This window comes from Pseudomonas phoenicis (assembly GCF_047302395.1).
Taxonomy (GTDB): Bacteria; Pseudomonadota; Gammaproteobacteria; order Pseudomonadales; family Pseudomonadaceae; genus Aquipseudomonas.
In genome coordinates, this window is record NZ_CP154852.1 from 3435098 (window position 1) to 3490824 (window position 55727).

The 55727-nt window shown below is 57.2% G+C and carries 58 protein-coding genes and 1 pseudogene (2 of these 59 running past the window's edge); 40 read left to right on the forward strand and 19 right to left on the reverse strand.

Translation table 11 applies throughout. The features are described 5' to 3' along the window. The 5 genes in view from lpxK to murB are tightly spaced (at most 40 nt apart) and all read left to right on the forward strand, a layout consistent with a single transcriptional unit that may run on beyond the window. Positions 1-101, forward strand: the 3' portion of a protein-coding gene (gene lpxK / locus AA0Z93_RS15400) for a tetraacyldisaccharide 4'-kinase (RefSeq protein WP_413048057.1). The gene continues 892 nt to the left of window position 1, outside the view; only the last 101 of its 993 coding nucleotides appear in the window; its start codon lies beyond the left edge, outside the window; the stop codon is at positions 99-101. 40 nt (positions 102-141) lie between these two features. Next, positions 142-327, forward strand: a complete 186-nt coding sequence (locus tag AA0Z93_RS15405; RefSeq protein WP_312934037.1) for a Trm112 family protein — start codon at positions 142-144, stop codon at positions 325-327. Beyond that, positions 324-1088, forward strand: coding sequence for a 3-deoxy-manno-octulosonate cytidylyltransferase (kdsB, locus tag AA0Z93_RS15410; RefSeq protein WP_413048056.1), 765 nt, complete (start codon positions 324-326; stop codon positions 1086-1088). The genes AA0Z93_RS15405 and kdsB overlap by 4 nt, the downstream gene beginning before the upstream one ends. Then, positions 1088-1552: a low molecular weight protein-tyrosine-phosphatase gene (locus tag AA0Z93_RS15415; protein WP_413048055.1), complete on the forward strand. Its 465-nt coding sequence runs from the start codon at positions 1088-1090 to the stop codon at positions 1550-1552. The genes kdsB and AA0Z93_RS15415 overlap by 1 nt, the downstream gene beginning before the upstream one ends. Further along, complete coding sequence (gene murB, locus AA0Z93_RS15420) at positions 1549-2568, forward strand: UDP-N-acetylmuramate dehydrogenase (protein WP_413048054.1); 1020 nt, start codon at positions 1549-1551, stop codon at positions 2566-2568. Before AA0Z93_RS15415 ends, murB begins: the two co-directional genes overlap by 4 nt. An 81-nt stretch (positions 2569-2649) precedes the next feature. Here the strand turns inward: murB and rne are convergent, their stop codons facing one another. After that, entirely contained in the window at positions 2650-6111 is a 3462-nt protein-coding gene (gene rne / locus AA0Z93_RS15425; RefSeq protein WP_413048053.1) for a ribonuclease E, read from the reverse strand. A gap of 881 nt (positions 6112-6992) precedes the next feature. On the opposite strand from rne, the gene rluC reads away from it, so the two are divergent. Continuing rightward, complete coding sequence (rluC, locus tag AA0Z93_RS15430) at positions 6993-7949, forward strand: 23S rRNA pseudouridine(955/2504/2580) synthase RluC (RefSeq protein ID WP_413048052.1); 957 nt, start codon at positions 6993-6995, stop codon at positions 7947-7949. Beyond that, positions 7939-8601: an HAD family hydrolase gene (locus tag AA0Z93_RS15435; RefSeq protein WP_413048051.1), complete on the forward strand. Its 663-nt coding sequence runs from the start codon at positions 7939-7941 to the stop codon at positions 8599-8601. Before rluC ends, AA0Z93_RS15435 begins: the two co-directional genes overlap by 11 nt. Before the next feature lie 141 nt (positions 8602-8742). Here AA0Z93_RS15435 and AA0Z93_RS15440 read toward each other — a convergent pair whose 3' ends face one another. Beyond that, positions 8743-9321 carry a Maf family protein gene (locus AA0Z93_RS15440; protein ID WP_413048050.1) on the reverse strand — a complete coding sequence of 193 codons (579 nt, stop codon included), beginning with the start codon at positions 9319-9321 and terminating at the stop codon, positions 8743-8745. Positions 9322-9556: 235 nt separating this feature from the next. Here AA0Z93_RS15440 and AA0Z93_RS15445 point away from each other — a divergent pair, with 235 nt between their 5' ends. From AA0Z93_RS15445 to tmk, 10 genes and pseudogenes are all read left to right on the forward strand, one after another. Then, positions 9557-10081 carry a YceD family protein gene (locus tag AA0Z93_RS15445; protein ID WP_413048049.1) on the forward strand — a complete coding sequence of 175 codons (525 nt, stop codon included), beginning with the start codon at positions 9557-9559 and terminating at the stop codon, positions 10079-10081. 13 nt (positions 10082-10094) lie between these two features. Then, on the forward strand, positions 10095-10277 hold the full coding sequence (gene rpmF / locus AA0Z93_RS15450) for a 50S ribosomal protein L32 (RefSeq protein ID WP_085675542.1): 183 nt from the start codon (positions 10095-10097) through the stop codon (positions 10275-10277). 3 nt (positions 10278-10280) lie between these two features. Then, entirely contained in the window at positions 10281-11291 is a 1011-nt protein-coding gene (plsX, locus tag AA0Z93_RS15455) for a phosphate acyltransferase PlsX (protein ID WP_413048048.1), read from the forward strand. A gap of 314 nt (positions 11292-11605) precedes the next feature. Continuing rightward, positions 11606-12544 (forward strand): ACP S-malonyltransferase, encoded by a 939-nt coding sequence (gene fabD / locus AA0Z93_RS15460; RefSeq protein WP_413048047.1) that lies wholly within the window; start codon positions 11606-11608, stop codon positions 12542-12544. Between the two features lie 16 nt (positions 12545-12560). Continuing rightward, positions 12561-13301 (forward strand): 3-oxoacyl-ACP reductase FabG, encoded by a 741-nt coding sequence (gene fabG / locus AA0Z93_RS15465; protein ID WP_413048046.1) that lies wholly within the window; start codon positions 12561-12563, stop codon positions 13299-13301. Positions 13302-13503: 202 nt separating this feature from the next. Continuing rightward, positions 13504-13740, forward strand: coding sequence for an acyl carrier protein (gene acpP / locus AA0Z93_RS15470; RefSeq protein ID WP_413048045.1), 237 nt, complete (start codon positions 13504-13506; stop codon positions 13738-13740). 104 nt (positions 13741-13844) lie between these two features. After that, on the forward strand, positions 13845-15089 hold the full coding sequence (gene fabF / locus AA0Z93_RS15475; RefSeq protein WP_413048044.1) for a beta-ketoacyl-ACP synthase II: 1245 nt from the start codon (positions 13845-13847) through the stop codon (positions 15087-15089). Next, positions 15089-15904 (forward strand): aminodeoxychorismate lyase, encoded by an 816-nt coding sequence (pabC, locus tag AA0Z93_RS15480; protein WP_413048043.1) that lies wholly within the window; start codon positions 15089-15091, stop codon positions 15902-15904. The genes fabF and pabC overlap by 1 nt, the downstream gene beginning before the upstream one ends. A gap of 3 nt (positions 15905-15907) precedes the next feature. Continuing rightward, on the forward strand, positions 15908-17092 hold the full coding sequence (gene mltG / locus AA0Z93_RS15485) for an endolytic transglycosylase MltG (protein ID WP_413048042.1): 1185 nt from the start codon (positions 15908-15910) through the stop codon (positions 17090-17092). A 9-nt stretch (positions 17093-17101) separates the two neighbouring features. Continuing rightward, positions 17102-17395, forward strand: a pseudogene (tmk, locus tag AA0Z93_RS15490) (dTMP kinase); the annotation flags it as partial. A 110-nt stretch (positions 17396-17505) separates the two neighbouring features. Here tmk and AA0Z93_RS15495 read toward each other — a convergent pair. Beyond that, positions 17506-17775 (reverse strand): hypothetical protein, encoded by a 270-nt coding sequence (locus AA0Z93_RS15495; protein ID WP_413048041.1) that lies wholly within the window; start codon positions 17773-17775, stop codon positions 17506-17508. 261 nt (positions 17776-18036) lie between these two features. Here AA0Z93_RS15495 and AA0Z93_RS15500 point away from each other — a divergent pair, with 261 nt between their 5' ends. The 7 genes from AA0Z93_RS15500 (at position 18037) to AA0Z93_RS15530 (ending at position 23332) form a co-directional block, all read left to right on the forward strand. Further along, the gene (locus AA0Z93_RS15500) at positions 18037-19254 is read left to right on the forward strand and encodes a toll/interleukin-1 receptor domain-containing protein (RefSeq protein WP_413048040.1); all 1218 of its coding nucleotides are present in this window, start codon (positions 18037-18039) and stop codon (positions 19252-19254) included. 82 nt (positions 19255-19336) lie between these two features. Continuing rightward, positions 19337-19954: a hypothetical protein gene (locus AA0Z93_RS15505; RefSeq protein WP_413048039.1), complete on the forward strand. Its 618-nt coding sequence runs from the start codon at positions 19337-19339 to the stop codon at positions 19952-19954. Between the two features lies 1 nt (position 19955). After that, positions 19956-20726, forward strand: coding sequence for a hypothetical protein (locus AA0Z93_RS15510; RefSeq protein ID WP_413048038.1), 771 nt, complete (start codon positions 19956-19958; stop codon positions 20724-20726). Further along, positions 20726-21118 carry a hypothetical protein gene (locus tag AA0Z93_RS15515; RefSeq protein WP_413048037.1) on the forward strand — a complete coding sequence of 131 codons (393 nt, stop codon included), beginning with the start codon at positions 20726-20728 and terminating at the stop codon, positions 21116-21118. Before AA0Z93_RS15510 ends, AA0Z93_RS15515 begins: the two co-directional genes overlap by 1 nt. 101 nt (positions 21119-21219) lie before the next feature. Next, on the forward strand, positions 21220-21732 hold the full coding sequence (locus AA0Z93_RS15520) for a toll/interleukin-1 receptor domain-containing protein (protein WP_413048036.1): 513 nt from the start codon (positions 21220-21222) through the stop codon (positions 21730-21732). 39 nt (positions 21733-21771) lie between these two features. Continuing rightward, a complete protein-coding gene (locus AA0Z93_RS15525) occupies positions 21772-22575 on the forward strand; it encodes a hypothetical protein (RefSeq protein ID WP_413048035.1) in 804 nt (267 codons plus the stop codon). Positions 22576-22762: 187 nt separating this feature from the next. Further along, positions 22763-23332 (forward strand): hypothetical protein, encoded by a 570-nt coding sequence (locus AA0Z93_RS15530; protein ID WP_413048034.1) that lies wholly within the window; start codon positions 22763-22765, stop codon positions 23330-23332. A gap of 101 nt (positions 23333-23433) precedes the next feature. On the opposite strand, the gene AA0Z93_RS15535 is transcribed toward AA0Z93_RS15530, so the two are convergent. Continuing rightward, entirely contained in the window at positions 23434-23949 is a 516-nt protein-coding gene (locus AA0Z93_RS15535; protein ID WP_413048033.1) for a helix-turn-helix domain-containing protein, read from the reverse strand. Between the two features lie 378 nt (positions 23950-24327). Between AA0Z93_RS15535 and AA0Z93_RS15540 the strand changes: the two genes are divergently transcribed. From AA0Z93_RS15540 to AA0Z93_RS15595, 12 genes are all read left to right on the forward strand, one after another. Further along, positions 24328-24552 (forward strand): hypothetical protein, encoded by a 225-nt coding sequence (locus tag AA0Z93_RS15540; RefSeq protein WP_413048032.1) that lies wholly within the window; start codon positions 24328-24330, stop codon positions 24550-24552. 116 nt (positions 24553-24668) lie between these two features. Continuing rightward, complete coding sequence (locus AA0Z93_RS15545) at positions 24669-25166, forward strand: hypothetical protein (protein WP_413048031.1); 498 nt, start codon at positions 24669-24671, stop codon at positions 25164-25166. A 157-nt stretch (positions 25167-25323) separates the two neighbouring features. Then, entirely contained in the window at positions 25324-25713 is a 390-nt protein-coding gene (locus AA0Z93_RS15550) for a hypothetical protein (protein ID WP_413048030.1), read from the forward strand. Positions 25714-25778: 65 nt separating this feature from the next. Continuing rightward, on the forward strand, positions 25779-26237 hold the full coding sequence (locus AA0Z93_RS15555; RefSeq protein ID WP_413048028.1) for a hypothetical protein: 459 nt from the start codon (positions 25779-25781) through the stop codon (positions 26235-26237). Positions 26238-27196: 959 nt separating this feature from the next. Further along, the gene (locus tag AA0Z93_RS15560) at positions 27197-27856 is read left to right on the forward strand and encodes a hypothetical protein (RefSeq protein ID WP_413048027.1); all 660 of its coding nucleotides are present in this window, start codon (positions 27197-27199) and stop codon (positions 27854-27856) included. Between the two features lie 280 nt (positions 27857-28136). Further along, positions 28137-29276 (forward strand): CBASS cGAMP synthase, encoded by a 1140-nt coding sequence (locus AA0Z93_RS15565; protein WP_413048026.1) that lies wholly within the window; start codon positions 28137-28139, stop codon positions 29274-29276. 3 nt (positions 29277-29279) lie between these two features. Beyond that, positions 29280-30896 carry a ThiF family adenylyltransferase gene (locus AA0Z93_RS15570; protein WP_413048025.1) on the forward strand — a complete coding sequence of 539 codons (1617 nt, stop codon included), beginning with the start codon at positions 29280-29282 and terminating at the stop codon, positions 30894-30896. A 32-nt stretch (positions 30897-30928) separates the two neighbouring features. Further along, positions 30929-31378 carry a Mov34/MPN/PAD-1 family protein gene (locus tag AA0Z93_RS15575; RefSeq protein WP_413048024.1) on the forward strand — a complete coding sequence of 150 codons (450 nt, stop codon included), beginning with the start codon at positions 30929-30931 and terminating at the stop codon, positions 31376-31378. A 250-nt stretch (positions 31379-31628) separates the two neighbouring features. Next, on the forward strand, positions 31629-31808 hold the full coding sequence (locus AA0Z93_RS15580; RefSeq protein ID WP_413048023.1) for an antitoxin Xre/MbcA/ParS toxin-binding domain-containing protein: 180 nt from the start codon (positions 31629-31631) through the stop codon (positions 31806-31808). Between the two features lie 108 nt (positions 31809-31916). Next, on the forward strand, positions 31917-32243 hold the full coding sequence (locus AA0Z93_RS15585) for a hypothetical protein (protein WP_413048022.1): 327 nt from the start codon (positions 31917-31919) through the stop codon (positions 32241-32243). A 435-nt stretch (positions 32244-32678) separates the two neighbouring features. Continuing rightward, positions 32679-33461 (forward strand): ATPase, encoded by a 783-nt coding sequence (locus tag AA0Z93_RS15590; RefSeq protein WP_413048021.1) that lies wholly within the window; start codon positions 32679-32681, stop codon positions 33459-33461. Positions 33462-33948: 487 nt separating this feature from the next. Further along, a complete protein-coding gene (locus tag AA0Z93_RS15595) occupies positions 33949-36132 on the forward strand; it encodes an AAA family ATPase (protein ID WP_413048020.1) in 2184 nt (727 codons plus the stop codon). Positions 36133-36564: 432 nt separating this feature from the next. Here AA0Z93_RS15595 and AA0Z93_RS15600 read toward each other — a convergent pair whose 3' ends face one another. From AA0Z93_RS15600 to AA0Z93_RS15610, 3 genes are all read right to left on the reverse strand, one after another. Continuing rightward, positions 36565-37491, reverse strand: coding sequence for a bacteriophage abortive infection AbiH family protein (locus AA0Z93_RS15600; RefSeq protein WP_413048019.1), 927 nt, complete (start codon positions 37489-37491; stop codon positions 36565-36567). 180 nt (positions 37492-37671) lie between these two features. Then, entirely contained in the window at positions 37672-38169 is a 498-nt protein-coding gene (locus tag AA0Z93_RS15605; protein ID WP_413048018.1) for a hypothetical protein, read from the reverse strand. Positions 38170-38287: 118 nt separating this feature from the next. After that, positions 38288-38590, reverse strand: a complete 303-nt coding sequence (locus AA0Z93_RS15610; protein WP_413048017.1) for a hypothetical protein — start codon at positions 38588-38590, stop codon at positions 38288-38290. Between the two features lie 103 nt (positions 38591-38693). Between AA0Z93_RS15610 and AA0Z93_RS15615 the strand changes: the two genes are divergently transcribed. Next, the gene (locus AA0Z93_RS15615) at positions 38694-38897 is read left to right on the forward strand and encodes a transposase (RefSeq protein WP_413048016.1); all 204 of its coding nucleotides are present in this window, start codon (positions 38694-38696) and stop codon (positions 38895-38897) included. A 213-nt stretch (positions 38898-39110) separates the two neighbouring features. Here AA0Z93_RS15615 and AA0Z93_RS15620 read toward each other — a convergent pair whose 3' ends face one another. The 4 genes from AA0Z93_RS15620 to AA0Z93_RS15635 all read right to left on the reverse strand — a co-directional run bounded on the left by AA0Z93_RS15620 (position 39111) and on the right by AA0Z93_RS15635 (position 44041). Next, complete coding sequence (locus AA0Z93_RS15620) at positions 39111-40634, reverse strand: fumarate hydratase (protein WP_413048015.1); 1524 nt, start codon at positions 40632-40634, stop codon at positions 39111-39113. Between the two features lie 88 nt (positions 40635-40722). Then, the gene (locus AA0Z93_RS15625; protein ID WP_413048421.1) at positions 40723-41538 is read right to left on the reverse strand and encodes an HpcH/HpaI aldolase/citrate lyase family protein; all 816 of its coding nucleotides are present in this window, start codon (positions 41536-41538) and stop codon (positions 40723-40725) included. Between the two features lie 2 nt (positions 41539-41540). Further along, positions 41541-42746, reverse strand: coding sequence for a CaiB/BaiF CoA transferase family protein (locus tag AA0Z93_RS15630; RefSeq protein ID WP_413048014.1), 1206 nt, complete (start codon positions 42744-42746; stop codon positions 41541-41543). Positions 42747-42919: 173 nt separating this feature from the next. Next, positions 42920-44041 carry an aromatic ring-hydroxylating oxygenase subunit alpha gene (locus AA0Z93_RS15635; protein ID WP_413048012.1) on the reverse strand — a complete coding sequence of 374 codons (1122 nt, stop codon included), beginning with the start codon at positions 44039-44041 and terminating at the stop codon, positions 42920-42922. Positions 44042-44606: 565 nt separating this feature from the next. On the opposite strand from AA0Z93_RS15635, the gene AA0Z93_RS15640 reads away from it, so the two are divergent. The 3 genes from AA0Z93_RS15640 (at position 44607) to AA0Z93_RS15650 (ending at position 48083) form a co-directional block, all read left to right on the forward strand. After that, positions 44607-45779: an MFS transporter gene (locus AA0Z93_RS15640; protein ID WP_413048011.1), complete on the forward strand. Its 1173-nt coding sequence runs from the start codon at positions 44607-44609 to the stop codon at positions 45777-45779. A 15-nt stretch (positions 45780-45794) separates the two neighbouring features. Continuing rightward, positions 45795-47201 carry an NAD(P)/FAD-dependent oxidoreductase gene (locus AA0Z93_RS15645; protein WP_413048010.1) on the forward strand — a complete coding sequence of 469 codons (1407 nt, stop codon included), beginning with the start codon at positions 45795-45797 and terminating at the stop codon, positions 47199-47201. A 291-nt stretch (positions 47202-47492) separates the two neighbouring features. Then, on the forward strand, positions 47493-48083 hold the full coding sequence (locus tag AA0Z93_RS15650) for a TetR/AcrR family transcriptional regulator (protein ID WP_413048009.1): 591 nt from the start codon (positions 47493-47495) through the stop codon (positions 48081-48083). Between the two features lie 95 nt (positions 48084-48178). On the opposite strand, the gene AA0Z93_RS15655 is transcribed toward AA0Z93_RS15650, so the two are convergent. The 8 genes in view from AA0Z93_RS15655 to AA0Z93_RS15690 are tightly spaced (at most 32 nt apart) and all read right to left on the reverse strand, a layout consistent with a single transcriptional unit that may run on beyond the window. Continuing rightward, on the reverse strand, positions 48179-48985 hold the full coding sequence (locus AA0Z93_RS15655; protein ID WP_413048008.1) for a coniferyl-alcohol dehydrogenase: 807 nt from the start codon (positions 48983-48985) through the stop codon (positions 48179-48181). Positions 48986-48996: 11 nt separating this feature from the next. Continuing rightward, positions 48997-50226 carry a cytochrome P450 gene (locus AA0Z93_RS15660; protein WP_413048007.1) on the reverse strand — a complete coding sequence of 410 codons (1230 nt, stop codon included), beginning with the start codon at positions 50224-50226 and terminating at the stop codon, positions 48997-48999. Positions 50227-50252: 26 nt separating this feature from the next. Then, on the reverse strand, positions 50253-51203 hold the full coding sequence (gene speB / locus AA0Z93_RS15665) for an agmatinase (RefSeq protein ID WP_413048006.1): 951 nt from the start codon (positions 51201-51203) through the stop codon (positions 50253-50255). 32 nt (positions 51204-51235) lie between these two features. Further along, a complete protein-coding gene (locus AA0Z93_RS15670) occupies positions 51236-51556 on the reverse strand; it encodes a 2Fe-2S iron-sulfur cluster-binding protein (RefSeq protein WP_413048005.1) in 321 nt (106 codons plus the stop codon). Between the two features lie 27 nt (positions 51557-51583). Next, positions 51584-52855 (reverse strand): aspartate aminotransferase family protein, encoded by a 1272-nt coding sequence (locus tag AA0Z93_RS15675; protein ID WP_413048004.1) that lies wholly within the window; start codon positions 52853-52855, stop codon positions 51584-51586. A 9-nt stretch (positions 52856-52864) separates the two neighbouring features. After that, positions 52865-54265, reverse strand: coding sequence for an aldehyde dehydrogenase family protein (locus AA0Z93_RS15680; RefSeq protein ID WP_413048003.1), 1401 nt, complete (start codon positions 54263-54265; stop codon positions 52865-52867). 26 nt (positions 54266-54291) lie between these two features. Then, positions 54292-55518 carry an NAD(P)/FAD-dependent oxidoreductase gene (locus AA0Z93_RS15685; protein WP_413048002.1) on the reverse strand — a complete coding sequence of 409 codons (1227 nt, stop codon included), beginning with the start codon at positions 55516-55518 and terminating at the stop codon, positions 54292-54294. A 9-nt stretch (positions 55519-55527) separates the two neighbouring features. Next, on the reverse strand, positions 55528-55727 hold the end of the coding sequence (locus tag AA0Z93_RS15690) for an aldehyde dehydrogenase (RefSeq protein ID WP_413048001.1). The gene runs 1285 nt beyond the window's last position; 200 of the gene's 1485 nt are visible here — the last part of the coding sequence; the start codon falls outside the window, past its right edge; it ends in the stop codon at positions 55528-55530.

Below are 55727 nucleotides of genomic sequence, written 5' to 3' on the forward strand. Positions count from 1 at the left end.
GCGCCTTCGCTCAGCCCGACTGGTGGTACCTGGCGGTCGACGCCCACCCCAGCCCCGCTTTCAGCGCCTGGTTCGACGCCCAATTGCAGCGCCTGCTCTGAACCTCAGCCACCTTTGGCCCCTGGCCCCTAGGACGTACTCATGGACACCAAACTGCTCGACATCCTGGCTTGCCCGATCACCAAGAGCCCACTCAAGCTCAGCGCCGACAAAACCGAGCTGATCAGCAAGAGCGCCGGGTTGGCCTACCCGATCCGCGATGGCATTCCCGTCATGCTCGAAACCGAAGCGCGTACCTTGACCGACGAGGAGCGCCTGGACAAATGAGCCTCGACTTCACCGTGGTCATCCCGGCCCGCTTGCGCTCCACCCGCTTGCCCGGCAAACCTCTGCTGAGCATCGCCGGCAAACCGATGGTGCAGCATGTCTGGGAACAGGCGTGCAAAAGCAGCGCCGCGCGGGTGGTCATCGCCACCGATGACGTCAGCATTCTGGACGCCTGCAAGGCATTCGGCGCCGAGGTGGTGATGACGCGTGCGGAGCACGAGTCGGGCACTGATCGACTGGCCGAAGTGGCTGCCTTGCTCGGGTTGGCCGCCGACGCCATCGTGGTCAACGTGCAGGGTGACGAGCCGTTGATTCCACCGGTGATCATCGACCAGGTGGCGACCAACCTGGCGACGCATTCCGAGGCCGGTATCGCCACCCTGGCCGAAGCCATCCACGAGCCGCAGGCCGTGTTCAATCCCAATGCGGTGAAAGTGGTCAGCGACAAGAACGGCCTGGCCCTGAGCTTCAGCCGAGCGCCGTTGCCATGGGCCCGTGACCTGTTCGCCAGGCAGCAGGACCAGTTGCCCGAAGGCGTGCCGTATCGCCGTCACATCGGCATGTACGCCTATCGTGTGGGCTTTCTGCAAGATTTCGTCACCTGGGGGCCCTGCTGGCTGGAACAGACCGAGGCGCTGGAGCAGTTACGTGCCCTTTGGCACGGTGTGCGCATCCATGTGGCCGATGCGCTCGAGGCCCCGGCCGTGGGCGTGGATACCCCGGAAGACCTCGAGCGCGTTCGTCGCCTGCTGGAGCACTGATGCGCATCCTGTTCGTGTGTCTGGGCAACATCTGTCGCTCGCCGACTGCCGAAGGCGTGCTGCGTCAACATCTGCAGCGTGCCGGGCTGGCCGACCGAGTCGAGGTGGCTTCCGCTGGCACGGGCGATTGGCATGTAGGTCAAGGGCCTGACGAGCGTACCTGCCGCGCCGCGTTGGCGCGTGGCTACGATCTGTCGCGCCAACGCGCCCAGCAAGTCACGCCTGCGCATTTCGCCGATTACGATCTGGTGCTGGCCATGGATTCGAGCAACCTGCGCGACTTGCAAGCGCTGCGCCCAAGCAATGCCACTGGGGAGTTGGACCTGTTCCTGCGCCGCTATGGCGCGCGGATCGACGAGGTGCCCGACCCCTACCACGGCGGTGCCGACGGCTTCGAGCAGGTGCTCGACCTGATCGAGGACGCTTGCCAGGCCTTGCTGGTCGAAATCAAGGGGCGCCTATGACGGCACAGTGGCAAGCGAACGTATCGCTCAAGCCGTTCAATACCTTCGGCATCGACGTCAAGGCCCGCCACCTGGTGCAGGCACACGATGACGCCGATGTGTTGCAGGCGCTGACCGCAGCGGCCGAACGTGGGCTGGACGTGCTGGTGCTCGGTGGGGGGAGCAACCTGTTGTTAACCCAGGATGTCGATGGGTTGGTCCTGCACATGGCCAGCCGTGGACGGCGCATCGTCGCCGATGACGGCGAGCATGTGCTGGTCGAGGCCGAAGCGGGCGAGCCCTGGCATCCCTTCGTGCAGTGGACCCTCGCTCAAGGCCTGTGCGGCATGGAGAACCTCAGCTTGATTCCTGGCACCGTCGGTGCCGCGCCCATGCAGAACATCGGTGCCTATGGCGTCGAGATCAAGGACGTGTTCGCCGGTCTGACTGCGCTGGACCGGCAGACGGGTGCCATGCGCGAGTTCAACTTGCAAGACTGTGCGTTCGCCTACCGCGCCAGCGTGTTCAAGGCCAACCCTGGGCGTTGGCTGATTCTGCGCGTGCGCTTCGCGTTGAAGCGTACCCTCGATCCGCACCTGGGCTACGGACCGGTGCGTCAGCGCTTGCAGGAGCAGGGTATTGAGCAGCCGACCGCTCAGGCCATCAGCGAGGCCATTTGCAGCATCCGTCGCGAAAAGTTGCCGGATCCTGAGGTTCTGGGCAACGCTGGTAGCTTCTTCAAGAATCCGGTGGTGTCCAGCGCATGCGCCGACCGCATCCGTGCCGTCTATCCCGATCTGGTGGCATATCCGCAAGGCGAGCAGGGCGTCAAGCTGGCCGCAGGTTGGCTGATCGAACGCGCTGGTTGGAAAGGCTATCGCGAGGGCGATGCCGGTGTGCATCGTCTGCAGGCGTTGGTGCTGGTCAATTACGGCCAGGCCAGCGGAGCTCAACTGCACGCCCTGGCCGGCAAGATCCAGGACGACATTCGCGCGCGTTTCGGCGTCGAGCTGGAGATGGAGCCTAATCTCTGCTGAGGACCATCCCAAGCGCTTTATCGTAGCTACGAAAAAGCCCCGCCAGTTCACACTGGCGGGGCTTTTTATTCAGCCGATGAATCAGCTCTGGTGCGGTTTAGGCACTTCGGTCGATTCAGGGGCGAGCGCGGTGTGGCGGGTGGCGGCATCCGCTGCAGCCTGGGCTGCGGCGGCGGCAGCTTCGGCCTCACGCTTGCGACGGCGAACTTCACGCGGATCGTTCGGTGCGCGACCGTTCGACAGCATGACCGTCGCGGGCTCGGCTGGAGCAGCCGGCTCGCTCGCTGACGCTTGCGCCGTGGCAGGGTCGACGACCACTGGCTTGGTTTGCGCAGGCTGCTCGGCGGTTTCGCGGCTTTCGGCCACGGGCTCGGCTTCTACGGCCACTGGCGGCAACTGCGTTTCGACCGCTGCTTCGGCAGGCTTGGCAGCTTCGCTTTCGACAGCGGCAGGCGCTTGTACCGGGCTGACCAGGTCGATGATCTCGACCGCAGGCTGGACCACCACCGGTTGCTCGGCCTGTACAGCCGGCACTGCCGATCGCTCGGCTTCACCGTCTTGAGCGGCAGGCTCGTGCGCAGGTACCACTTCCACCACCGGAGCGATGCCGGGATTCACTTCCAGTACGGCCTCGGCCGGCTGCTCGACGGTGGGCGCGATGGCAGCGGTTTCGGTAACGATCTTGCTGGGCGCTACCTGGTCCTGAGGCGCTTGCACATGGGTCTCGCTCACGGCATCGGTGGCGCGTTCGGCCTGCTGCTGTGCCTGGGCTTCGGCGTTGGCGCTGATGTTGCTGCTGGCGACGGCGGCGGTCACGGCAAGCCCTGCAGCCAGCTCGGTGGCTGTGGCTGGAGTGGCAGCTGGCGTTTCGACAGCGGCGGGCACTTCAGCCTGCTTGGACGATGGCTCGTCGTTGCCTTCGTCTTCGCCTTCGATCAGCTCGCCATTGCCGTTGCGCTGACGCTCGCGACGATTGCTGCGACGGCGTTGACCGCGCGAACGGCGACGTGGACGTTCTTCATCGTTGCCTTCCTGCTCGGCTTGAGCGTCTTCGTTCGACGCTTGCTCGTCCGCGTTGTCGGCAGATTGCTCGGTCATAAGAAGCTCGCGTTCTTCACGCAGAGCGCGCGGTTGCTGCTCTTCGAGCGCAGCGGGAGCTTGCGGTTCGAGGCTGGTTGGCGCTTGGGCGGTCTCGACAGCCTGGGCATCGATAGGCTCGACAGGAGCGCGTTCTTCACGAGGTGCGCGCTCTTCACGTGGAGCACGCTCTTCGCGGGGTGCGCGTTCTTCACGCGGAGCACGTTCTTCGCGGGGTGCGCGCTCTTCACGCGGAGCACGCTCTTCGCGAGGGGCGCGTTCTTCACGCGGAGCACGCTCTTCGCGAGGTGCGCGCTCTTCACGCGGAGCACGTTCTTCACGAGGTGCGCGTTCTTCACGCGAAGCACGTTCTTCACGAGGTGCGCGTTCTTCACGCGGTGCACGTTCTTCACGAGGTACACGTTCTTCACGCTCGACAGGTGCGGCATCCAATGGCTCGCGCAACTCGCGGACCGGACGCTCTTCACGGTTGCCACGGCGATCTTCGCGCGGCTGACGTGCGGCACGTTCTTCGCGCGGTGCGCGTTCTTCACGAGGGGCACGCTCTTCGCGGGACTGGCGCTCACCACGCTCTTCACGGGGCTTGCGTTCCTCGTCGCGACGGCCACCGCGGTTGCGGCTCTGTTGACGGCCATTGCGGCGCTCTTCGTTGCGCTGCGGGCGCTCGGTAGCTGGCTTCTCAGGCGCGGCAACCGGCGTCGGTGCAGGCTCTTCCTTGCCGGCGAACAGGCTGACCAACGATTTCACCAGGCCCTTGAACAGGCTTGGCTCTGGCGCGCTCTGTACGGGAGCGGCCGGCGCTGCGGTAGCGGCGGGCTGTGCTTCCGGCGTGCTTGGCACAGGCGCGCTGGTGCGCGGCGGTGCGGTCTTGACCGCCGCCTCCTGGCGTACCAGGGTGCGCGTGGCGGTTTGCGGTTGGACTTCTTCGGTTTCGGTGGTGGCGATTTCGTAGCTGGACAGGTTGTTCAGCACTTCCGGGTTGTCGTCACGCAGGCGCTGCACTTCGAAGTGCGGCGTTTCCAGATGGTCGTTCGGCAGGATGATGATGCGGGCACGGGTGCGCAGTTCGATCTTGGTGATCGAATTGCGTTTCTCGTTGAGCAGGAATGCGGCGACCGGAATCGGCACTTGCGCGCGCACTTCGGCGGTGCGGTCCTTCAGGGCTTCTTCTTCGATCAGGCGCAGGATCGCCAGCGACAGCGATTCGACGTCGCGGATGATGCCGGTGCCCGAACAGCGTGGGCAGACGATGCCGCTGCTTTCGCCCAGCGAAGGGCGCAGGCGCTGGCGGGACATTTCCAGCAGGCCGAAGCGCGAGATGCGGCCCACTTGCACGCGGGCACGGTCGGCTTCCAGGCACTCGCGTACGCGCTCTTCGACGGCACGCTGGTTCTTCGCCGGCGTCATGTCGATGAAGTCGATGACGATCAGGCCGCCGATGTCGCGCAGGCGCAACTGACGGGAGATCTCTTCCGCAGCTTCCAGGTTGGTCTGTAGCGCGGTCTCCTCGATGTCGCTGCCTTTGGTGGCGCGGGCCGAGTTGATGTCGATCGAGACCAGGGCTTCGGTAGGGTCGATGACGATCGAGCCACCCGATGGCAGTTCGACCACGCGCTGGAAAGCGGTTTCGATCTGGCTTTCGATCTGGAAGCGGTTGAACAGCGGCACGCTGTCTTCGTACAGCTTGACCTTGCTGGCGTACTGCGGCATCACCTGGCGGATGAAGGTCAGGGCTTCTTCCTGGGCTTCGATGCTGTCGATCAGCACCTCGCCGATGTCCTGGCGCAGGTAGTCGCGGATGGCGCGGATGATGACGTTGCTTTCCTGGTAGATCAGGAACGGCGCTTTGCGGTCGAGCGAGGCTTCCTTGACGGCAGTCCACAGTTGCAGCAGGTAGTCGAGGTCCCACTGCATTTCTTCGCTGCTACGGCCGAGGCCGGCGGTGCGCACGATCAGGCCCATGTCGGCGGGGATGGTCAGGCCGTTGAGCGCTTCGCGCAATTCGTTGCGCTCTTCGCCCTCGATGCGGCGGGAGATGCCGCCGGCGCGGGGGTTGTTGGGCATCAGCACCAGGTAACGCCCAGCCAAACTGATGAAGGTGGTGAGGGCCGCGCCTTTGTTGCCGCGCTCTTCCTTCTCGACCTGGACGATGACTTCCTGGCCTTCGCTCAGCACTTCCTTGATGTTGACGCGGCCTTCAGGGGTCTTTTTGAAGTACTCGCGGGAGATTTCCTTCAGCGGCAGGAAGCCGTGACGCTCGGAGCCGAAGTCGACGAAGGCGGCTTCGAGGCTGGGCTCGATGCGGGTGATGCGGCCTTTGTAGATGTTGGCCTTCTTCTGCTCGCGGGCGCCGGATTCGATGTCCAGGTCATAGAGGCGCTGGCCATCTACCAGTGCTACACGCAACTCTTCGGGTTGAGTCGCGTTTATCAGCATTCTTTTCATGTTGTACCGTCGGTTTCCGGGCTGCCGGAAACGGCGTTCGGCACACACGACTTTCCATGGTCGGTGCCTGGGTGCGCAAAGGGTAGCGAGCTACCCCCGTGTCCAGCGACATTCGACACCAGCCGGTTGCCCAGCCTGCCGTGGTCGCGACGACGCGTCCTGATTGCTGTGGTGCCACGTGGCCTGCGGTATGCGCATCAACCTTGCAGGCCGGGCGTGGGCGATAAGTGCTTGCGTATCGGTCAGGCTACGTTGAAACCAGGCCCGGCATGCCCGTTGTCGCCGGCATGATCCGCGTTTTGCGCCTGTATCACCTCATCTGGCCGTCGCTGGGCGACGTCTCGAACAAACCCTGTGCACTCAGTCAGGAGGAGGAATCAGTCGCCGGCCGTGGACGCCAATCTGGCATCTACACAGTCCGGCGGCTATGCATCTCCACCCTGCACGTATCCCTTGAAAATTCGGGTGCTGCCGCGCGCTGAATCCGCAACGGGTTGCATTTTTCGCCAGCTTCGCCAGGAAGCTGACGCCATTTCATGTCTGAGGCAAGTATTTCCGAGGTTCTCGCCGGGCGATGCAGGGAAGCGACGCGGAGGGCAGAGGGGGAGTGATGCGAAAAGAATCGGGAAGCAGGCATGATGCCGCGCTCGTCGTTTATTTTCAGTCTTCTCTACACAGCGCTGAGTGGCGATTCCAGGCGGTTCGTACAACTGGCGAAAGCCCCGTAGGACGGCCTCGCGTCCTCGAGAATTGCGAAGATTGGGGGTGCCGTACGGCTACGTACTGCATATGTACCGCCAATCTGCCGCTTATGGCGACGCTCGCGACTATATCAGCAATGATTAAGTGCTTCAAATGCATCAAATTGTTATGATCGCGCCATGACAACCAATACCCCCCCGACTTCCGGCGTCCAGCTGATCGAAGTTCCGCCGGAGCTTGCCGGCCAACGCATCGACAATTTCCTCATCACCGCCCTCAAAGGCGTGCCCAAGACCTTGGTCTACCGCATCGTGCGCAAGGGCGAAGTGCGGGTGAACAAAGGTCGAATCAAGCCCGAGTACAAGCTTCAGGCCGGCGACATCGTGCGCGTACCGCCGGTGCGCCTGCCCGAGCGCGACGCGCCGGCGCCGGTGGCCCAAGGCCTGTTGCAGCGCCTGGAGGCGGCCATCGTCTACGAAGACAAGGCGCTGATCGTCATGAACAAGCCGGCGGGTATCGCCGTGCACGGCGGCAGTGGCCTGAGCTTCGGCGTGATCGAAGCGCTGCGTCAGTTGCGTCCCGATGCCAAGGAGTTGGAGCTGGTGCATCGCCTGGATCGCGACACGTCCGGCCTGCTGATGATCGCCAAGAAGCGCAGCATGCTGCGTCACCTGCATGCTGCGCTGCGCGGCGACGGCGTCGACAAGCGTTACATGGCGTTGGTGCGTGGCCACTGGCCGACCTCCAAGAAGCAGGTCAATGCGCCGCTGCTCAAAAGCAACCTGCGTTCGGGCGAGCGCATGGTCGAAGTCAACGATGAGGGCAAGGACGCGCTGACGATGTTCCGCGTGCTGCGCCGTTTCGGCGAGTTCGCCACGATCGTCGAGGCGCGGCCGATCACCGGACGTACCCACCAGATCCGTGTGCATACCTTGCATGCCGGGCACATGATCGCCGGCGACAGCAAATACGGCGACGAAGACTTCAGCCGGGAAATCCGCGACCTGGGTGGCAAGCGTCTGTTCCTGCATGCCTATGCCCTGACCGTGCCGCTGCCCGACGGCGGCGAGCTCAAGCTCGAGGCGCCGGTCGACGAGGTCTGGTCGCAGACCGTGGAGCGTCTCAGTGCGCCGTGACTATGACCTGCTGATCTTCGACTGGGACGGTACGCTGGCCGATTCGATCGGACGCATCGTGCAGTCGATGGCCGAGGCCGCCGATCGGGCGGGTGAGCCGCGCAGCAGTGACGCTGCGGTCAAGGGCATCATCGGCCTGGCGTTGGACGAGGCGATCGGTACCCTGTATCCGCATCTGGATGCCGCGCAAGTGTCGCGCTTTCGCCAGCATTATGCTGATGTCTACATCGCCCTCGATCAGCAGCCTTCGCCGTTGTTCGACGGCGTGGCGCAAGCGCTCGACGCCTTCCGTGCCGAGGGCTATCGCATGGCGGTGGCGACCGGCAAGGCGCGTCGCGGCCTGGATCGCGTGCTGCAGGCCAATGGCTGGCAGGATTACTTCGACATCACCCGTGCCGCGGACGAGACCCGTGGCAAACCGCACCCGCTGATGCTGGAGCAGATCCTCAGCCATTGCGCGGTGCCTGCCGAGCGCGCGTTGATGGTGGGCGACTCGGCGTTCGACTTGCAGATGGCCAGCAACGCGGGCATGCACTCGGTGGCGGTTGGCTATGGCGCCATGTCATTGCAGGCGTTGGCCGAATTCGGTCCGCAGGTGTGCATCGGTCATTTTTCCCAGTTGCGCGAGTGGCTGGCTGGCCGGCATCGCTGAAGCATCCCAGGTGTGGCGCCAGCCATGCAGCGCCGTTCGATCTGCGCATCGATAGCCGGGGTGCTGGTCCGGCGCGGCCGAGTTGGGCCTACGGCAAAACCTGCCGTCTGCGTAGCGAGTGTCCAGATTCTCTGTTCGCCATCAAGGAATGCGCACCCGTTCGGCCAGCAGCATGTCCACCAGGCGAATCAAGGGTAGGCCGATCAGGCTGGTCGGATCGTCCCCTTGCATGCGCTGAAACAAGCTGATGCCCAGGCCTTCGGCCTTGAAGCTGCCAGCGCAATCGAGCGGGCGCTCGGCTTCAACATAGCGCTCGATGTGTTCGCGTTCCAAGGTGCGGAAGGTGACCGTGAAGGCGATGCAGTCGACCTGACAGTGGTCGGTCGCCGAGTTCAGCAGGGCCAAGCCGGTGAGGAAGGTGACCGAGCGGCCGCTGGCTGCGAGCAGTTGCTCGCATGCGCGCTCGACGGTATGCGGCTTGCCCAGGATCTGTTCGTCCAGCACGGCCACCTGGTCGGAGCCGATGATCAGATGCTCCGGGTGGCTGTCGGCCAAAGCGCGTGCCTTGGCCTGGGCCAGTCGCTGGACCAGTTCGGCGGCCGGCTCCTGATCGAGGCGGCGCTCGTCCAGATCGGGGCTTGCGCAGGTGAACGGGAGGCGCAGGCGTTGCAGCAGTTCGCGGCGGTAGGGCGAGCTGGAAGCCAGTAATAAAGGAAGCATGATGGTCTCCAAAGCGGATGAGCGATCCTAGGCTCTGTCTGAAAAGCCTTGAGACTCGGCTATGCTGCGTTAAAAACAGCCTCGGAATGCTCATTTACTCCAGTAAACTCCGCTTCCTCGGCTGTTTTTGCCTTGCCTAACCTTCGCTTAAGACTTTTCAGACAGAGCCTAACACACGACGTGCCGCCTAATTTCCTTTGACAGGAGTAGGGGGCGTCCCTAGAATGCTGCGCCTATGTTGAATGACCCGATTCCACCTCACGTTGACCCGCGCAAATTGGCCGATCGCGGCGTAACCCTTCAAGGTTCGCTGCCACTCGCTGATTTGGAAAGACTCTGCGACCCGCTTTCCGACGATGTCGGTATGGTGCAGGCGAAGTTCGATTTTGAACGAGACGAACAGCATACGGTGGTTGTCCACACGGCGCTGGATGTCGAAGTCAAGATGGTTTGCCAGCGTTGTCTTGAGCTGGTCACCCTGCCGATCCATAGCGAATGTACCTACGCCGTGGTGAAGGAGGGTGCGAATACCCAGTCGTTGCCGAAAGGCTATGACGTGCTGGAACTGGGCGAAGATCCTTTGGATCTGCAGGCATTGATCGAAGAAGAGCTGTTGCTCGCTCTGCCAATCGTGCCTGCTCATCATCCGGAAGAATGCCAGCAGCCGGCCGGTGCAGATGAGCCCGAGCCGAAGGACGAGGTATCGCGGTCCAACCCGTTCAGTGTTTTGGCGCAGTTAAAGCGTGACCCAAACGTTTAGGAGTTAATCAATTATGGCTGTTCAGCAGAACAAAAAATCCCGCTCTGCCCGTGACATGCGCCGTTCGCACGACGCCCTGTCGGAAAACGCGCTGTCGGTAGACAAGAGCACCGGCGAAGTTCACCTGCGCCACCACGTTTCGCCAGAAGGCGTATACCGTGGTCGCAAAGTGATCGACAAGGGCGCTGACGAGTAAATCTTGTCCGCTCCGATCGTCGCGATCGACACAATGGGTGGGGACTTCGGTCCCCGTCTCATTGTTCAGGCGAGCATCGCCTGCCTCAAAGCTACGCCCTCGCTGCATCTGGCCCTCGTCGGTCAACCTTCCCTCATCGAACAGTTGCTCAGTGGCATATCCGCCGCCGAACGCGCGCGCCTGCAAATCGTCGCAGCCAGCGAAGTGGTCGGCATGGACGAGCGGCCCAGCCAGGCACTGCGCGGCAAGCCGGACTCCTCGATGCGTGTGGCGCTGGAACTGGTACGCGACGGTAAAGCCCATGCGTGCGTCAGTGCCGGCAACACCGGCGCACTGATGGCGTTGTCGCGCTTCGTCTTGAAGACGCTGCCAGGCATCGACCGTCCTGCCATGGTGGCGGCCATCCCCACGCGCGGCGGTTTCTGTCAGTTGCTGGACCTGGGCGCCAACGTCGACTGCACTGCGCAGCAGCTCTACCAGTTCGCCGTCATGGGTTCGGTAGCGGCGCAGGCGCTGGGTATCGAGCAGCCACGCGTCGGCTTGCTCAATTGCGGCACCGAGGACATCAAGGGCAATCAGCAGGTCAGGCAAGCCGCAACGCTGCTCGGCGAAGCCCGCCACCTCAACTACGTGGGGTTCGTGGAAGGCGACGGTCTGTACCGGGGCGAAGCGGATGTCGTGGTGTGCGACGGATTCGTCGGCAATGCCGTGCTCAAGTCCAGCGAGGGCTTGGTCAGCATGATCGCCGAGCGTCTGCAGGCCTTGTTTCGCCAAGGGTTGCTGGCGCGCCTCGCAGGTCTGCTGGCCTTGCCATTGCTCAAGCGCTTGAAGGCGGATCTGGCGCCTGCTCGGCACAATGGTGCCAGTCTGCTGGGGCTACAAGGCATCGTGATCAAAAGCCATGGTTCGACTGGCGTGCAGGGCTTTCGAAGCGCGATCGAGCGGGCGCTGGTCGAGGTTCATATGAATCTGCCGCAACGCCTGCTGGGTCGCCTCGAACAGCCTCTGCCTTAGGCTCTGTCTGAAAAGTTCTGAGACGAAGGCCAGGCAAGGCCGAAGGCTGCCCCGCGAAAACCGGCGAGGAACGGCCGGGGTCGCGTCCGACTGTACTGGAGTACATGAGCATTCCGACGGGGCCGGCCTTCCGGCCGGTTTTCAACGCAGCATGGACGAGTATCAGGACTTTTCAGGCAGAGCCTTAGGCAATGGCATCGCTAGATGATTAAATGTGACCGCTTGGTCGACCTCTACATCCAAGTTTTCAGACTGACCGTCAGGCCAAGCGCCTGATGGTGTACATCGATGACTTCTTCATAAGGGCCTGTTCCATGTCTGCAACCCTCGCATTCGTCTTTCCAGGGCAAGGTTCCCAGTCGCTGGGCATGCTCGCCGAACTCGGTGCGCAGCATCCTTGCATCGTCGAAACCTTTAGGGAGGCCTCGGCCGCGCTGGGGTACGATCTGTGGAAACTGATCCAGGAAGGCCCTGAAGAGCAGTTGGCGCAAACCGACAAGACTCAGCCCGCCATCCTGACCGCTTCGGTCGCGCTGTGGCGTCTGTGGCAAGAGCAGTGCGACGCCCGTCCTGCCTTTGTCGCCGGTCACAGCCTGGGCGAGTACAGCGCCCTGGTCGTGGCTGGCTGCTTGACCCTGGCCGATGCCGTGCGCCTGGTCGAGCGCCGCGGGCAGCTGATGCAGGACGCAGTGCCTGCAGGGCAGGGCGGCATGGCGGCGATTCTCGGCCTGGACGACGCGAAGGTGATCGAGCTGTGTGCCCAGGCTGCCGAAGGACAGGTCGTCAGCGCGGTGAATTTCAATTCCCCAGGGCAGGTGGTCATCGCCGGCGACAAGGCCGCGGTGGATCGCGCCATCGAGCTGTGTAAGGCCGCTGGCGCCAAGCGCGCGCTGCCGCTGGCGGTCAGCGTGCCGTCGCACTGTGCGCTGATGCAGCCTGCCGCCGAGCGTTTCGCCGAAGCGGTCAACGCCATCGACTGGAAAGGTCCGGCGATTCCCCTGGTGCAGAACGTCAGCGCAACCGTCCCCCGCGACCTCGACACCCTCAAGCAGGATCTGCTGGCCCAGCTTTACCAGCCCGTGCGCTGGGTCGAATGCGTGCAGACGCTGGCCGCGCAAGGTGCGGTCAACCTGGTGGAGTGCGGCCCGGGCAAGGTCCTGGCCGGCTTGAACAAACGGTGCGCCGATGGCGTGACCACCTACAACCTCAATACCCCTGAAGCCTTCGCCGCCACCCGCGCGGCGCTGGCCTGATCTAGGAGAAGCTTGCATGAGCCTGCAAGGTAAAGTCGCCCTCGTCACTGGCGCCAGCCGTGGCATCGGTCAAGCCATCGCGCTCGAATTGGGCCGTCAGGGCGCCACTGTGATCGGTACGGCTACGTCCGAATCGGGCGCCCAACGTATCGCCGAAACCCTCAAGGAGCACGGCGTTGCCGGCACCGGGATGGCGCTCAACGTCACCAGCGACGAGTCCGTGGCCTGCGTGCTCGCCGCTATCGGCGAGCAGTTCGGTGCGCCGACCATCCTGGTCAACAACGCTGGCATCACGCGTGACAACCTGATGCTGCGCATGAAAGACGACGAGTGGTTCGATGTCATCGATACCAACCTCAACAGCCTGTACCGTCTGTCCAAGGGCGTGCTGCGTGGCATGACCAAGGCCAAATGGGGTCGTATCATCAGCATCGGTTCGGTGGTCGGGGCCATGGGCAACGCCGGCCAGGTCAATTACGCCGCTGCCAAGGCGGGCCTGGAAGGCTTCAGTCGCGCCCTGGCGCGTGAAGTCGGCTCGCGTAACATCACGGTCAATTCGGTGACGCCAGGCTTCATCGACACCGACATGACCCGTGAATTGCCAGAGGCGCAACGCGAATCCCTGCAGACCCAGATTCCCCTGGGTCGCCTGGGCCAAGCGCAGGAAATCGCCAACGTGGTGTCTTTCCTGGCATCCGAAGGCGCCGCCTACGTCACGGGTGCTACCGTACCCGTGAACGGCGGGATGTACATGTAAACAGGCCACTCAATGTGACGGATTGCGCAGAAAAATAGCCAGACTGCGCACGCAAAATCCGTTATAAAGCTGCATCCAGATTCCAGGCAGCGGGTCGGGTGGCCATGAGGTGACGCATTAAGCTTGAAAAGCAGGCGTCTTTCTATAAAATTACCCACCGGTCAGCTGCCTGACATATGTCCATTAGGAGTGAAAACAAGGTATGAGCACCATCGAAGAACGCGTCAAGAAAATCGTTGCCGAGCAACTGGGCGTCAAAGAAGAAGAAGTGACCAACGAGAAGTCTTTCGTCGACGACCTGGGTGCCGACTCGCTTGACACCGTCGAGCTGGTGATGGCTCTGGAAGAGGAATTCGAAACCGAGATTCCTGACGAAGAAGCTGAAAAAATCACTACCGTACAATCTGCCATCGACTACATCAATTCTCACAAGGCTTAAGCCGTTTTGTAGTCGACGCTTCTTGTCGAGAAAAACCGCACTGCCGTCACTGGCGTGCGGTTTTTTCTTTGCAAGAACAGTAGTTATTTCAAAAGGAGAGTTCTGTGTCGCGTAGACGCGTCGTGGTCACCGGTATGGGGATGCTGTCGCCACTGGGCACCGATGTGCCGAGCACATGGCAGGGTGTTCTGGCCGGCCGCAGTGGTATCGGTCCGATCGAGCATACGGATCTGTCTGCCTACTCCACCCGTTTTGGCGGTTCGGTCAAGGGCTTCGAAGTCGAGCAGTACCTGTCGCCCAAAGAAGCCCGCAAACTTGACCTGTTCATCCAGTATGGCCTGGCGGCCGGTTTCCAGGCGGTACGCAATGCTGGCCTGGAAATCACCGATGACAACCGCGAGCGCATCGGCGTGGCGATGGGGTCGGGCATCGGCGGACTGACCAATATCGAAGACACCAGCCGGACCTTGCACGAGCAAGGCCCGCGGCGGATTTCGCCGTTCTTCGTCCCCGGTTCGATCATCAACATGATCTCGGGCTTTCTGTCCATCCATCTGGGGCTGCAAGGTCCTAACTACGCCGTTTCCACGGCCTGCACCACGGGCACGCATTGCATCGGCATGGCTGCGCGCAACATCGCCTATGGTGAAGCCGACGTGATGATCGCCGGTGGCGCCGAAATGGCGGCCTGCGGATTGGGTATGGGGGGCTTCGGTGCCTCGCGCGCCTTGTCTACCCGCAATGACGAACCGACCCGGGCGAGTCGGCCTTGGGACAAAGGCCGCGACGGTTTCGTCCTCTCCGACGGTGCCGGTGCGCTGGTACTCGAAGAGCTCGGCCACGCCCAGGCGCGCGGCGCGACCATCTATGCCGAGCTGGTCGGCTTCGGCATGAGCGGCGACGCGTTCCACATGACCTCTCCACCCGAAGACGGGGAGGGCGCTGCGCGCTGCATGGCCAATGCCTTGCGCGATGCCGGTGTGGCGCCGCACGAAGTCAGCTACATCAATGCCCATGGCACGTCGACGCCTGCCGGCGACCTTGCCGAAGTGTCGGCGATCAAGCGGGTGTTCGGCGAGCATGCCTACAACGTCGCAGTCAGCTCGACCAAGTCGATGACCGGACACTTGTTGGGCGCTGCCGGCGCTGTGGAGGCGATCTTCAGCGTGCTGGCGATCAACAGTCAGATGGCGCCGCCCACCATCAACCTGGACGAACCGGACGAAGGCTGCGACTTGGACTTCGTGCCACACCAGGCGCGTAGCATGCCGATCGACGTGGTGCTGTCCAACTCCTTCGGCTTTGGCGGCACCAACGGCTCGCTGGTGTTCCGCAGGTTCCCTGGCTGATGCACAGTTGGATCGACGGCCAGCCGGCAACTGCAGTGAATTTGCAGAATCGAGGCTTGGCCTACGGCGATGGTCTGTTCGAGACCATCGCCGTGCGCGCAGGGCGGCCAAGCTTGCTCGATGCGCACCTGGCGCGGCTGGAGCAGGGCTGCCAACGCCTGCTCATTCCCACCGACATCGCGCTCATACGCGAGGAAATCCTGCGTTATGCCAGCGCACTCGGCGAGGGTGTGACCAAGCTGATCCTCACCCGCGGCGATGGCCCGCGCGGCTATGCCAGCGCGCCGGCCACCGCACCACGTCGTCTGCTGCAAGCCAGTCCTTTGCCAGGCCATCCCAAGGCCCATGCCGAGGCCGGTGTACGGCTGTATCCCTGTCGCACGCGCCTGGCCGAGCAGCCCTTGTTGGCCGGCCTCAAGCACCTCAACCGTCTGGAGCAGGTGCTGGCCCGCGCGGAATGGCAGGACGCCGAGCATGCCGAAGGCTTGATGTGCGACACCCAGGGCCGGGTCATCGAGGGTGTCTACAGCAACCTGTTCGTGGTCAGCCGTGGTCGGCTGCTGACCGCCGATCTGTCCCGATGCGGCGTGGCCGGCGTGATGCGCGGTGTGTTGCTCGCGCATGCGACGGCCCAGGGCATCGACGTGCAGGTCGGCGAGGTCTCGATGGCAGTGCTGGAGCAGGCCGACGAAGTGTTCGTCTGCAACAGCGTGTATGGCGTGTGGCCAGTGCGTGCGCTGGGCACGCTGAACTGGTCGCCAGGCCCGCTCACCCGTAAACTGCAGGCCTTTGCCCGTACGTTACTGGAAACCTGATTCGTGAGACGTAAAATCCTCCTGCTCCTGGAAATAGGCCTGGTGCTAGCCGGCCTGACGTTTGGCTGGGCGGCTTGGAAGGTCCGGTCGGTGGTCGACCAGCCGCTCCAGTTGAGCGAAGAACGCATGCTCGAAGTGCCCGCCGGCACCACGCCCAACCGCATGTTCTACCGCATGCAGAATGAGGGGCTGCTCGACGAGGCCCTGTGGCTACGTTTGTATTGGCGCTTCAACATGGCCGGCACCGCGCTGCACACCGGCGAATACCGGTTGACGCCGGGCATGACCATGGGCGAGCTGTTCGGCGCCTGGCGCCGGGGCGATGTGGTGCAGTACACCCTGACCCTGGTCGAGGGCTGGAACTTCCGTCAGGTGCGTTCGGCACTGGCTCGCCATGACACCCTCGAGCACACCCTCGATGGCCTGAACGACACCGAGGTGATGGAAAAGCTCGGCCATTCCGGCGTATTCCCCGAGGGGCGCTTCTTCCCCGCTACCTACCGGTTCGTGCGCGGCATGACCGATGTCGAATTGTTGCAGCAGGCTTACCAGCGTCTGGACGAGGTGCTGGCCAAGGAGTGGGCGGAGCGTGCCACCGGCCTGCCTTACCGTGATCCGTACCAGGCCCTGATCATGGCTTCGCTGGTGGAAAAGGAAACCGGGATCCCGCAGGAGCGCGGGCAGATCGCCGGCGTATTCATCCGCCGTCTGCGTCTGGGCATGATGCTGCAGACCGACCCTACGGTCATCTATGGCATGGGCGAGCGCTACAACGGGCGCATCACCCGTGCCGACCTGCGCCAGCCTACGCCCTACAACACCTACACCATGACCGGGTTGCCGCCCACGCCGATCGCCATGGTCGGCCGCGAGGCGATCCATGCCGCGCTCAACCCGGCCGACGGCAGCAGCCTGTACTTCGTGGCGCGCGGCGATGGCAGCCATGTGTTCTCCGATGATTTGGACGACCATAATTCCGCTGTACGCGAATTCCAAATCAAGCGGCGTGCCGACTATCGCTCCAGCCCTGCGGCGCCGAGTACCTCCACTCCGCAGCCCGCCCAGGGCGTACCTGCCGACTCAGCACCCGCTGCGTCCCCAGAAAGCACACCTGGCGTCGGCACCGAGCCCGACACCGTTGTACCGGCCGCGCCCGCGCAAACGCCGGCGCCCGACACCACTCGTTAAGGACTGCCCGTGAGCGGCTTGTTTATTACTCTTGAAGGGCCGGAAGGCGCTGGCAAGACCACCAATCGTGAATACCTGGCCATGCGCTTGCGTGAACAGGGCGTAGAGGTGGTGCTGAGTCGCGAGCCAGGCGGCACGCCCCTGGCGGAGCGCATCCGCGAACTGCTGCTCGAACCCGGCAGCGAAGCCATGTCCACCGATACCGAACTGCTGTTGATGTTCGCTGCCCGTGCCCAGCACCTGGCCCAGGTGATCCAGCCGGCGCTGGCGCGCGGTGCGGTGGTGATCTGCGATCGGTTTACCGCGACGTTATCTATTCTTGGTAACCTTGGTAAACCCAGCTAATCGACTCGCCTTCGATCACCTCTCCAGCTCCAGTCACCCCCGAAAGCCTTGTACCACCTGGCTTCCGATCATGATCGAGTCGATCTCGATGTCGTATTTATAGCATCCGCTAGATCCAAAATGTAAACAAGCCCTTCGAAGTCATTTTTTTCATTAAATGTAAACGCGCTTCCCGCCTTGATGCTCAATTGTCGCACCATCGACCACCAACCTATATCGTAACTTACTGAAAAATATAGGTTTTCACGTTTACATTTTCCGTTTTTCCCGGGCGCGCGGTCGTTTTTCCAGCCCAAAAGCCCGTAAATTTCTACGGCCCCGCTGATCAAACTCATCATTTCGACGTTTCCACCCCTTGCCATGCCATGCCATGCCATGCCATGCCAAGTCACGTCAAGGCACCCCTCGGTACTCCACGCCATCCCTTGCGTTGCCGATGGCATTTGGACTCAGGCCGGCGACCAGGTGGATCCTCATAGGCCCCAATGGCTCTATTCCCTAACTACCAGCGCCGAGCGTCAAATTTTAGCGAGCCAACGAAGTGAGTTTTTGATAGCTTATTGCCACTAGAATTCAGAGCACGGTTTTGGGTAGGATTTATGGACGATCAGGCACCCCTCTATTACTTGGCTTTACTAGGGGATGTCCCCAAGACGCTCAGGTCAGCCCTGCGTGGCGCGATTTACCGCCGGGTGGAAGATCTTGGGCTTTTGATTGGACGGGATGTGGAGATCGCGGAGGGTAGTCCCCAAGATTTCCGGCCTCTGATCGATCGATGCTGTGCAGCTCTATGCTTCCACATTGATGACCACGAAGAGGCATCCATCGAGAAGCTGATTCAACGCCGCGTGCCTCTGATCCCAGTAGCTCAGAGCAAGAAAACCTTTGCTTCGGAGTTCCCTGGAGCCCTTGGGGCTCTGAATGGTCTTGAGGTAGACGACGGGGTGGAGGCGATCACAACAGCCCTCTTGGAGAGCGCTGCGCTCATCCCAAGGCAGCGCCGGGTGTTTCTGAGCTATCGCCGAGTGGAGTCCACGGAGGTTGCGCTGCAGCTTTATGCAGCCCTTTCGGCATGCCAATACGACGTTTTCCTAGATACCCATGGCATCCACTCGGGCGAGCATTTTCAGGAGGTGCTCTGGCAAAAGCTCTGTGACTCAGACGCGATGGTCTATCTCGACACCCCTGGCTATTTTGATAGCCGGTGGAGTGCCGCAGAGTTCGCACGTGCTACCTTGCGTGGTCTATCGGTATTGAGGGTGGCTTGGCCTGAGGTCGAATCCAAGGCGAGCCAGCTCATTGGCGTCGAAATTGTCCTTTCCCAATCGTCCTTCTCACCAGCGAATACGCCTGGCACGACCGAAGGCGCAACCACTGACGAACCGAATGCCCAGCTCAACCGGAAGATCTCCGATCATGACATCGATGAAATCGTCCATAAGGTCGAGCTCCTGCGTTCCCAGAGCGTAGCGAACCGGTACTCCAAAACCGTTAATAAGCTAAGCCACTCATTGGCTGACTATGGCGGAAAGATCATTGGTCACTCGGTTAGCAGAAGCTTGATCGTGTCCATTGGCGGTAAAACCATTGCGGTATATCCAGAGCTCGGAGTGCCCACAAGCCACGCGTTGTACGAGGCTACCCTGGATTTGCACAAGCCTCCGGTTGCGGTCGTTTACAACCAGGTAGGTATTAAAGAACGAAAATGGCGCGCTCATATGGAGTGGTTCGGAAAGTATGTGGAGAGCCACGTTCGGCTGGTGACAACTGATGAGGCCGCATGGGAGTTCAGTGTGTGGGATAATGCGCGCACTTAGTTTCCGGGAAGTCTTGACCATGGTCGTTGACATGGCGTCATCATGATGTACAGCCACAGAAAAAGCCCAGAGACCCTGAATTATGAGCAGCGTTTTCCTTTCCGCCAGCGTCCCGAGTACCGACAGCGAGTACTACAAAGGATGCAACCCTGTATTGATTCAGTCTGCCCTGCGCTCCTTTTTGTTTTGCGTACTGGGGCGAAAGCATCTGGTCTTCGGCGGGCACCCCTCAATCACCCCCCTTATCCTAGCAGTCTGTGAAGAACTGGGTGTCGATAACAAGAAGGCCGTAACTTTATTTCAGAGCCAGTATTTTCAAGAAAGCTTTCCCGCCGAGGCCTCCCAGTTCGAGAATCTCGTTCTCGTTCCCGCCAGGGGGACGCTAGAAAAAAGCCTGGCTGTCATGAGAAGGCAAATGTTCACTGCGTACAATTACGATGCTGCAGTGTTCATTGGTGGAATGGAAGGGATTAATCAAGAGTTTAGGTTGTTCAGGGAAGCCTGCCCAACCGCCAAAATCCTTCCGTTAAAAAGCCCCGGTGGTGCAGCGGAAAAGTTACCTGGGGTGATGTTGGACGATGATGAGCTTCTTGATTACGAAGGCTTGTTTGTAAAAGGTCTCAAAATTGGAAAGGAACCGTTGAAGGATCTTCCTGCGCTCAAGCTTAAGGGCGTGAATTACTTGAATAAGGACATGTAATATGCATTATGGATTTGAAATGAAGTTGGGTGAGGGTGAGATCGCGCTGAATCCACTGATAATCGTACAGTACAAGGCTGAGCTAAAGAAAAAAGTTGTTTCGCTGCAAGATTATTTTTTGAATGAGGGTGTCAGTGTTGATGCTGAGCTAATTGCTAAACACCTGTTTCCAGAAATGCATTGCGATGTGTTTATCTCGCATTCTTTCAATGATCAGAACGCTGCTATCCAACTAGCTCATAACCTTAAGCAGAAGGGCATTGTTGCCTTTGTGGACTCCATCTTCTGGGGTTCTGATTATGAGCTGCTGAAGGCTATCGATGATAAGTACTCTGTCCCCATGGGTAGTAGAACTTATGATTACAAGCGGCTTAATCGCTCAGCAGCGCATGTCAATATGATTTTGGCGACTGCTTTGCAGAAAATGATCATGCGCTCGTCCATGCTGCTGTTTCTTAACACAGAAAACTCGATCTCAACCAAGCATTCCGTCCAGGACGAGCAGAGGACTCACTCTGCCTGGATTCATATGGAGCTGATGTTTAGCCATATGATGTGGGAGGTCGAGCAGAGCAAGAATATGATTGATGGTTTGCAATCTTATGCAACTGAGTCGCTGCCCATCTATCACAAGGCCCATACGGAACATCTTAAGAGTCTTTCGTATCGTGACTTTGCAAGCTGGTTGGGTGGCTACATTCGTGCTGATGAGCCTCAAGTCTTCCCTGCAGCCGCGAAGAATCTTTACCGTGGTCGGAACAGAGTTTATTGATGGATAGGAAACTCAAACACCTGGAGTTTGTGCAGTCCGTTATCAACCGCTTATCCACCAACTCTTTTTTGCTGAAAGGGTGGTCGGTATTGCTGATTTCCGGTTTGTTCGCGTTAGCTGCCGCCCAAGATAACAAAGGCTTCGCGGTTTACTCGCTGGCACCGGCAATTGCGCTATGGGGATTGGATGGATATTTCCTGGCCCTGGAGCGGAATTATCGAAAGCTATACGACCAGGTGCGCTTGCTGAACCCTGAGCAAGTGGATTTCGCCATGGCGCTGGTCGTGAGCAATGGAAACATGGATTTCTTCAAAGCTTGCTTTTCGAAAACGCTGCTGGTCTTCCACGGAGCGGTGATTATCTCAATCTCAACTGCGGCTAGCATTTTGTGATGCTCAGAGGCCCATTGAATAGCCAACAGCCAACAGCCAACAGCCAACAGCCAACAGCCGGACACTCAACACGCTACGGCAATTTATCAGGATAGCCAGTAATGCCCATCAATCTCGGCACCCTCAGATCTGCTGCGTCACGCAGCCGCCATTACTCTACGGCTTCGAACTCTCAGAGCGCGCGTGCGCTGGGATACAGGACGGCATTTTTGTGCCATAGCCACCAGGATCGCACGCTGGTACTCGGGTTGCTCCAGCTGTTTAGAGAGCAGGGTTTGAATCTCTACGTCGATTGGATGGACAGCGAGATGCCTGCGACCACTAACGGCGATACCGCCAGGAAGATCAAAAACAAGATCGTTGAAGCTGATCTTTTCCTGTTCTTGGCAACGCCAAACTCGCTGGCTTCCCGTTGGTGCCCTTGGGAGATCGGTTACGCCGATGGAAAGAAACGGCACGAGAGCATTTTTGTAATCCCTACCACTGAGCACGGTACGAATTACGGGAATGAATATGTCGACATCTACCGGCGCATCGATGAAGCCGACCAAGGGGGCCTGGCTGCCTGGAATCCACGGCAACACTCTGGCGGAATCTACGCGCGCTCACTGTGATCCAGGCGAATTAGCTTGAGCTCAAGATAAGGACTGTCAATGACTCCAAGTATCTCTGAATTTTCGTATGGCTATGCGGTGACCAGCGAGGTCGTTAAATTCCTGGGGCCGGCCATTGCCGCTGCGCCCCAATTTCCGACCCTGTATGCTGAAGGTCAGGCGGGAGGAGGCTATGACGTCAAGATTGTGGGAGGGAGTCCAGTCTTCTTGCAGTTCAAGCTGAGCCATAACATGGAGCGAAGCAACGCCAAGGAGTTCAGGTTAATGCATGGGCCGTACTATCGCTGGCACCTACATTCCCTTCAGCGTTCCGACCAACATAACCTGCTCCTTGATCTTGAAAGCAAAGGCAACGCGGTGGCCTATGTAGCTCCTGTTTTCTATCAGTCCGCCGAGCTCAATACGCACTATCTAAATGATCAGATCCTGGATCATTCGGTGACTGTTCTTCCGTCCGATATCGGGCCACTACCCGATGCCAAGGATCATTACGTCGTGTTTAACCGCTCGGGAGTGGCGCATCGCTGCTCGGAAAAACCTGCAAAGGTGAAGTGCGACACACTGAGCCGCTGGCTCACGGGCCGAGTAAATCGACCTCCGGAGGATTTGGGTGCTGGCGGGGTAATCAGACTCGTGGATGAAATCGTCGCGGCGGTGAAGAGTGCCCGGTCGAGTCGCCTGTCCGAAAAATGGTCACGACCGAAAGAAGTCGATACCGAAGAGCTCAAGAGGGTGATACGCGCCAGGCCTTTGCTTGAAACGCTGTCATTGATATCGCGCACAGTCCTCGATTCAGAGCTGTTGGTGGTCAACCCCCAATGGCAACGCATCGCTAAACCCTGATGATCTCGAAGGTGTGCTGCCATGCCCTCTAACCATGTGGCAGCCCGATATACGCGTCCAGCTAATCAACCGCTGGAACTGCTTAAACCGCTGCACCCTGCATAAGCCGCTGCCTTGCCTTTGCAGGCCTGCACGAACTCGCCATTGCTCTGCTGAGGTAGCTCAGCAAAACCCATGAGATGCCTGTATGCGTTACGCACCTGATGCATTGATCCAATCACATTCCTTGGCTGAAGATGCCGCTCCTTCAATCGAGACACCGATTCAGGCTTGTACTGATTGGAGGCCAGGCCAGCCGATTCCTCGACCCGAGGTTGTGCTTTATGAGGAATATGAAAACTACCGTGAGACGCCGCCGGCGGGGCTGGAGATCGATGATGTCGAGCTGGTTTGGTGGCTAGTGGCTGCGAGTTTCAATCACTCTGAGCTGCGCAGCAGGCTCACTCCGGTAATTGCCAGGCGTAGGGACTGGAGCGGCTTCAGCTTTTCCCCGATCGCCGATTTGCAGAACAATAGCCGATACCCTGGTGCCGTCATTCAGTTACTTCGCGAGCTCCTGCCTGAAGTAGCACTGCACGAGACGAATCTGGAGGTTGCTCAGGAGAGCGACGATGTCGAGATTGCGTTGGCAACAACCTTGGTGATCCAGAACGTGATCTGGCATGAACTCACCTGGACAGCACTTGGGATTGTTCCCGTTGAGCTGCTACCCGACCATTTGAGAGATGCGTCCTTCGGTGTAGATCTTGGACTTTGAACCCGTGCATCAGCACGACGGCGAGGCGAGGTGGCGAGACTATCGCCGAATTCATATCGAATTGAGCCCCGCGTAGGGCTCCTTCACGTGAGCTCTAATGTTCAATTGTCGGCTGAAAGGGATCGGTTCCACAGAAACCCTATTGTGGAACGGCTGATCCCGAGCTGCCGAGCCGTCTCTGCCTGGCTCAGACCAGCCTCTTTGCAATCGAGCACTTTTCTGAGCTTCACCAAATCACTTGGTCGAGCGGCGGGGCGCTTAACGACGTCGAGGCCTTCCAGATGAGCTGCGATATCAGCGGCGCTTACCTGTTTCTGCAGCGCCTCCAGTTCTTCGGTGGCCTTGGCTAGCAGAGCCGATTGGGGCACGTTGTCCCGCGTTGAGATGATCAGCGTGAGGAAGGCCAATGGGCTCAGGTCGAGCGCCTGCGCAAGCTCTATGAACTTGTCTAGGGTGGGGCTGCTCTGCCCATTCTCGATCTTGCTCAAATACGTCCTGGATGCCGCATTCGCCAAAGCCTCCTGGGTGAAACCCCGATTTCCCCTGAGTGCTCGCACGACTGCCGCTAACGCTTGCTTCAACAAGACGATTTCCTCAAAAGAGGAGGATGTAGCCACGTTGCGCAGTCCAGTTACACAGCATATGATGTTCGTAACTGTAAGGTGCCGCTGTGTTGGGTTGCATCTGGGCATGATGCGGCAACGTTCAGCAGGGCGCATCGCCTGAATACCTTGCGATTAGGGTGGGGGTGTGAGTGGTTTGCTTGTCGCAGACGAGCCAGGTGGCTGCGGTGCAGGCAATTAACCTTCAAATCGTTGCTCCGCCTCGGCCTGGCTGAAGACGAACTTCTACCTCGCCGGCCACCTGGTAGAGGCTTTTACCCATTTGAGATTTATTGCATGTTCAGTTGCGCAAAGAAACGAGACCTCCCACCAGCAGCAGACGTTTCTAGCTGTCCTCAAGGCCTGCCTCCGGAGATTGCAGAGGCGCAGGGTATGGAATGGGGGATTTTTATCGACGCCTACCTCTCGCAGGCAGCGCGCGTGGGGCAGCGTTACGTAGCCTTGGTGTATAGGGATCAGTCTGGAATTTCCGAGGACGGCATGACCATCGCCACACCTCCGGTACGCCACGTCGAGACTAGGGGGGGCTTCAAGCTGATGAAGAGTAGTGCTGGTGATCACTATGTAATCACCAGCGAGCAAAGTGTGGGATCGTGAGGTGCATGTAGTGCTAAGTGAACTCCACTAGGTGGCCAATCAAAGGTTTGTAGGGGAGGGGGATTTGAACGGCGTTGACTTGACTTTGGGTCGCGACAATAGATTAAGGAACGGATATGTCCGAGCTTAAAAAAGGTACAGTCATTGTAAAGAATTATAATGTGCAGGCCTCGGGCGAGCTCGATGCGCTTTATAACCGAGTCAGGCTGGAAGATGAGCACGGGCGCACATTCTACTTTAAAGAGGTGGTGGTTCCAAAGTATCTGAACAGGCATGGGGCTTTCGTTAGCGATACGCCCAGGACTTGGTTCTACAAACATATGTCCAAGAAGTCTATTGTGATTCTCGCGGTCGAAAAGACTGGCGGAAAGATTGAGTATGACCTGGAAGATATCCGGCTAATTGCCCGTTCTACGGTATTGAAAGGCGTTGTGTTTTCAATCGCTTCTGTCCCAGCGGCGATCATTGCCGCCACGGCAACTTTCGGCCTTGGACTCCTGCTGATTCCTGCGGGGATTTGGTACGGTTACCGCAATATCTTCAAGCTTCCCTCCATGCTGAGCCGCAAACGGCTTATGCGCGACTTTGAGCAGCATGGCATTACGGTAAAGTAGGTCGATCCCAAAGCGCTGAGGTTAGCGAGACGAGGGCATTGGCGTTTCGCTGGGCCGCTCTTGTAAAAACGTACGATGGCCGCTCCATGGGCGCGGGCCCAGATTCTGCGCCTTAATCGATCATGAAAGAGTACATGTGTACTCCACTGGGGCAATCGTGAACGAGATTTGGGTGAGAGAACGCCAACGTCGAGAAGCGATTTGGCAACTCGCTGATATGGAACCAGGTGATCGGAAGGTCGCCGAGATCCTGAAGCGTCTGGATGACTTGGAGCGTCTCGACCGCGAAGATCCACTGGGCGATTGCTCCTTCGACATGGCGCAGCTTGCAGAGCTGCCAAGTACTCCCCATCCCATCGGTTGCTGGATTATTAAAGACGCCGACTTACCAGAGCCCTGGAGAACTAGATTTTTTGTGGCGCTGGGCCCCGCAACTCGGGTATTTGAGGGGTATTACCGGCACGATTGGCATGACTTCCTGGACGCTTGGCAAACCGATATGGCTCACATCAAGCGCCACCGTGATGCATTGGATGATTCGCATTAGATGTTCTTCAGGCGCAGTAGTCTTGCGGAGCAAGGTTTGGACAGCAACTGATGGGCAGGTTTGGTATGGAAAAGCATGTAATCGGGCTGGAGCGTGGCAATCTGGCTGAACTCGAAATCGTGGAGCGTCTGGTAGCGGCTATTGGCGTCTTGAAATTTGAAGCTGACGCTCAGCGCCTCGCCGAGATGCATGTCATTGATCCTCAAGCAGCAGTGCAATCGATTCCGCGTTTAACTCACCCTAGCCTCATTGGGATGAGCAATGTGCCATTTGAAATTATGCGGCGCGTAAGTGACGACTTGGTCGAGCGGGAGCCGGGGTTGCTCCAGCGGCCCAGCTACCGGTGCCGAGATGACCAGTACACTGCTGTACCCTGGGAGTTCTGGTTGGATTTAGTCCGGCATGCTCGCGCTTTTTTTGATCCTGCCAAGCTGGATGCTGATTTTCTAGGGGACAGGTTGCGAGAAGGGCTTTCACCGGAGGAGGCGTTTCATTCGCTCATTGCCTCGAAGCAAAACCGATAGCTGCCACTTGCTGGATACAGTAGGTGGATCGCTTCCCCATGGGTGTATTCACAAGAACTCATAACCAGGCCTGTTCGCGGGTCAGCGTCAGACAAAATAAGCCTGAAAGGGTGAAAATTGTGATGCAGTCGACATTTTTGGCGCGAAGTCCGATTTATTTTGCACCCCCCCCTCTTGAAAATTTTTTTGCGAGACGGAGTTCTAATATTTGAAGGCAAAGAGATTTTATACGGTGTAAGCACGACTGCCGGTGCTGGAACCGGCCACGGTTTCTGGGTCTAGCTTTTCGGTTTTGTTTTTGGGGTTTTTCAGCCCTTGATTGCCTTGCCGCAGGCGAGGCGAGGGCGGTCAGGGGAATCGGTGTTTAGGGCCAAAGGCCCTACTTACGCTTTGAATACAAACAACCAAGGCGTCAGAAATTTTTTTGAGTGGGGCAGTCCGTCTCCAATAGCACCCATGTCATCCAACCGTCTGGAAGTGTTGGATGAACTCGTCCCGCAGTCTTTACTGCGGATGACATGGGCGCGGATATTCGTCTGATGAAACCGCCCTACGGCTTCACACTATTGTGATGCGCTAGCCGTCAGCAGGGCCTCCTCCAAGGCCTCCAGGGCGCTTTCTAATCGGCTATCCTCGCGAGCGTCACCGCTTGCTGGCGTGAATGATTGGCAGTGCCTCAACAGGGCTTCCAAGTCGTTTCGGTTCAAATCGATTTCGATGTGCATTTTCAGCTCCTCAGAAAATGGAGTAGTTGGCTTGCTCGTGGATGGGCTCAGAATACCGGTTTGTAAGGGAGGTGAGCCTGGCGTTGGGTGTAGAGGTGGAGAGGCTTGTGTGGGACAAGGCCTGGGACATTTACGGCCATACTGGAGCCCGGACGTCTGCATTCCGGATTGTCATGTACACCATCTAGTAGAGCGTATAGGGTAAGGCGCAAGCAGTCGAAGCCGAGGTACGGAATGTATCAAGTCATTGGGATCACCAAGACCCTGGGGATCTTCGCCACCACGTGTGTCCTAGTGTTCCTGGTCATGTACTACAAGGAGATCCCAGCCCTTGTAGCGGGGCCGCTCATCGACCTTCGCCGTCCCATCACGTCAGCGGTGACTTTCGGCTCTGGCGTTTTCTGGGTGTTAGGCCAAACGCCGTTATTCGTTTGGCTATGCAAGGCGCCGCTCCTTCGCAAGTACCTCCCTCCCATTGATGGGGAGTGGGACATGCAGCTGAAATCCAACTGGGGAATCAAGCAAAAATGGCTCGGCCTGGGCGATGGGACTTCGCTCATCACCGTTCCCGGGAAAGTAAAAATCAAAGCTCGCCTTTTCAGCGTCAAAATGGAATTCGTCTCAGCCGACGGCTACTCCGAATCCAAAACCATCAGCGTCTCCGTGCGACCAAGCGACCAGACGGGCCTGCTGGAACTGAACTACATGTTCGTCAACTACACACAAATTCCGGTGGCCACCGACACAAACACTCATACCGGTGCTGCCAGGGTGTTCGTGAAAGAGTTGGGAGATCGGCTGTACATGGAAGGGACGTACTTCACAGACCGCAAGTGGACGGAGGGGCTCAACACCGCAGGACAGGTGACATTCACTCGCCCGAAAGCGACCTGAGCCCGTCATTACAGGTCAGCGGTGAATTTTTGTCAGGCACTACATGTGGTGTTTTTCCAATACTATTGATCTATATGTTGTGGGGTGGCATTATGGTGTCTCGCGTGTCATCGAGCATGGTAGCTGACAAGCCGGGAAGGACTGCACCCTCTGGAACTATGTGGTTGGCGTAGGGTGGCAGTGACGAGATTCAGGGGTGCAGAGCGCGCTCGGTAGTCTCGAATGTGAAAGTCAGCAGTTGCTGGAGGCACCGTTCATTTAGCGCCTGAGCGGAGGCTTCATGCCCAATTTCAGTCCTTTGCTGTTCACTACCACTGGGGAAGCTTGCTTCCTTGATGAGCTCGATCTTGCACCCGACGAATTGTCCCGGATTGATGGTGCTCGTAAAGACATCCGGGAGGCCCTGAAGGCCGAGCTTCCTGGCGCCCTTCGTGATAAAGGGCTGGAAGGCGACATCTGCGAACCGAGGTTTTACATCCAGGGATCGCGGGCGTACAAAACGCTGAACAGCCCTTGTACAACCCCGCCTCAGCAGTCGGATATCGATGACGGGGTTTATCTTCCGCTGAGTGTCATGCGTGAAGAAAGCAGTCCCAAGCTCGCCATCGCACTGTTCTTTGACGCGGTCATCGATGTGCTCGGCCCTATGTGCGCTGAAAGGGGTTGGCACACCCAGGCTAAAGACACTTGCGTGCGGGTCACCATCTCACCCTCTGCACACATCGATCTCCCGCTGTATGTGATTCCTGACACCTTGTTCCAGTTGATCAAAGCCAACATGGAAAGCCGTGGGCACGCGGTCTTCGATAGCGCGATCAACTCCGAACGAGACAGCTGGAAGACACTTCCCTCGGACAAGATCCTGCTGGCCGATCGCAAGCAGGGGTGGCGTAAGTCCGATCCTATGGCCATGAAGAACTGGTTCAAACGTGAGTGCCTTGAAAAAGGTGACCAGCTCATTCGCGTTGTGCGCTACCTCAAGGCATTCCGGGATAAGCGATGGGAAGACAAGGGCCCGAGCTCGATTCTGCTCATGGCTGCAGCCTGTCCGTTGTTCCAATTTTTCGACAAGCGCGATGACCGCGCCCTGCTGAACGTGGTCAAGGGCATTCCAGACGCTCTGCGCAACGGGGTCGCAAGCCCAATCGACCCAGACGCATCGCTCACTGCCCCTATGGCAAAGGAAGCCCTTGCAGACGCCGTTGAGTTTTTTGAGGACTTTGCTCGCCACCTTGAGGGCGCTATCAACGCGACCGATGCCCACACTGCCAACAACTGGCTTCACCAAATGCTCGGCGACCGATTCCCGTATGCGCCGCATCGCATGAAGTCAAACCCTGAAGGCATGCCAGCCTCGATGGCTGCAATCGCGCCTTTGGCAGGGCCGGCGGAGCCAGTAAAGCGCACCAAGGCGGGTTGAACCATGAGCGCGATGCCGGAGGTGCTGCGCCATATGAAAGGTTGGGGATTCACCAAAATGGAGCCTCAGCCAAGTTCGGGCTGGCTCGCAATGGCAGGAGAGTTGGTCACGGCTACACAGGGAACAGTCCAGTGTGAGGTGTGGCTAGACCCATCTTTCGAACGGCCCCTGCAGCTCTGGCTCACGGGGCTTCCGAAAGCCCTTCCGCGTGTCGTTCCCCACCTCTCGCCTGATGGCTATCTGTGCTATTCGGCTCCGGGGACTGAAGTGATCGATATCTTTGACCCAGTCGGTCAAACCCGGACATCCCTGCTTCAAGCGATTGAGGTTATCGAGCAGCTTCTGGCTGGGAAAATGAAAGAAGATCTGCAAGAGGAGTTCTTCGTCTACTGGTATGGCGATTATTGCTTCCATGATATCGAAAGGCGTGAGTCCGGCTTGGTCGAGCTTCTACAGCTCTCTGACAATGCGATGTACCTGCTGACGGACGATGTTGAGCGCAGTCGGGCCAAGTTTGCGCGTCCAGGTCGAGCAATTACGGGGATTACCTCTAAGGTCGCGATGATTACCTCCAGCGCTGCCCCGAGGCCTTTGCAGGACAATTGGCCACCAAAAACGCTGGGTGAGATTCTTGGCTGGCAGCATGAACTGGATGATGCCTGCCGGCGGAAGATTCGCGACAGAGTGACTGCAGCATACCGCGAAGGGACTCGCGCCCTGATGATCGTGATCGAGCCTGAACAAACGAGATACAGCTACGGGTTCATCGTGCACGACCTGCAGCGCAACCGCCTGCCTGCTCATCGTGCAATCGACCAACGTCTTCCCATTTTCGATTGCCCTATAAAGCCATTGCAGATGCTTCGTCTCGACGACAGATACTTGGCAGAACGCAATATCCCAGGGCAGATCACCTTTGCAGGTAAAAGGATCGGCTTGATTGGCTGCGGCACTATCGGCGGGTTCGTGGCTGAGATGCTGATCAAGGCGGGCGCTGGAATCGGTGGTGGCGAGCTGTCACTGATCGACAATGACTTCCTGATGCCCCAAAACCTGGGCCGCCACCGGCTTGGCTTCAACTATCTGTTCCGTCCGAAATCTGATGCGCTTGCGGAAGAATTGAAGATCATCATGCCCAGTGCACGGGTGCGTAGCTTCAACAACGACGCCAAAGACATCAATTTGGCTGATTTGGATCTCATCATTGATGCCACCGGTGAGGAGTCATTCGGTCACTGGCTCGCCAAATCTACGTCCTGTCCAACCTTGCACGTTTGGATAGAGGGGGCAGGGGTCGCGGTGCGCTCATTGATCAAACATCGCGCCGAACAAGGGTGCTACCGCTGCGTGACTGAATCGAATAAACAGGGAGAGCTTTTATCCGTGGTAGGTGGAGTGCAGCCGATCTTTGCTGGGCAGGGGTGTGAAGGCCTCTATGTGCCTTTTCCAGCATCTGTATCGATCCAGGCAGCGGCCCTTGCGTTGGACTCTGCGCTGGCGTGGTTAGCTGGCAAACCTTGGCCTTCGCTCAGCACGCGGTTGACTGATCACAGTTATGAACCGGCAACACTTGATTGCTCGCCGCTGCCCCACATCGGTTGCCCAATATGCCGCACCTAGCAACGTGGGTTGTCCCTGGTACTGAGCAACTGGTGTATCTGCATCAGCAGCCGCTAGAGGTGTTCAGGCGTTTCATCCAGGAGGGTATCGACGCCAAGGAAGCAGGTGGAATCTTGCTTGGCCATGTGCGTGGAGAGCATTTGGAGATTACCGAGGCGACCGAGCCCTCGTTCTGGGACAAGCGCTTCAGGTTTCTTTTCGAGCGCATGCCTTATTTTCATCACAAACTCGCCATGAAGCGCTGGAAAGAAAGCCATGGGCTGGTGCGCTATGTCGGAGAGTGGCATACCCATCCGCAAAACTATCCGACACCTTCCTCCGTCGACTTGAGGGAGTGGCGCATTTTGGCTGCTGATCGGCGCGACGCCCGTCCTTTGCTGGCATTGATCGTGGGGTGTGAAGGGCTGCACGTTGAGTACATGTTCGGCACTGGCAAGCGTTGTATACTTGTCCCGTTAGACCCGACTAATCGGGATGGGTGAGCGACTGACAACGCTGATGGGCTAGCTGCTAAATGCCAACAATCAGCCCGTCACTAAGTCACGATGTAAACCGATTTTTTGAGGTGTTAACCGTTGGGTTTACACGTCAAAAAATAGGTTTACACCATGCGTGGTCAAAGCCATAAATGGTCGGATGCCTAGGGTGTTCTTTTTCTACGCTTGAGGTCGTCTAGCTTGGTTATGCGCAGCCTCCACCCCAGTAGCGCCAGGTTGAAAGGAGCTTGAGGCGATGGCAGAGATTGATCCAATCTTGCTCGAATGCGCGATACGCGTTTTCGGCAATCAGTCCCTTGCAGCGCAATGGCTGGCCAAGCCAGTTCAAGCATTGGGCGGTAAATCCCCCCTCGACGTCGACATTGAGATCGCATTGGAATTTCTAGCGCGGTTGGAACATGGTTTTGCATCGTGACCAGGCACTTTCATGCGCCTCACCTTTTCCTAACTGAACGATCTCGCACCCCTCATAGCGAACAGCGACCGCTATCCGGTCGTGGAAACAAAGCGTGAGTCCCAACCCATGAGTACAAGTTTGACTGAAGACGAAATGCGTAAAGCCTTGTTCGGCAGCTGCGATGCTCCCGCTCAAGATACCGGTGCGGAGCCTGAAGCTCCAGAGATGATCTTTGTGCTACCTTCGCCGCCCTCCAAAAAGAAAAGAACATCTTCTGCGTTCACACCCAGGCTGAGAGTCGTGCTGAGCGTGGGCAATGAATTCGAAGGCGCCATGCAGGAATTGGTGCATGAGGCGGATACTCTTAGCACTCTCCTGGCTGAGCAAGAAGCGGTGAGGTCTGCGAAGAAGAAATTTAGGTACGTAGAGGTAATATCGGTCAAGCCAATGTAGCTGGCTGATACGCCGGGCACTGTCCGTAAAGGTCGCTCGGCTGCTCGATCTGTTGTCGCAGGGCGATCTTGAGTCTCAGCCCAAGAACAGAACCTAACCCATCAGCAGTACCTGCCGAGCGCCGGCCTTGGAGCTAAGACTTTAGTCGAGTTACAGGAGGCCTTTTTACCTAATATAACCTCCTGTCACCCAGCTCCGCTTGCAGCATAGACGTCTGTGAAGCGAGGCCAGACTCTAGGCACGAGGATAGGACGTAAAGGAATGCCCGCAAAGATTCAAATGTCGCAAGCGTACTGCGTCGAGCTTCAGGATACTGTGTCGATCACGGAGGCACGTCGGGCGTACTTTTCCCAGCCAGAGCCCAGGTCGCGGTTCACGTTCCACTGCCCGCACTCTGAATGCCTAACGCTGAGCAAGCCGCCGACGATTACCGGTGTGAATTACGCAAGCCTTCCGGAGGATACCTATAGAGCGGCGCATTTTCGGGATCCTCACGTAGGGCATGTTGATGGGTGCCCTTGGCAAGGTGAAGAACCAGCAGCGGATGATGGCAGCCAGGCGGATGCAGCCTCTGTTAAAGATCGCGAGGCTAAGCGCAAACTCCATGATTTCATCAATGAATTTGATGGTAGGTCTAAGTCAAAAGTCGATGGTGGGGTGCCGGGCACTCCTGACTCCGATCCTGAAGCGCGTCAGCGAGACGGCCAGAGGGGAGTTGCGAAGGGGAATTCTTTTTCCGACCGGAACCGTACGAGCAGTTTCGAGCGGCTGGTTGAGTATTACCGTAACGCTCACAAAGACCTGAACACCAAGGAGTTTTTCGCCTTGCGATTGAAGGTCACCGGGGAAGGTGATATGCCACTTGTATCGTTTTTTCCACAGGTGGCCAAGGCCGTTCCGGACTCACCGAACCGTGTGATACATGGCGGGGCTAGGCTGGAACCGCGCAAAGACAACGGATTCATGTTCTGGTTTATGGATCGTATCGATGGGAAAGGCGTCTACCTTCGTGTAACCAATAAAGAAATGGAAGAGTACCGGTTTCGAGGGTTCTTTAACGATACCTTGGCCCAAGAAGACGCAGATTATTTCCGAGTTTTTGGATTGGGGCGGGTGGTGCTAGCAGAATCCAAAAAAAGCTACAGGCTTGAGGTCGGCGATCTTAATCAATTGACGCTTTTTGCGGTCAAAAAGAAGCAGCCGGCGCCTAGTGCCTGATCTTCGATGCGGATCTTCAGGCTAGAGAAGGTCGAGTAGTAGATAGGCTCACGGTGTTTCAGGATCACGTGAGCCCTGTTCTCTTCAAACTTGCGGCCAGCTCGGCGTGATTGGAGAATCCCAGCTTGGTCACGGAGTTGTTCATAGCGATCGTGTGAGCTTGTAATTCAAAGTTACCAGTTAAAAGATATTTCAATGCGGTCGCAGCAGGTTAAGCATCGTTCAGCTACAGGCTATCGGTCTATTGTTATCAATGAGGATAGAGTGATCCTGGAATATCTTTTGTCCATCTTCTGAGGCGCATACTTGCTTGGCACGGGGAAACTGTAGGGGCTCACTGAGCCGCTCATGCTTCTCCGTTTCATACTGATGCACTTGGAAAGAGGGGGTAGATCTAGACGTTGGCGGCCTGGTTAAACGCATGTTGGCACTTTGAAATTTTTTGCAGACCTATTAATCTCGAATTTTTTGTGCGACGGACTGCCCTGTGATCGAGAACCTGCTCATACGCGGCGTATCAAGCTATTCACCCAACGCTCATACCGCCATCGGCCCCCTGAAGCGGGTGAATATGCTTTACGGTCAAAACGGGACGGGTAAGAGCACGATCGGCAACTATCTGCAGGCCCCTGGTGAGACCTACTACCGGGCCTGCAGCATGGTGCCTGCTGACCCTGAGCGAGAGATCCTGGTTTACAACCACACGTTCATGGAGAAGAACTTCCATGAGGACATGGCTCAGCCTGGGGTGTTCACCCTCAATGCAGGCAATATCGAAGCCGAGACTGCCCTGAATGCCGCGCAGGCCGCTATCAAGGTGCTGTCAACGCAGCAGGAGCAAGAGCTGGCCAAGGGCACAGCCAGCAAGACCGCGCGCGAGGTTGCCAAGCAGGCGTTGAAGGACAGTCTCTGGAAGCTTAAAACGCCGTTTGATGGGACACCCTTGGCCTACTGCTTCCAAGGGTTCAATACCAAAGAGCGGCTTTTGGATAAGATCCAGGCGACAGCTGAGTCCACAGGCAGTGTCACCACCGAGGAGCTGATGGCAGAGGCCCAAGCGTTGCAGTCTGCGTCGGATGCACACTTGCCCTCGATTCAGCCTATCGGGCTTCCAACCTTTGAGCTTGAAAGCCATCCTATTTTCAACGAAATCATCACTGGCTCGGACAACTCCTACCTGGCTGACCTCATTCACGCCATAGGTCACTCTGACTGGGTTCAGCATGCGCTGACCTTCCCCCGCATTGAGGGCGATTTATGTCCGTTCTGCCAGCAACCGCTGCCAGAGGATTTTCATGCCGAGCTCGCCAAGATCTTCGACAAAACCTACGAGCAGCGTACACGCGACCTCGCTGATATTCATCGCCGCTACAGTGGCGCGGTCGATCAGACCCTGCAGCGCCTGCGCGGTGCCGCCTACCAGCACCCATCATTCCAACTCACAATCTCCAAACTTACTGCAGCGCTAGAGCGAAACCAGCAACTCATCGTTAAAAAGGCGGCCAGCCCGTCCATTGCGGTTGAGCTTGAGGTGACTGCGGGATTGATTGACACCCTGAACGAGCTCATCGCGGTCGAGCAGAAAGTCATCGATGAATTCAACCACAAGGTGAAGAACAAGCAGATCCACCTGAGCCGAATCAGGGAGGATTTCTGGGGTGTGTTGAGAAAAGCGTGCGGCGCCTTACTTGATCACTACCTTCAGGAAGACCAGGAACTTGCTCAGGCGCAGCAGCAAGCCAGGGATAATATTGAGGCGCTGCGGGTGAAGGCGAGGGCAGAGCGCGCAATCATCGCCCAGTCCAAGGCCGCGATCACCAATATCGATCAGTCTGTCGACAGCATCAACCAATGGCTTCGCATCCTGGGGCTCAAGGGCTTCGAGTTAACTAAAGAGGAAGGGGACGTTCCTCAATACAGGCTGCAGCGCCCCGAGCAACGCACGGACGTCTTCAAAACGCTCAGCGAGGGCGAGAAAACGCTCATTTCCTTCCTGTATTTCCTGGAGGTTTGCAACGGTGAGCTGAACGCTGCAGCAGGGAGGTTGATCAGCGACCGCATCATCGTGATCGATGATCCGATTTCGAGCTTGTCCCACAATTACGTGTACGACATTGCCTCGTTGATCAAGCGCCATGTACTGAGTCCGAAAGCCCGGTTCAAGCAAGTAATCATCCTGACCCATAACCTGTTTTTCTTCCACGAGATGGTCAAGCTCATGAATGAAGACGGGGGGCGGGGCAGGGGGAATGGTAGGCAGGAGGAGAGTCAGCTGGCCTTGTTCCGGATCACAAAATCCGAATACAGCACCGTGGTCGCCATGCAGCCTAAGGAGATTCAGAATGACTACCAGTCCTTCTGGCAGACGATCAAAGACGCCCTGGATGGTCGCACGTCGGTTACGGTGATTCCCAACATGATGCGAAACATCCTGGAGTACTACTTCACGTTCGTTCATTGCAAAGACAAGCTCGCCCAGGCGCTCGAAGACCTGGGTGATCAGGATCCGCAATTCCGCTCCCTATACCGCTATATCAACCGCGAATCGCATGCTGATGCCGTTAACATCACCGACTTTGGCGAAATCGATCCGCAGGTCTATGTCGAGCGATTCCGCCAAGTGTTCGTGAAGACCGACTTTGAGGAGCACTACAACAAAATGATGGGCTGATTCGTGGCGCGGGTGCGTCATCGAAAAACGGGGCGGCTACTGGTACTGCTCAATTGGTTCGGGAAGACCAGTGCCTCAAGTCGGCCCGTCTGGGTGGGATGTCACATGAATCGATTCAGGTAGCAGCCGGGCTTTTCAGCGTGCGAGCGCGCTGATAGCATTGTGCCTGCAGCTACTACCCAAGGACTCTCCTTCCTGCCTGAAGTCATCTGCTCGCTTTGCACGTGGTGTAAAGGCTATCAGCGGCCCGCTGAGATCAGATGGAGAATACGCCATGAACAATCATGGAAAAGTTGTCCTGGTTCGCCAGTACAGCCGGTTCCGGTTCGGGCAGTGGGAGATCGTGTGCATGCACATGAGATCCCTTCCGCGCCGTTAATTTGAACGTACCTAGGTGGTAGCTGCACTTTTTCCCCTCAGGCTATGAGTTTTTCATGGCCATCCCAGCCCTGACGCATGAAACTCGCTCCAAGGTCGGCATCGAACCAATGCAGGATCGACGCCCTGCATTTGCAGCCTATAGACTTTTTCTCGCTCATCGTCGTCTGGAAGTGCAGCAACCGTCCAAGGCACCTGGCGATTTTCTAATGCGCGTACGAGAGCCTTGAAGTAAGGCCCATCCACCGCATCCAGGGAATGCCCCAGCACGACGATCTCTTGAACTGTGCCCAGCCGTGCGAAAAAATCGCCATGACGCTCGATGATTGCATGTGAGGGCTTGAAAGTGGCGGTAAAGAAATCGTCCAACGATGTCATGGCTTCGATGACGCGATGGTCGGAATCTTCGTGATCAACAGCTTCGAAGAGCGATGGGCGCTGCTCCGGCGCCCACCCGTGGCCCAGTACCAATTCGGAGTCCTCATCAGTGGATTCGCCATGGATATGTAGAATGTTCGCCCTAGGTACTTGGTAGACGCTAGTCAGCGTGCTGGTGTAATTGAAAGTGAGATAAGTGGCGGTGAGATCAAGGTTGCCCAATCGATTCGGCGCATTGGCTGAATCAGGTACCTCAATCGTCCGGATCCATTGAGCGAACAGCGTTTGGAGCGTGGCCGATAATCCCTCCGCCACTCGGTTGATCTCATACTGAAAATCATGATGTCCCGAGTCGCTCCAATCATCGTCAGCATATGACCCCATGAAGTGGCTGAGACTGCTGACAATGTGGTCGGTATCGAGGTCGGCAAGCGCCGCCTCCAGATGGGCCCAGTCTTCGCCGGCGGGTACGTAGTCCTCAATCCAATCGTGGACACCCCGATCATTGGCTTGCACGTAAGCCTTGAAATGCCCATACCCAGTAGGCATCCCGTGATTTCGGTCAAATCCGTTACCAATGATGTAAAGCGTGTGGTTGGACATCAGTCTACCTCGGGGTGAGACGCTGGCTAAAGCTCAAAGGGTCTGCCGGCTGGCTGAAGGCGAGCTCAACTCGACTGGGTACTCCACAGTGTGCAGTCGTCCCCAGGGCTCTGGATACACGGGCGCAATTGATCCTGATGGTCTGGTGAGACATCTGCTGCCCACGTCTTGATGGGCGTTTCAGTCGCCCAGGTCAGGCCTCACGATTGCTCGGATTTTGTAGAGGCTGGTGCTCACGTCATGAAGCTTGGTAATGAACGCATCGAGAATCTCGTTGTTGACGTCGAAGTGTCTATTTCTCTCGTCCAGCCGGCGATGCAAAATCTGCTCGTCTGACGTGCTGGTAATCGGGTAAGCGTGGACAATGTCCGAGCGCCGGGTGTTAAGGGCCTGGAATAAGTCAGCAGCGGCTCTTCCATGAGGTACCACTGCCGGTGCTGATTGCTTGGCCTTCTTCACGCCTTTGCGAAACGCGGTCAGAATGACGCCACCGCATGCAGCTTGTAGCGCTGTTTGGTCAACATCGGCATCCAGATAGCTGGACACTTCAGCCATGAAACTGCTGATTGAGGCAAACCCGTACAGCACCATTCCCAGTCTAAAGGTGTACCCATCGTCCTCAGGTAGTGCGAGGCGCGTCTGTTTTTTGATTGCTGCGATGTCTAGCTGGGTAGTCATGGTGCTTTCTCGAAATCCCTTGTCGCTACATGAATTGTCTAACTCTAACCGGCGCCCGCTAGGCCAGTTTCAGCGGCCTGGGCCCCTGTCTAGGGGCGCGGTGTATAGCGTCGTAAGCTTACTTGAGCTTGCTCAGCAGCCACCTCAAAACCTGGGTCAAGGACTGCAGCTTGCTGTAGAAGTTATCGGCATCAGTCAGAAAGCCCAAACGCTTTTTCAACTCCGTCCGCTCGCTCTTCACAGCCTGATACGCATCAGTGTGGATACAGCCGCGTAATGCCATGTCCCGTTCGACGTCGCTGAGTTGCTGGTGACGATCAATCTCGTCGGCATGTCGCTCGAAGTGGCGACGGTTGAGCCAGCGATGACGGGCCAGCAGCAAGACATACGCGCCTAACCCTGCCTGAAACACCTGCGCCATGCTGACGTCTATGCCGTATGAGTTCAGGAACACTGCGATTTGCGGTGTCCGATCACAAATTAGGTGACACCATCGCCTTTGGCGTCGGTGTCAGGAAGGTGAGTTGGCCGGACGGTTACTTTCCAGGCGCCAACGAAGTTCTTATACGAAACCATTCAAAACGCTAGTCGCTCAGGAATGCCTGCAACCTGTCGCAAGCATGTGCAGTGTCGCCATCAGCCACGGCATCAATGCCAACGTCATCCGCAAATGGCTGGCCTTTAGTAGAAGAGGCGCAGTTCTACAGATCAGGCATGTTCTACTTTAGTCATTTACAAATACCGCCATAAAATGGCCACCACCTGGGTGGAGGTGGTGGCCTGGATGCGGATCTCCGTCAGAGCAGCACCCGTCCGGTCAGCGTCGTGAGAGGCCCTTCGTGAGGGTTCACTACGCTGACTAAGCTCATATCATCGTTGTAAGTGAAAATGAGCTGGACTCTACAGCCGCCAAGGCGAGAAGCAGCGCTTGGTGACCATGATCATTTAGGGAGGGTTGACCACACGAGTTCGCTGATCGGTGCCCATTTTTGCGGCCCCGTGGCGTGCACGGATTCCCCTGTCGAAGTGACTGCTACAGTTGTGGGCATATCTTTTAACTCGAACTCGTAAATCGCCTCCATGCCCAGTTCTTGGAAAGCCAGCCCCCGGGATTTGGTGATGGCCTGAGAAACCAAGTATGCAGCACCCCCAACAGCCATCAGGTAGACAGCTTGGTTCGCCTTGATCGCTTCAATCGCCAGCGGGCCGCGTTCGGATTTACCAATCATCCCTAGCAACCCCGTCTCAGCGAGCAGCCGGGGTGTGAACTTGTCCATGCGTGTGGAGGTAGTAGGCCCTGCAGGGCCTACCACCTCATCTCTGACTGGTTCTACAGGGCCTACGTAGTAGATGAACCTGCCTTTGAGCTCGACTGGTAGTGGTTCCCCCCTGTCCATCATTTCCACCATGCGCTTATGTGCGGCATCCCGTCCGGTCAGCAACTTGCCGCTGAGCAGGAGCGTTTCTCCCGGTTTCCAGGTCTTCACATCTTCTGGTGTGACGGTGTCTAGATTGACTCTGCGGACACTTTCTTCTGCTTCCCAAGCGACGCTCGGATAGGCGTCGATGCTTGGTGGTTCCAGAATTGCCGGGCCAGAACCGTCCAGGGTGAAGTGAACATGACGCGTGGCCGCGCAGTTGGGGATGATACAGATCGGCAGCGACGCTGCATGGGTTGGGTAGTCGAGAATTTTTACATCCAGCACCGTGGTCAGCCCGCCTAATCCCTGAGCACCAATTCCCAATTGATTGACCTTGCGATAAAGCTCGATGCGCAGCTCTTCAACGCGATTGCTCGGGCCTCGTTTGATCAGATCATGGATGTCTATTGGCTCCATGAGCGACTGCTTGGCAAGTACAGCAGCTTTCTCAGCGGTACCGCCAATACCAATGCCAAGCATTCCGGGAGGGCACCACCCTGCACCCATTGTGGGCACTGTCTTTAACACCCAGTCCACAATGGAGTCTGAAGGGTTGAGCATGGCCATCTTGGCCTTGTTCTCTGACCCACCCCCTTTCGCAGCGACGTCGAAGGACAGCTCGCTTCCTGGTACGAGGGCGTAGTGGATAATGGCAGGCGTGTTGTCCTTTGTGTTCGAACGTGCGCCGGCTGGGTCTGAAACAATGGATGCCCGAAGGACGTTTTCTGGCAGCGCATAGGCCTGGCGAACACCTTCGTTGATGAGGTCATCCAGGTCGATGGCGGGGTTTTCCCAGCGTATACCCATTCCGACTTTGACGAAGACGGTCACGATGCCAGTGTCCTGGCAAATGGGCCGGTGGCCCGTGGCACACATGCGGGAGTTTATTAGAATCTGTGCAATGGCATCACGGGCGGCGGGCGACTGCTCACGAAGGTAGGCTTCATGCATCGCCTGAATGAAGTCGCTCGGATGGTAGTAAGAAATGTACTGTAGGGCGGTTGCCACGCTGCGGGTGACGTCCGAAGAGCTGATATAAGCCATTGGTGCTCCTGAGCCGGATGGCTTCATCTCGAAAGCGATCAAGCATGAGCTGGATCAGCGTCCGTGGATGAAGAGGGTTGTTCAATGGCTATGAGCCGTAGAACTCCACGATTCGGCTCGCTTCAGCGATCACTGGGGCATCGATCATTTTTCCCTCCAGACGGAATGCGCCCGGCGCACCTTTAGCGGCATCAAGCACGCGTTTTGCCCAGTCGATTTCCTGTTCAGAGGGTGTGAACACCTGGTTGATCACTTCCACCTGACTGGGATGTATGGCCAGCATCCCGCTGAATCCCAGGTCACGCGCATCCTGAGCGAACTGCCTCAGGCCAGCGATATCTGAAATGTCTGGATAGACCGTGTCGAGTGGTTTCTCAAGGCGGTGGATGGAGCTGTTGATCAGCAACTGGTAACGCACCTGATCGCAGATTCGGTAGGCAGCAGGACTACTGGCACAAATGCCTAGGTCAAGAGCCAAATCTAACGCTCCGAAGGTCAAACGTTGCACTGACAAGACACTTGCGAGCTCGTCCAGATCGGCCAAACCCTGAGCGCTCTCGATCAGGGGCCATACCGGTTTCCCACCTTCTGCAACTGCCAGGATCTGATCCGCAGACTCCGCCTTTGGCAACAACACTGCTGAGACACCAGGGTGCTTGGAGCAGAAAAGGATGTCCCTCCGATGCATGCGGTGACCCGAGGCGTTGATGCGCACCACGACCGAGATAGAAGGGTTTCGGGTCAAAAACTGAGAGAGGTTGGCATGAGCTTCCTCTTTTAAGTTCTCCTCAACCGCATCCTCAAAGTCGACAATCACGACGTCAGCCTTCGAGGAAAGCGCCTTGGCAAAGCGCTCTGGTCGGCTACCAGGTACGAACAGTGCACTGCGAATGATCTTTGGAATGCTCACACTGCACCTACCAGCTTCAGTTCGGAGATCTGCTCAGCGGTATACCCCAACTCAACCAGGATCGATTCACTGTGTTGGCCGATCGCAGGAATCGCATCCATCCGAGGCTGGTACGAACGATTGGCTCCTGGTGGAAGCAGAGCAGGAAGCTTTCCTTGGGGAGAGTCCACTTCCACCCAGCGCTCGCGCGCGCGGAGCTGAGGATGCTCCCACACTTGATGCATGGTATTGACCTTGGCGTTGGCAATCGGAGCATTGTCCAGGCGTTGGATAACCTGCTCAGTACCGAGCTCCGCGAACTTCTCGACAATGATGGTGCGAAGCTCATCGCGGTTCTTCGAGCGATTGGCGTTCGAGTTGAAACGCCCATCGTCTAGCAGCTCAGGTGTTTCCAGCACCTTCTCACAGAACAGCGACCATTCACGCTCGTTCTGAAGGCCCAGCATCACGGTTTCGCCTGGACTGGCAGGGAAGGGCCCATAGGGATAGATGGTGGAGTGCGAGGCGCCTGCGCGTGGAGGCGGCGGAGCATTGTTGTACGCGTAATAGAGCGGATAGCCCATCCACTCAACCAGACTTTCCAACATGCTGATATCCACGCGGCTGCCCAGCCCGGTCTTGTTTCGCAAGTGGAGCGCAGACAGCACGCCAGTATAGGCGTACATGCCGGCAGCTATATCAGCAATCGAGCAACCTGCTTTGGCCAATTCATCTTCTCCTGGCCCACCTGTGACGGAGAGGAAACCACCTTCACTCTGAATTAGCAGGTCATAAGCTTTCTTCTGCTCGTAAGGCCCGCCCTCCCCATAGCCCGAGATGTCGCATACGATCAGCTTGGGGAAGCGCTTGTGAAGCGTCTCAAAAGAGAGCCCCATCCGTGCAGCCGCACCAGGTGCGAGGTTTTGCACCAGCACGTCCGCTTTAGCAAGAAGGCTATCCACGATGGCCTCTGCGCCTGGCTTTTTTGCGTCCAGCGCAAGGCTTTCCTTGGATCGATTTGTCCAGACGAAATGCGAGGAAAGACCGTTGGCTCTAGTATCGTACGCTCTTGCGAAGTCACCGACATTAGGACGCTCGATCTTGATTACACGAGCACCAAGATCAGCGAGTTGGCGTGTGCAAAAGGGCGCGGCGATGGCGTGTTCAAAGCTTACGACAGTTATGCCATCGAGTGGACGTGGGGATGTGCATTGGTCTGACACGGTGGTGCTCCGTTGTTCCTGACGAGCACCGGTGGCTATCGAAACACCGGTGCTGTTTGGCAGTTATGCGCAGTCAGCGTGCCGCACGTGAAGGATCTTGAGCGGCGACCGCTGTGCTGTCGTTGAGCCGGATGCTAAGCGCTCAGTGATTCAACGAGCCTTCCTGCAGTGGCTTAGAAAACACGACCTTTGATGAAGTCGTAGAAGGCAGTCAGACCTACCTCGGTGGTATGGAAGGTGCCGCCATCAGCGAACCGGGATTTCAGTGCCTTTTGCAGGCCCTGAACGATTACCAGGTCTTCACCGTTGAACTTCTCCAAGAACTCTCGCGCCGAGAGCTCGCCCGCCCGCTGCTTGTAGCGCTCGACTGGCATGGAGGGGTGGCGCAGCGTCCACAGCCGGAACACAGTCTTGTCGTGTGCTTGAGGGAAGACGCCTGCCAAAAGCGCACCTTCTGCGCTGACGGCAATAATCATGTTCGGGAAGATGGTGGTGGTGCCGCCGACCGAGGCTTCGGTTTCAGGGATGCGAAGAATGCCGGTCTCACGGGTGCCGCTAAGCTCAACACCTGGCTCAAGATTTACTGGCCAAAGGTGGTGGGTGGAGAAGCGCGATCCTGTCTCACCCATCCGGACATTTTTGGCCGGGGTGAACGCTTCCAGTGAATCCTTATGAGCGCCGATGTGGTGGTAGCTCTCGCTCGCGTTCTCGACAACGACTTTCCAGTTACAGTCGATGGCTTCGTTGAAAACGAGCTCGGCTTCCCACTCACCCAAACGGTAAGGGTCGAGTCGCTGGCCCAGTTTCTTCAGTTGATCTTCCAGTGGCTGCGGATCAGCTGCGAAGGTGCAGAAGATCAGACCGTTCCAGATCTCAGTTTTGATGGAAGGCAGCCCGCACTTCTTTTTATCGAAGGAAGGCACCTGATCCATCATCGGCGCGCCAATCAAAATCCCGTCGGACTTGTAAGTCCAAGAGTGGTATGGGCAAGTGAACGAGTTTTTATTGCCACGACCTTCGATGACATTCAGGTGTCGGTGACGACATACGCGTGACAGCACACGGATCACACCGTCTTTAGCGTGGGTTACGAGTAGAGGCTCGCCTGCGATGTCGATGGAGGAATAATCACCTGGCTTACCGACTTCACCCACGGGAGCCACGAAAAACCAATCATCGGTAAATAAGCCCCTGCGCTCAAGTTCGTAAAACTGTTCATTCACGTAGAAGTGGCCGGGCAATGCCTGTCCTTCCTCAGGCCAGAGCGCCAGATGATTGGGAGTGATAAGATTCACGGTGAAGATCTCCTATTGTAATTAATCATTGGATTCGTGAATTAAGATAAATTCTGTTCAGCACTTGCGGCAGCTATTCAATCCAATGTAATTGCAGCTATGGCAATTGTTGACGGCCATGCTGTCATAAGGTGTCCGCTCAAAAAATGGCTGAACCGGTCAGTAGCGGTCGTTTCCGGCCAAAGATGAGGGCGGGGACTGCTCTGGTCGATACCAGGTTGAGCCTGATGTCGCCGCAGGCGTGGGCTGGATGCCCTATGGCAGAGCCCTGCTTAGGTCGCTTCATACCTAGTGGCGGTATGGAGGTCGGGGGGCTAGGGAAGTTGAGATTGGCCTAATTTTCCCGGTATTGGCCTTGTGCGCCATAGGTGTTCAGGTAACGGTGCTGCACAATCGTAAAGGCAGTTTCAGCGGATTAAACTGATCATATGAGGGGTCAATAACGTCCGCAAGATCTGCTCATGAGTTGCGTGCCTACAATAATAGCTGTGATCGCTTAAGCGCCTCGCTAGAATGTTTGACACTGCCATTGACTCTCTTATTACTACAAAAAAAGAGGTGCAAAATGTCAGAGCCCACAGAAGGCTTGTTCGAAGCTAGTCTTCTCCAGAAGCTTGCCGCCTTGTCTGTCCCGTGTATGGCAAGTCTGCCTGTGATGGTGATGCCATTCATCTTCAGTGCTGTTATCGAGCATCATGCACTGGATTCTTCCACAGCTACCTATGCGACGACCGCCGAGATTGGGATGATCGCGCTGGCCTCGCTGTTTGTATCGTTGATGCTTCGCCTACTGCCACCACGGCTGACTGTCTTGACTGGCTTGTCCATCATTCTCATAGGTCAGGTGCTGACCATTTACACTTCCAGCGTGATCGCCTTGTTCGTGGTTAGGGCGTTTGTTGGTCTTGGTGAAGGTCTGTGCATGGGCATTGGTTTCGCCTGCCTTGCGCAAATGGTCGGTGGAGCCAGACTCCTCGCTTACGCATCTGGCATCGTAGCGGCGCTATCGCTTATCTCCTTCCTGGCTATCCCAGCTCTCGAACCGTATTTTGGCTACGCCTCGGTATTCTGGTTCATGGTGTCTGTTGCCCTTTTGTGTTTGCCGTTGGCTGTGTTCATGCCCAAAGCAAAGCTCAAACAAATGGCTGCGGGTGCTTCCGTATGGCAAGTGATAAATATCAAAAGTATTTCTCTTTTTGCTGTAGCGTTGCTTGCTAGTTCTGGCTCAAATACGCTGTGGCTATACTTCGAACAGGTGGGTAAGTCGGTAGGGATGACTATGTCCGATATCGGAAATTTGGGCGTATCTTCATCAGCTCCCACATTACTTGTTCCGTTCGTGGCGAACTACATTTATGCCAAGACTAAAACCGTAGTTCCAATTATGGTCGCCTGTATGGTGTCAGCAGCCGCTGCCTACTACTACAGCGCCTCAGGTTCGTGGTTGATATTCTCCGCAGTTGTAGTGGTAATGTCTTTCGCTTACGTATTCCTGCTGGCATACGTAAGAATGTTCGCGGCTCATATTGATCCAACCGGTCGGACTACTGCAGCAGTTAGCGGTGCTGACTCCCTCGGCATGGTCATTGGGCCTCTAGTCGCGGCAGTTACTTTGCACGTGGTAGATGATTTTTCTCCGCTGAGCAATTTCGGATTGATGGCTCAAGGGCTCTGTCTAATTCCATGTGTCATCTTCATATTAGCTAACGCTTCCAAGCACAAATCAGTTGTAGCTTAAACCACAATATATTGCTTGAGTGATATCGCGATGAATACCGTTATTGATAATGCGTTGAAGAATGCCAAGTTCATGCCATTTTGGCTCGATAATCCATCCGCTCCAGATGCGGAGCCGGCATTTGAAGGGGTCGCGCAAGCTGATCTTGTCATTATCGGTGGCGGATTCACCGGCCTCTGGGCGGCAATCGTAGCCAAGGAAGAAGACCCGTCCAAGGCTGTCATCGTCCTGGAAGCAGGGAAAGTAGCCTTTGGGGCATCTGGCCGGCCTGGCGGCATCATCTCCACATCGATCATGCACGGCCTTGCTAACGAAGCCCGGGTTTTCCCAGAGGACATCGAGGCGCTGGAGCAGCTCGGCCAGAAGAACCTGGATGACTTCAAGGCAGCGCTTGAGCGGTATGGAATCGATGCGGATATCGAGTGGAACGGTGAGATGACTGTCGCCGTGGACGATGGCCACCTTTCAGAGCTGAAGGAAGAGTACGACCTGCACGAGCGTTATGGACACAACGTTCAATGGCTCGATAAAACTGGCGTCCAGGCTCAGCTTAAGTCGCCCATGTTTCAAGGTGCCATGTGGTCACAGAATCGTAGCGGGATCGTGCATCCTGCCAAGCTGGCTTGGGGGCTGAAGGCAGCGGCACTCAAGTTGGGTGTGAAAATCTTCGAAAACTCGAAGATGACTGACCTGTCGGAAAACGGCGACCGGATGACGGTGATGACCCAAAATGGCCGCGTCGACGCGGCCAAGGTGTTTCTTGCGACCAATGCCTGGCACGCTGGCCAGAGCGACATCAAACGCCGAATCATCGCGGTGCGTGACCATGTTATGGCCACTGAACCCCTAACCGATGAGCAGATGAAGCGCATTGGTTGGGACAATCGTCAGGGGATATATGACACCCGGACGCAGCTCAACTACATGCGTCTCACCGCCGACAACAGGATCATATTCGGGGGAAGTGTCACGTACCATTTTGGCGGTAATTTCAACCCTGCAGAAGACGGGCAGGTCGAGACTTACCACCGGCTGGCGGCGGCGTTCTTCAAAACCTTCCCGCAGCTGCACGATGTGAAAATTTCACACCTCTGGGGTGGGCCTATCGACTACTCGATGCGCTTTTCCGTGTTCTTCAGAAAATACTTTTCGGGCAAGGCAGTGTATGCGGGCGGGTACACGGGATTTGGTGTGGCCGGCAGTCGCTATGGCGCCGTTACCGGTCTCGGCCTGCTGAGCGGAGCAGATCTGCCTGAGCTGAAGCTGGATATCGCGCAGAAGCCATCTGGGTACATCCCTCCAGAGCCCTTCCGATGGATAGGCGCCAAAATCACCTTCGCAGCGCTTGCAGGGGTGGATGAGAAAGGTGGATGGCGCAAGCTATGGCTCGGGTTTGTCAAACGCTTAGGCTTCCCTTTCTGATGTGGTAGCGCATTTGCCACATCTGAGGTCTCTGTGGGCTTACCAGGGCCCGAGGTAGACTTCTCACCCTTTTTGCCAGGCATTTGCCTGGCTTTTTTTTGCCTGATTCGCAGCTGCGCTGAACTGCCTAGCTCATGAATCTCGCTTTTTTTAGAACGCTTGTCGTGTTAAAACATAGCTTATTGAGGTAGCTGTTCCGATATAGGCTTGACGGCGTAGACCGTAATAGCGACGAGCTCGGAGACCAAGAAAGTCATGCCTCCGTCCAGATGATCATTGAAAGAGTTAAGAATGCCGAAGATCGTAGATCACGAAGTAAGACGTGCAGAAATCACCAAGGCGGTCATTCGCTCAATTTCTAAAGAAGGACTGGCCAATGTCACGATTCGCGGGATCGCGCGTGAAGGTGGTTTCAGTAGCGGTACGCTTGCGCATTACTTCAATAGTAAGGAAGAGTTGATCGATTTCGCATTCAACGAGATCTCGAAGCAGGCCTTTGAACGGATCAATGCCAGGACGCTGGGTTACACCAAGGCTCGGCAAAAGGTTCGCGCTGTAGTCGAGGAACTAACCCCTCAACCCAGCGACGAACATGACTCGGTGATCTCGGTCTCGTTCTGGGCGGCTGCTAGGCAGAATGACCGCCTGCGTCAAAAATTCCACGAGGTCTATGAAAATCTTCGAGCTCATCTGCGCGCTTTCATTGATGAGGGTATTGGCACGGGTGAGTTCAGGATCGAAGGGGACATCGAGGACGAGATTGATTTCATCGTTGCGATCACAGACGGGCTGCTCGTTTCCTTTCTTCTCGATCCCAATCGGTTCCCAGAGGAGCGCGGTCGTAAGCTTGTCACCGCAGCCCTCAGCCGGTTGATCGCATAAAAAAGCCCCACAGCGTGGGGCAAGCACAGTACACCAACGAATGATGACGGCAGTCCGGGAAAGCGAATGCCTAAACCCGGAAGCACCGTTTTTGCTCAGTGGGCGAGGGGCAGTGGAGGCTTCGCGAATTCTTCGAGGTTCATCAACACTTCAGCTCCACCATCAACGATCAGGTCAGTACCGTTGATCCAGTACCCTTTAGGATCAAGCATCAGGAGAATCGCGTTGGCGATCTCCTCTGGATAGGCGTCGCGTCCGCCGGCTTGGGTTTTCAAGCTCTGCAGCAACTCATCACCCATGGTTTCGTAGAAGATCTGCAGCAGTGGGGTGTGAACGGCGCCAGGGCTGAGGGAGTTAACGCGCACTCCCCGGTGACGCTCTCTGCTCGATACCAGCATCGTGTACAAGACGACTAGCTCCTTGGTGAAGTCGTAAGTAGCCGGCCCGGACATTGCCAAATCGTTGAACTGAGCCAGACAGGCTTCCCAATCGGTCTCCGCCAGGATGCACTGACTGATCTCTTTATGCTTTCTCCAGCCGGTGGCTGCAGTCGAGGCAATGTTCACCACTGACGCGTTATCAGTGAGCCTAGGCAAAAGCTGACTGGTCAGGTGTCGCATACCAAGAAAATTGACCTTGAAAACCAGGTCTGCAGGGAGGCTGCCGGGCACGCCTGCGATATTGGCCAGTCCGTGAATGGGCTCCTCGATTACCGCGAGCGCGGCATCGATCGAAATCGGGCTCGATAGATCACACAGGACAAATTGGTCGCAATGGTCATGCGCCGGTTTAACGTCCAGGCCAATCACATAAGCCCCTACTTCTTGGAGAGCCTTGGCCGTCGCTTGGCCTACGCCTGACGATACGCCAGTGACCACGATACGTTTATCTTTGAATCCCATGGTGCTGATCCTCAGGCGGCCTTGAAGCGAATAGGAAGGGAGGAGATGCCGTTGATGAAGCGAGAAGGAATCATCTGAGGCTCACCGGCAAACTCGATGTCTTTGAGCTGTGTGAGAGTTTCAGCGAGAAGGAACGGCAGCTCCAGGCGAGCAAGGTGCGCGCCCAAGCAGGTATGGCGACCGCCACCGCCGAAGCCCAGGTGCGGGTTGGGCGAGCGGAGTACATTGAATTCGTACGGCTTGTCGAATTTGGTCTCATCGCGGTTTGCCGAGTTGTACCACATCACTACCTTCTCACCCTCGGCGATGCGCTGACCTGCAATTTCAGTATCACGAACTGCAGTCCTGCGCATGTGCATTACCGGGGAGACCCAGCGGACGAGCTCTTCAAAGCCAGTAGCTGCGACGCCTGCTGGGTCATTTGCCCAGATTTTCATTTGCTCTGGGAATTCCAGGAAACATTTCATGGCATGTGCACCGACTGTACCGGTGGTTTCCATGCCAGCGGTAACCAGCAGTTGGAAGAAATAGCCGGCTTCCACGTCGTCCAGTTTCTTGCCTTCGACTTCTGTCGCCAGGATCATGGACAAGATGTCACCGCTGGGATTCTTGCGCTTCTCTTTGGCCAGCTGGTACCCGTAATCGTTAAGCTCGGCGAAGGCGCCGGTGATGGCCTCGATTGCGTACTCACCCAATATGTCGCCGGCGAGCGCGGTGACAGTGAGCTCGTGCAAGCGGCGACGATTTTCCTTGGGTGCGCCCAGGAAATCACACACGACCTCAACAGGAAACGCCTGAGCGACATCGCGAGCGTAATCACATTCGCCCCGGTGCTTCACATCTGCGACGACCTGGTGGGCATACTGCTTGGCCACCTGGCTCATCTTGGTCACACCCTGCGGCGAGAACGCTTTGGCCACGACTTGGCGAAGCTTGAAATGCCTGGGGGCATCCATGTTGAGGAACCAGCCCTCTTGCTGCGCGGACTCAACGCTTTGATCACCGACGATGGTGCCCTCGCCGTTGATGAAGGTCTTCGCATCGCCACTGACACCGACGATGTCGTCGTAGCGAGTTACGGCCCAAAAACCTTTGCTGCCGTATTCAGGGGAGCCTTCGGGGAATTCGTGCCAGGAAACGGGTTTCTCAGCCCTCAGGGCCGAAAATATAGCCTCGCGATCTGGGCGCTTCCAGAACTCCATATCGGCAAGGTTAATACTGTCAACATCAATACGGCTCATCAGTTCGTACTCTGTAATTAGATTTATTAGACGTTGTGGTACTTCACGCCAGGCAGGACGCAGAGCATTTCAAAGAGCAAATTTGCGCCCAGAAGCGACGTGTTTCCCGATTGGTCGTATGGCGGAGAAATCTCGACAACGTCAGCGCCGATTACATTGAGTCCTTTGCACCCACGGATAACCTGTTGACCTTGATAGGCCGTCAGCCCACCAATCTCGGGTGTGCCAGTGCCAGGGGCGACGGATGGATCAAGCCCATCAATATCGAATGAGATGTAGACTTTACGATCGCCGATCTTTGCTCGGATGGAATCCATCAATGGTGCGAGCGACTGCCCCTGGCATTCGTCCGCAGTCACCACGGTGAAGCCTTTGCTGCGAGACCAGTTAAAGTCATCCGGGGAATACCCCGTGCCCCTCAACCCGATCTGAAAGGTGAGAGATGGCTCAATCAGTCCGTCTTCATAGGCCCGACGGAATGTCGTCCCGTGGGCGATACGTTCTCCAAACATGTGCTCGCCCACGTCAGCGTGGGCGTCGATATGGACGAGCGCTACGGGGCCATGTTTCCGAGCAATGGACTGGAGAATCGGATACGTAATCGTGTGATCACCCCCTAGGGTGAGTGGAACGACGTCGTGCTCCAAAATCTCGTCAAATGCTACTTTGATACGACCGACAGCATCCGGAAGGTTGAAGGTATTGATTGCCACATCACCGATGTCGGCTACCTGAAGACTTTCAAACGGAGCGGCACCTGTAGCAAGGTTGAAGGGGCGAAGCAGGCAGGACTCAGCACGAATGCTTCGCGGGCCCATCCGTGTACCAGACCGATTTGATGCGCCAATATCCAGGGGGACTCCGACAAAACATGCATCCAGGCCAGCCGCACTCTCGGCAGTTGGCAAGCGCATCATTGTTGGGATCCCGCCGAAGCGAGGCATCTGGTTGCCGCCTAAGGGCTGATTGAAGCTCATGGAGTTATCTCCTATGTGACGAAATTGCTGGATCAGCTTTGCTGACTAGGAACGCGAACAACGAGGCCTTCCATTTCATTTGTCACACGGACTTGGCACGACAAGCGGCTGGACTCATCCGGCTCATGGGCGTACTCCAGCATGTCGCTTTCCATTGTTTCAGGCGCTTGGAGTTTGCTCTTCCATTCATCGGAGATGTAAACGTGGCAAGTGGCGCAGGCGCAGGCACCGCCGCAATCGGCATCAATGCCTTTGACCATGTTATTCACTGCCGCTTCCATGACAGTGCCGCCGACCTTGGCATCAACGGAAACTTGGGAGCCATCAGGCTGGATGAAGGTGATCTTGACCATTTTTTCTTATCTCGAAGTAGTTGTGGATTAGGCCTTCAGCGCGCTGGCCAAGCGTGAAAGTCCCGTTTCCAATACATCGTCACTGATATTTAGCGCGGCGGAGATACGGATGGTGTTGCCGTAGTAACCGCAGGGGAGAAGCAGCAGTCCCAACTCTTTGGCCCGTGCGGCCACGCGCTTGGTTGCTTCGGCGTCCGGGGTATGAGTGCCTAGTTGCGCGACAATTTCAAAGGCGACCATTGCTCCAAGGCCACGAATGTCGCCGAGTGGCAGAACACCTGGAGTTCCTTTCAGGTCATGCAGAAAAGCCGAGATACGTTTGCCGACTTGCTCAGCGCGATCCAGCAGACGCTCTTCCTCGATAATGTCCAAAACTGCGTTCGCTGCAGCGCACGCGAGCGGGTTGCCTGCGAATGTGCCGCCCAGGAACCCTGGCGGGGGAGCATCAATGACGTCGCTACGTCCGATCAGGCCTGACAACGGCAACCCACCGCCCATGGCTTTGCCAATCGCGATCAAATCTGGCTGCACCCCTGAGTGTTCAACGGCGAAGAATTTGCCGGTACGGCCAAAGCCGGACTGAACTTCGTCAACGATCAGGCAAATGCTATGACGAGTGCAGATCTCACGCAGTTCACGCATGAAGACCGGCGAGGCTTGATAGAAGCCGCCTTCGCCTTGCACAGGCTCAATGACAATCGCGGCGACCTGGTCTGGAGCGATGGTTGCGCGGAACAGGTGATCCAGCGCTCGAAGGCTGTCACTCTCGCTAGTCCCGTGATGTGGAATTGGGAAAGGAACCTGGTAGACGCCGGCCTGCGATGGGGTTACCCCGGTGCGCAAAGGCTGGACTTTACCGGTCATGGCCAAGGCCAATTGGGTACGCCCATGGAATGAACCAGTGAAGGTGATGATTCCCTGGCGAGAGGTGTAGTACCTGGCTACCTTGACCGCGTTCTCTGTCGCTTCAGCCCCAGTGGTGAACAACGTGCTCTTCGCGTCTTTGATTGGCGCCAAGTCGTTCAATCGCTCGCAAAGGCGGACATAGGGTTCGCAGGAGAGCACCGGGAACCCGATGTGGGCGTATTGTTTCAGCTGCTTTTCGATAGCGTCGACGACTTTGGGATGCAGATTGCCCGTGTTGTTAACGGCGATACCGGAGGCAAAATCGACGTAATGGGTGCCTTCTACATCCCAAATCTCACTACCTACAGCCTTTTCTACAAAAACCGGTAACGCAGTCGCAGCGCCTTGAGGGAGAGCCTTATTACGGCGAGCCAACAGTTCTTTATTATTCATATAAATAACTCAATTCAAAACGTCTGAACGCCAGACCATCATTTTTTCGATCTGCATCTCGTGCATGGTGAAGGGGATACCCCCCACGCCATGACCGGAATTGCGAGCGCCTGCGAACGGCATCCAGTCCACACGGAATAGGGTGTTTTCGTTAACCATCACAGCGGTACCGTCCAACTGCTGGTAGCAGTGCAGGGCCGTATCGAGGTTTTGAGTGAAGACGGCAGCCTGGAAGGAGAAGGGCAGCGAGTTCGCCTCTTCCAACGCCTGGTCGACCTCGTCAAAGCTGTACACGCAGATAACGGGGCCGAAGACCTCTTTGCGCATCACGTCAGAGTCTTGAGGGGGATTGAGCAGAACGGTCGGCTCGTAGCAGCTATCGGAAATCTTCTCACCACCGCAGATCAGTTCAGCGCCTTCGTTGACGGCGTTCTGCACCCAGTCGTGGATGCGGTTGTTCTCTTGATGAGAAATGATTGGGCCGATATCCGTGGTTTCCAGCACGGGATTACCCACCACCATCTTTTTCCCTGCTGCGGCCAAGCGCTCAGCTACCTCGCGTGCCACGCGACGATCAGCAAATACGCGCTGAACCGAAACGCAGGCTTGCCCGGCGTGCCAGAACCCGCCACGAGCAAGGCGTGGGATTGCCATGTCCAGATCGGCGTCATGCGCAACGATTACTGGCGCTACTCCGCCATGCTCCAGCGCACATCGTGTGCCGGCAGCCAGTTTTGATCTCAGCATCCAACCGACGGCTGCAGAGCCAATGAACGAGAAGAAGCCGACACGTGGATCCGCCACCAGCTTAGCGACCTGCTCGTTTTCTTGGGGCAGGACGACCTGAGCCCACTCCTTCGGAAGCCCGGCTTCGTGGAGGATTGAGACGAACGCATAGCCGCTAAGTGGTGTTTTCAGGGCGGGCTTGATGATCACGGGCGCACCTACCGCGATGGCGGGGGCAGCCTGGTGAACAACCAGGTTGAACGGGTGGTTGAACGCACTGACGCCCAGTACTACACCGATCGGTTCGTGCTGGGTAAACGCGATGCGTCCGGCAGAGGTAGCGTTCAGATCCATCGGGATGACCGAGCCTGCCTTGGTGCGTAGCTCTTCCACGCAGATATGCAGGCAATCGACACCGCGATCGACTTCGATCAGCGAGTCTTTGCAGGGCTTGCCACACTCTTGGGCCACCAGTCGAGCCAACTCTTCACGGCGCGATGCGATGATGGTCGCCGCCTTTTTCAGAATTTCGATCCGCTGCGGTTTCTTCAACCAACCACTTCGATTCCGATAGAGCGCATGAGCCGTCACAAGAGCTTGCTCGATCTGCTGATCAGAGGAAGCAGGGAGTTCAGCCAGCAGCTCGCCATCGAAAGGCGCGTGAATTTTTATAATCTGGGTCATGGTGTGTCCTGTGTCTACTAGATGCATCAGCCTGCGAGAAGCGACTTCAACTCGATTGCGGAGTCAGAAACTTTGGCAGGGGATGGGCTAATGCCGGTCGTGATGAGCTTGCGAGCAACCATGTGGTCGCCCGCAGAGTTGATGCTCTCCACCGCGATCAACTTGCCTTCGCGATAATGGAAAACACTGAATTTCCGATCTTCGACCGAGCCGCGTACAACGAGCTCATCGGTGCCTAAAGGCAGTCCCACGGTCTGGAGCTTGATCTCGCCTTGATCCGACCAGAACCACGGAGCTGCGTGGTAGGGCGAACTGTTGCCCAGCATCGTGGAGGCTGCGACTTTTGCTTGGTCAATTGCGTTCTGCACCGATTCCAATCGGAATCGCCCATTGGCGTAGGCGTTGGGGTGATTGCTGCAATCGCCTGCGGATAAGATGTTCTGATCCGAAGTAACCGCGTACTCATCGACCAGGATGCCATTGTCGCAATCCAGGCCAGCGGCTTGAGCGAGTTCCACATTTGGCAGTGCGCCGACCCCGACCAGAATGAGGTCGCACGGGATCTGGGTGCCGCTGCTCAACGCGACAGCTTGTGCCCGATCAGTACCGACAATTCGCTCCATCCGCGCGTCGGTAATGACTTTAACGCCGATGCTCTCGTGATATGCCTTGAAGAAATCAGAGCTTATGGTTGAGACGGCTCGGCCCATCAAACGCGGCGCGTATTCCAGGACGGTCACCGCTTTCCCCAGACCCGCTGCGCAAGCGGCAACTTCCAGACCAATGAAGCCGCCGCCAATGATAACGATGTTCTCGTAAGACTGGAGTTCGTCCCGCAGATTCGCGGCATGCAGGAACGAGCGCAGAGCATGAACACCGGGAAGCTCTGCGCCTGGCAGCTCAAGTGGGCGCGGGCGGGTGCCGGTAGTAATAGCCAGCTTGTCGTAGCTGAACTGCTTTCCGCTCTCGGTCACTACTACCTTGTTGGAGCGGTCAATAGATTCAACCTTGTCACCGCGAATCAACTCGATTCGGTTGTCTACATAGAACCCCTCAGGCCGCAGCTGGATGCTCGTCTCATCGGCAAGGCTCTTGAGATACGCCTTGGAAAGTGGAGGGCGCTGGTAGGGGGCGTTGTGCTCATCACCAATGATGACCACGCTCCCTTCGAAGCCACCCTGGCGGAGGGATGCAGCGACCTGGAAACCAGCCTGGCCAGCGCCGACGATGACGACTTTTTCAATGGTGCTCATGGCGCAACCTCAGTACTTGATCCAGGTAGTTTTCAACGCTGAGTACTTCTCGAACGCGTGCAGGGAGCTGTCGCGACCGTTGCCCGATTGCTTGACGCCACCAAAAGGTACGAGCGGAGAAATCTGGTCGACCGCGTTCACCGCCACCGTCCCGGCATGCAGTGCTTCAGCCACCCGGTGGGCACGAGAGAGATTGGACGTGAAGAGAG

What these genes read in the sequence shown, in the direction of transcription:
- rpmF (WP_085675542.1), top strand. Translation starts at nt 10,095, where the DNA reads ATGGCTGTTCAGCAGAACAAAAAATCCCGCTCTGCCCGTGACATGCGC.
- AA0Z93_RS15545 (WP_413048031.1), top strand. Translation starts at nt 24,669, where the DNA reads ATGTCCGAGCTTAAAAAAGGTACAGTCATTGTAAAGAATTATAATGTG.
- pabC (WP_413048043.1), top strand. Translation starts at nt 15,089, where the DNA reads ATGCACAGTTGGATCGACGGCCAGCCGGCAACTGCAGTGAATTTGCAG.
- AA0Z93_RS15580 (WP_413048023.1), top strand. Translation starts at nt 31,629, where the DNA reads ATGGCAGAGATTGATCCAATCTTGCTCGAATGCGCGATACGCGTTTTC.
- AA0Z93_RS15660 (WP_413048007.1), bottom strand. Translation starts at nt 50,226, where the DNA reads ATGAGCCGTATTGATGTTGACAGTATTAACCTTGCCGATATGGAGTTC.
- AA0Z93_RS15655 (WP_413048008.1), bottom strand. Translation starts at nt 48,985, where the DNA reads ATGGGATTCAAAGATAAACGTATCGTGGTCACTGGCGTATCGTCAGGC.
- fabG (WP_413048046.1), top strand. Translation starts at nt 12,561, where the DNA reads ATGAGCCTGCAAGGTAAAGTCGCCCTCGTCACTGGCGCCAGCCGTGGC.
- AA0Z93_RS15445 (WP_413048049.1), top strand. Translation starts at nt 9,557, where the DNA reads ATGTTGAATGACCCGATTCCACCTCACGTTGACCCGCGCAAATTGGCC.
- AA0Z93_RS15585 (WP_413048022.1), top strand. Translation starts at nt 31,917, where the DNA reads ATGAGTACAAGTTTGACTGAAGACGAAATGCGTAAAGCCTTGTTCGGC.
- AA0Z93_RS15540 (WP_413048032.1), top strand. Translation starts at nt 24,328, where the DNA reads ATGGAATGGGGGATTTTTATCGACGCCTACCTCTCGCAGGCAGCGCGC.
- rne (WP_413048053.1), bottom strand. Translation starts at nt 6,111, where the DNA reads ATGAAAAGAATGCTGATAAACGCGACTCAACCCGAAGAGTTGCGTGTA.
- acpP (WP_413048045.1), top strand. Translation starts at nt 13,504, where the DNA reads ATGAGCACCATCGAAGAACGCGTCAAGAAAATCGTTGCCGAGCAACTG.
- AA0Z93_RS15505 (WP_413048039.1), top strand. Translation starts at nt 19,337, where the DNA reads ATGAGCAGCGTTTTCCTTTCCGCCAGCGTCCCGAGTACCGACAGCGAG.
- rluC (WP_413048052.1), top strand. Translation starts at nt 6,993, where the DNA reads ATGACAACCAATACCCCCCCGACTTCCGGCGTCCAGCTGATCGAAGTT.
- AA0Z93_RS15520 (WP_413048036.1), top strand. Translation starts at nt 21,220, where the DNA reads ATGCCCATCAATCTCGGCACCCTCAGATCTGCTGCGTCACGCAGCCGC.
- AA0Z93_RS15685 (WP_413048002.1), bottom strand. Translation starts at nt 55,518, where the DNA reads ATGAGCACCATTGAAAAAGTCGTCATCGTCGGCGCTGGCCAGGCTGGT.
- AA0Z93_RS15565 (WP_413048026.1), top strand. Translation starts at nt 28,137, where the DNA reads ATGCCCAATTTCAGTCCTTTGCTGTTCACTACCACTGGGGAAGCTTGC.
- AA0Z93_RS15680 (WP_413048003.1), bottom strand. Translation starts at nt 54,265, where the DNA reads ATGACCCAGATTATAAAAATTCACGCGCCTTTCGATGGCGAGCTGCTG.
- AA0Z93_RS15610 (WP_413048017.1), bottom strand. Translation starts at nt 38,590, where the DNA reads ATGGCGCAGGTGTTTCAGGCAGGGTTAGGCGCGTATGTCTTGCTGCTG.
- AA0Z93_RS15605 (WP_413048018.1), bottom strand. Translation starts at nt 38,169, where the DNA reads ATGACTACCCAGCTAGACATCGCAGCAATCAAAAAACAGACGCGCCTC.
- kdsB (WP_413048056.1), top strand. Translation starts at nt 324, where the DNA reads ATGAGCCTCGACTTCACCGTGGTCATCCCGGCCCGCTTGCGCTCCACC.
- AA0Z93_RS15500 (WP_413048040.1), top strand. Translation starts at nt 18,037, where the DNA reads ATGGACGATCAGGCACCCCTCTATTACTTGGCTTTACTAGGGGATGTC.
- AA0Z93_RS15620 (WP_413048015.1), bottom strand. Translation starts at nt 40,634, where the DNA reads ATGGCTTATATCAGCTCTTCGGACGTCACCCGCAGCGTGGCAACCGCC.
- AA0Z93_RS15415 (WP_413048055.1), top strand. Translation starts at nt 1,088, where the DNA reads ATGCGCATCCTGTTCGTGTGTCTGGGCAACATCTGTCGCTCGCCGACT.
- AA0Z93_RS15570 (WP_413048025.1), top strand. Translation starts at nt 29,280, where the DNA reads ATGAGCGCGATGCCGGAGGTGCTGCGCCATATGAAAGGTTGGGGATTC.
- AA0Z93_RS15555 (WP_413048028.1), top strand. Translation starts at nt 25,779, where the DNA reads ATGGAAAAGCATGTAATCGGGCTGGAGCGTGGCAATCTGGCTGAACTC.
- AA0Z93_RS15600 (WP_413048019.1), bottom strand. Translation starts at nt 37,491, where the DNA reads ATGTCCAACCACACGCTTTACATCATTGGTAACGGATTTGACCGAAAT.
- AA0Z93_RS15405 (WP_312934037.1), top strand. Translation starts at nt 142, where the DNA reads ATGGACACCAAACTGCTCGACATCCTGGCTTGCCCGATCACCAAGAGC.
- AA0Z93_RS15670 (WP_413048005.1), bottom strand. Translation starts at nt 51,556, where the DNA reads ATGGTCAAGATCACCTTCATCCAGCCTGATGGCTCCCAAGTTTCCGTT.
- AA0Z93_RS15560 (WP_413048027.1), top strand. Translation starts at nt 27,197, where the DNA reads ATGTATCAAGTCATTGGGATCACCAAGACCCTGGGGATCTTCGCCACC.
- AA0Z93_RS15515 (WP_413048037.1), top strand. Translation starts at nt 20,726, where the DNA reads ATGGATAGGAAACTCAAACACCTGGAGTTTGTGCAGTCCGTTATCAAC.
- fabD (WP_413048047.1), top strand. Translation starts at nt 11,606, where the DNA reads ATGTCTGCAACCCTCGCATTCGTCTTTCCAGGGCAAGGTTCCCAGTCG.
- AA0Z93_RS15440 (WP_413048050.1), bottom strand. Translation starts at nt 9,321, where the DNA reads ATGCTTCCTTTATTACTGGCTTCCAGCTCGCCCTACCGCCGCGAACTG.
- AA0Z93_RS15640 (WP_413048011.1), top strand. Translation starts at nt 44,607, where the DNA reads ATGTCAGAGCCCACAGAAGGCTTGTTCGAAGCTAGTCTTCTCCAGAAG.
- murB (WP_413048054.1), top strand. Translation starts at nt 1,549, where the DNA reads ATGACGGCACAGTGGCAAGCGAACGTATCGCTCAAGCCGTTCAATACC.
- AA0Z93_RS15675 (WP_413048004.1), bottom strand. Translation starts at nt 52,855, where the DNA reads ATGAATAATAAAGAACTGTTGGCTCGCCGTAATAAGGCTCTCCCTCAA.
- AA0Z93_RS15495 (WP_413048041.1), bottom strand. Translation starts at nt 17,775, where the DNA reads ATGATGAGTTTGATCAGCGGGGCCGTAGAAATTTACGGGCTTTTGGGC.
- AA0Z93_RS15530 (WP_413048034.1), top strand. Translation starts at nt 22,763, where the DNA reads ATGCGTTACGCACCTGATGCATTGATCCAATCACATTCCTTGGCTGAA.
- speB (WP_413048006.1), bottom strand. Translation starts at nt 51,203, where the DNA reads ATGAGCTTCAATCAGCCCTTAGGCGGCAACCAGATGCCTCGCTTCGGC.
- AA0Z93_RS15525 (WP_413048035.1), top strand. Translation starts at nt 21,772, where the DNA reads ATGACTCCAAGTATCTCTGAATTTTCGTATGGCTATGCGGTGACCAGC.
- AA0Z93_RS15650 (WP_413048009.1), top strand. Translation starts at nt 47,493, where the DNA reads ATGCCGAAGATCGTAGATCACGAAGTAAGACGTGCAGAAATCACCAAG.
- AA0Z93_RS15510 (WP_413048038.1), top strand. Translation starts at nt 19,956, where the DNA reads ATGCATTATGGATTTGAAATGAAGTTGGGTGAGGGTGAGATCGCGCTG.